General features: G+C 59.3%; 50 protein-coding genes and 1 tRNA gene (2 of these 51 running past the window's edge). 22 read left to right on the top strand and 29 right to left on the bottom strand.

Translation table 11 applies throughout. The features are described from left to right. The 10 genes from ACM6I5_RS05485 to ACM6I5_RS05440 form a co-directional block, all read right to left on the bottom strand. Positions 1-302, bottom strand: partial view of a chromosome segregation protein SMC gene (locus ACM6I5_RS05485; protein WP_414883339.1) — the beginning only. It extends 541 nt beyond the left edge of the window; 302 of the gene's 843 nt are visible here — the first part of the coding sequence; the start codon lies at positions 300-302; the stop codon falls past the left edge of the window. An 86-nt stretch (positions 303-388) separates the two neighbouring features. Beyond that, positions 389-3,280, bottom strand: a complete 2,892-nt coding sequence (locus ACM6I5_RS05480; RefSeq protein ID WP_414883338.1) for a DUF927 domain-containing protein — start codon at positions 3,278-3,280, stop codon at positions 389-391. Continuing rightward, a complete protein-coding gene (locus tag ACM6I5_RS05475) occupies positions 3,277-3,561 on the bottom strand; it encodes a DUF3077 domain-containing protein (protein WP_414883337.1) in 285 nt (94 codons plus the stop codon). The genes ACM6I5_RS05480 and ACM6I5_RS05475 overlap by 4 nt, the downstream gene beginning before the upstream one ends. Beyond that, positions 3,558-3,839 (bottom strand): hypothetical protein, encoded by a 282-nt coding sequence (locus tag ACM6I5_RS05470; protein WP_414883336.1) that lies wholly within the window; start codon positions 3,837-3,839, stop codon positions 3,558-3,560. The genes ACM6I5_RS05475 and ACM6I5_RS05470 overlap by 4 nt, the downstream gene beginning before the upstream one ends. A gap of 529 nt (positions 3,840-4,368) precedes the next feature. Further along, positions 4,369-4,710 (bottom strand): hypothetical protein, encoded by a 342-nt coding sequence (locus ACM6I5_RS05465; RefSeq protein WP_414883335.1) that lies wholly within the window; start codon positions 4,708-4,710, stop codon positions 4,369-4,371. Then, on the bottom strand, positions 4,707-5,315 hold the full coding sequence (locus ACM6I5_RS05460) for a hypothetical protein (RefSeq protein WP_414883334.1): 609 nt from the start codon (positions 5,313-5,315) through the stop codon (positions 4,707-4,709). The genes ACM6I5_RS05465 and ACM6I5_RS05460 overlap by 4 nt, the downstream gene beginning before the upstream one ends. Then, entirely contained in the window at positions 5,312-5,629 is a 318-nt protein-coding gene (locus ACM6I5_RS05455) for a helix-turn-helix transcriptional regulator (RefSeq protein ID WP_414883333.1), read from the bottom strand. The genes ACM6I5_RS05460 and ACM6I5_RS05455 overlap by 4 nt, the downstream gene beginning before the upstream one ends. Before the next feature lie 79 nt (positions 5,630-5,708). Then, positions 5,709-6,629 carry a hypothetical protein gene (locus ACM6I5_RS05450; RefSeq protein ID WP_414883332.1) on the bottom strand — a complete coding sequence of 307 codons (921 nt, stop codon included), beginning with the start codon at positions 6,627-6,629 and terminating at the stop codon, positions 5,709-5,711. Between the two features lie 243 nt (positions 6,630-6,872). Next, entirely contained in the window at positions 6,873-8,108 is a 1,236-nt protein-coding gene (locus ACM6I5_RS05445; protein WP_414883331.1) for a tyrosine-type recombinase/integrase, read from the bottom strand. A gap of 167 nt (positions 8,109-8,275) precedes the next feature. After that, positions 8,276-8,352: transfer RNA gene (locus tag ACM6I5_RS05440), tRNA-Arg, on the bottom strand. A 349-nt stretch (positions 8,353-8,701) separates the two neighbouring features. Between ACM6I5_RS05440 and gabD the strand changes: the two genes are divergently transcribed. The 3 genes from gabD to ACM6I5_RS05425 all read left to right on the top strand — a co-directional run bounded on the left by gabD (position 8,702) and on the right by ACM6I5_RS05425 (position 12,973). Next, on the top strand, positions 8,702-10,144 hold the full coding sequence (gene gabD, locus ACM6I5_RS05435) for an NADP-dependent succinate-semialdehyde dehydrogenase (protein WP_414883330.1): 1,443 nt from the start codon (positions 8,702-8,704) through the stop codon (positions 10,142-10,144). A gap of 198 nt (positions 10,145-10,342) precedes the next feature. Beyond that, on the top strand, positions 10,343-11,620 hold the full coding sequence (gabT, locus tag ACM6I5_RS05430; protein ID WP_414879198.1) for a 4-aminobutyrate--2-oxoglutarate transaminase: 1,278 nt from the start codon (positions 10,343-10,345) through the stop codon (positions 11,618-11,620). A gap of 123 nt (positions 11,621-11,743) precedes the next feature. Continuing rightward, positions 11,744-12,973, top strand: a complete 1,230-nt coding sequence (locus tag ACM6I5_RS05425; protein ID WP_414879197.1) for an HDOD domain-containing protein — start codon at positions 11,744-11,746, stop codon at positions 12,971-12,973. Positions 12,974-13,113: 140 nt separating this feature from the next. Here ACM6I5_RS05425 and ACM6I5_RS05420 read toward each other — a convergent pair whose 3' ends face one another. Together ACM6I5_RS05420 and desA are read right to left on the bottom strand one after the other, a co-directional pair. After that, positions 13,114-14,103 (bottom strand): GGDEF domain-containing protein, encoded by a 990-nt coding sequence (locus tag ACM6I5_RS05420; protein ID WP_017335865.1) that lies wholly within the window; start codon positions 14,101-14,103, stop codon positions 13,114-13,116. 247 nt (positions 14,104-14,350) lie between these two features. Further along, complete coding sequence (gene desA / locus ACM6I5_RS05415; protein WP_017335866.1) at positions 14,351-15,535, bottom strand: delta-9 fatty acid desaturase DesA; 1,185 nt, start codon at positions 15,533-15,535, stop codon at positions 14,351-14,353. Positions 15,536-15,683: 148 nt separating this feature from the next. Here desA and dibA point away from each other — a divergent pair, with 148 nt between their 5' ends. The 6 genes from dibA to ACM6I5_RS05385 all read left to right on the top strand — a co-directional run bounded on the left by dibA (position 15,684) and on the right by ACM6I5_RS05385 (position 21,934). Further along, a complete protein-coding gene (dibA, locus tag ACM6I5_RS05410; RefSeq protein ID WP_414883329.1) occupies positions 15,684-17,603 on the top strand; it encodes a phosphodiesterase DibA in 1,920 nt (639 codons plus the stop codon). A 297-nt stretch (positions 17,604-17,900) separates the two neighbouring features. Continuing rightward, the gene (oscA, locus tag ACM6I5_RS05405; RefSeq protein WP_150633166.1) at positions 17,901-18,083 is read left to right on the top strand and encodes a sulfur starvation response protein OscA; all 183 of its coding nucleotides are present in this window, start codon (positions 17,901-17,903) and stop codon (positions 18,081-18,083) included. 69 nt (positions 18,084-18,152) lie between these two features. Next, positions 18,153-19,166: a sulfate ABC transporter substrate-binding protein gene (locus ACM6I5_RS05400; RefSeq protein ID WP_414883328.1), complete on the top strand. Its 1,014-nt coding sequence runs from the start codon at positions 18,153-18,155 to the stop codon at positions 19,164-19,166. Between the two features lie 70 nt (positions 19,167-19,236). Then, positions 19,237-20,055: a sulfate ABC transporter permease subunit CysT gene (gene cysT / locus ACM6I5_RS05395; RefSeq protein WP_017335869.1), complete on the top strand. Its 819-nt coding sequence runs from the start codon at positions 19,237-19,239 to the stop codon at positions 20,053-20,055. 13 nt (positions 20,056-20,068) lie between these two features. Further along, entirely contained in the window at positions 20,069-20,941 is an 873-nt protein-coding gene (gene cysW / locus ACM6I5_RS05390; RefSeq protein ID WP_017335870.1) for a sulfate ABC transporter permease subunit CysW, read from the top strand. Between the two features lie 3 nt (positions 20,942-20,944). Continuing rightward, a complete protein-coding gene (locus tag ACM6I5_RS05385) occupies positions 20,945-21,934 on the top strand; it encodes a sulfate/molybdate ABC transporter ATP-binding protein (RefSeq protein WP_017335871.1) in 990 nt (329 codons plus the stop codon). Positions 21,935-22,041: 107 nt separating this feature from the next. Here ACM6I5_RS05385 and ACM6I5_RS05380 read toward each other — a convergent pair whose 3' ends face one another. Further along, positions 22,042-22,560 carry a DUF962 domain-containing protein gene (locus tag ACM6I5_RS05380; protein ID WP_017335872.1) on the bottom strand — a complete coding sequence of 173 codons (519 nt, stop codon included), beginning with the start codon at positions 22,558-22,560 and terminating at the stop codon, positions 22,042-22,044. 84 nt (positions 22,561-22,644) lie between these two features. Between ACM6I5_RS05380 and ACM6I5_RS05375 the strand changes: the two genes are divergently transcribed. Beyond that, a complete protein-coding gene (locus tag ACM6I5_RS05375) occupies positions 22,645-23,331 on the top strand; it encodes a Crp/Fnr family transcriptional regulator (protein WP_017335873.1) in 687 nt (228 codons plus the stop codon). Between the two features lie 70 nt (positions 23,332-23,401). Beyond that, a complete protein-coding gene (locus ACM6I5_RS05370) occupies positions 23,402-23,767 on the top strand; it encodes a response regulator (protein WP_414883327.1) in 366 nt (121 codons plus the stop codon). 24 nt (positions 23,768-23,791) lie between these two features. Here ACM6I5_RS05370 and ACM6I5_RS05365 read toward each other — a convergent pair whose 3' ends face one another. Then, on the bottom strand, positions 23,792-24,796 hold the full coding sequence (locus tag ACM6I5_RS05365) for an AraC family transcriptional regulator (protein WP_414883326.1): 1,005 nt from the start codon (positions 24,794-24,796) through the stop codon (positions 23,792-23,794). Positions 24,797-24,896: 100 nt separating this feature from the next. Here ACM6I5_RS05365 and ACM6I5_RS05360 point away from each other — a divergent pair, with 100 nt between their 5' ends. From ACM6I5_RS05360 to ACM6I5_RS05345, 4 genes are all read left to right on the top strand, one after another. Beyond that, positions 24,897-25,970, top strand: a complete 1,074-nt coding sequence (locus ACM6I5_RS05360; protein WP_414883325.1) for a fatty acid desaturase — start codon at positions 24,897-24,899, stop codon at positions 25,968-25,970. A gap of 420 nt (positions 25,971-26,390) precedes the next feature. Next, a complete protein-coding gene (locus tag ACM6I5_RS05355) occupies positions 26,391-26,972 on the top strand; it encodes an alpha/beta hydrolase (RefSeq protein ID WP_414883324.1) in 582 nt (193 codons plus the stop codon). A 56-nt stretch (positions 26,973-27,028) separates the two neighbouring features. Beyond that, the gene (locus tag ACM6I5_RS05350) at positions 27,029-27,958 is read left to right on the top strand and encodes a sigma 54-interacting transcriptional regulator (RefSeq protein WP_414883323.1); all 930 of its coding nucleotides are present in this window, start codon (positions 27,029-27,031) and stop codon (positions 27,956-27,958) included. Between the two features lie 240 nt (positions 27,959-28,198). Further along, complete coding sequence (locus tag ACM6I5_RS05345; protein WP_017335879.1) at positions 28,199-28,981, top strand: MetQ/NlpA family ABC transporter substrate-binding protein; 783 nt, start codon at positions 28,199-28,201, stop codon at positions 28,979-28,981. A 675-nt stretch (positions 28,982-29,656) separates the two neighbouring features. Here ACM6I5_RS05345 and ACM6I5_RS05340 read toward each other — a convergent pair. Then, positions 29,657-30,853, bottom strand: coding sequence for an AAA family ATPase (locus ACM6I5_RS05340; protein WP_414879191.1), 1,197 nt, complete (start codon positions 30,851-30,853; stop codon positions 29,657-29,659). Between the two features lie 112 nt (positions 30,854-30,965). Between ACM6I5_RS05340 and ACM6I5_RS05335 the strand changes: the two genes are divergently transcribed. From ACM6I5_RS05335 to ACM6I5_RS05325, 3 genes are read left to right on the top strand one after another with little or no spacing between them, the layout of a single operon-like run. Beyond that, the gene (locus ACM6I5_RS05335) at positions 30,966-32,069 is read left to right on the top strand and encodes an efflux RND transporter periplasmic adaptor subunit (RefSeq protein ID WP_414883322.1); all 1,104 of its coding nucleotides are present in this window, start codon (positions 30,966-30,968) and stop codon (positions 32,067-32,069) included. Continuing rightward, positions 32,066-33,133, top strand: coding sequence for an efflux RND transporter periplasmic adaptor subunit (locus tag ACM6I5_RS05330; protein WP_017335883.1), 1,068 nt, complete (start codon positions 32,066-32,068; stop codon positions 33,131-33,133). The genes ACM6I5_RS05335 and ACM6I5_RS05330 overlap by 4 nt, the downstream gene beginning before the upstream one ends. Further along, positions 33,130-36,183 (top strand): efflux RND transporter permease subunit, encoded by a 3,054-nt coding sequence (locus tag ACM6I5_RS05325; protein ID WP_414883321.1) that lies wholly within the window; start codon positions 33,130-33,132, stop codon positions 36,181-36,183. The genes ACM6I5_RS05330 and ACM6I5_RS05325 overlap by 4 nt, the downstream gene beginning before the upstream one ends. A gap of 22 nt (positions 36,184-36,205) precedes the next feature. Here ACM6I5_RS05325 and ACM6I5_RS05320 read toward each other — a convergent pair whose 3' ends face one another. Then, positions 36,206-36,835 carry a class I SAM-dependent methyltransferase gene (locus tag ACM6I5_RS05320; RefSeq protein ID WP_017335885.1) on the bottom strand — a complete coding sequence of 210 codons (630 nt, stop codon included), beginning with the start codon at positions 36,833-36,835 and terminating at the stop codon, positions 36,206-36,208. A gap of 151 nt (positions 36,836-36,986) precedes the next feature. Between ACM6I5_RS05320 and ACM6I5_RS05315 the strand changes: the two genes are divergently transcribed. Beyond that, complete coding sequence (locus tag ACM6I5_RS05315) at positions 36,987-39,758, top strand: RHS repeat domain-containing protein (RefSeq protein WP_414883320.1); 2,772 nt, start codon at positions 36,987-36,989, stop codon at positions 39,756-39,758. 68 nt (positions 39,759-39,826) lie between these two features. Here ACM6I5_RS05315 and ACM6I5_RS05310 read toward each other — a convergent pair whose 3' ends face one another. From ACM6I5_RS05310 to ACM6I5_RS05260, 11 genes are all read right to left on the bottom strand, one after another. Continuing rightward, on the bottom strand, positions 39,827-40,471 hold the full coding sequence (locus ACM6I5_RS05310; RefSeq protein ID WP_017335887.1) for a methionine ABC transporter permease: 645 nt from the start codon (positions 40,469-40,471) through the stop codon (positions 39,827-39,829). Continuing rightward, positions 40,461-41,582 (bottom strand): methionine ABC transporter ATP-binding protein, encoded by a 1,122-nt coding sequence (locus tag ACM6I5_RS05305; protein ID WP_414879879.1) that lies wholly within the window; start codon positions 41,580-41,582, stop codon positions 40,461-40,463. The genes ACM6I5_RS05310 and ACM6I5_RS05305 overlap by 11 nt, the downstream gene beginning before the upstream one ends. A 2-nt stretch (positions 41,583-41,584) precedes the next feature. Further along, positions 41,585-42,394, bottom strand: coding sequence for a MetQ/NlpA family ABC transporter substrate-binding protein (locus ACM6I5_RS05300; RefSeq protein WP_017335889.1), 810 nt, complete (start codon positions 42,392-42,394; stop codon positions 41,585-41,587). 177 nt (positions 42,395-42,571) lie between these two features. After that, positions 42,572-43,930 (bottom strand): LLM class flavin-dependent oxidoreductase, encoded by a 1,359-nt coding sequence (locus tag ACM6I5_RS05295; RefSeq protein ID WP_414883319.1) that lies wholly within the window; start codon positions 43,928-43,930, stop codon positions 42,572-42,574. Further along, a complete protein-coding gene (locus ACM6I5_RS05290) occupies positions 43,930-45,123 on the bottom strand; it encodes an SfnB family sulfur acquisition oxidoreductase (RefSeq protein WP_414879881.1) in 1,194 nt (397 codons plus the stop codon). The genes ACM6I5_RS05295 and ACM6I5_RS05290 overlap by 1 nt, the downstream gene beginning before the upstream one ends. Before the next feature lie 23 nt (positions 45,124-45,146). Further along, a complete protein-coding gene (locus ACM6I5_RS05285; protein WP_017335892.1) occupies positions 45,147-46,388 on the bottom strand; it encodes an SfnB family sulfur acquisition oxidoreductase in 1,242 nt (413 codons plus the stop codon). Between the two features lie 378 nt (positions 46,389-46,766). Beyond that, positions 46,767-47,531 (bottom strand): hypothetical protein, encoded by a 765-nt coding sequence (locus tag ACM6I5_RS05280; RefSeq protein WP_017335893.1) that lies wholly within the window; start codon positions 47,529-47,531, stop codon positions 46,767-46,769. 467 nt (positions 47,532-47,998) lie between these two features. Beyond that, positions 47,999-48,754 (bottom strand): L-cystine ABC transporter ATP-binding protein TcyN, encoded by a 756-nt coding sequence (gene tcyN / locus ACM6I5_RS05275; RefSeq protein WP_017335894.1) that lies wholly within the window; start codon positions 48,752-48,754, stop codon positions 47,999-48,001. A gap of 4 nt (positions 48,755-48,758) precedes the next feature. Beyond that, complete coding sequence (gene tcyL, locus ACM6I5_RS05270; protein WP_414879883.1) at positions 48,759-49,424, bottom strand: cystine ABC transporter permease; 666 nt, start codon at positions 49,422-49,424, stop codon at positions 48,759-48,761. Then, complete coding sequence (gene tcyJ / locus ACM6I5_RS05265) at positions 49,424-50,218, bottom strand: cystine ABC transporter substrate-binding protein (RefSeq protein ID WP_017335896.1); 795 nt, start codon at positions 50,216-50,218, stop codon at positions 49,424-49,426. The genes tcyL and tcyJ overlap by 1 nt, the downstream gene beginning before the upstream one ends. 351 nt (positions 50,219-50,569) lie before the next feature. Next, a complete protein-coding gene (locus tag ACM6I5_RS05260; RefSeq protein WP_414883318.1) occupies positions 50,570-51,568 on the bottom strand; it encodes a D-cysteine desulfhydrase in 999 nt (332 codons plus the stop codon). Positions 51,569-51,760: 192 nt separating this feature from the next. Here ACM6I5_RS05260 and epsC point away from each other — a divergent pair, with 192 nt between their 5' ends. Further along, positions 51,761-52,687: a serine O-acetyltransferase EpsC gene (epsC, locus tag ACM6I5_RS05255; RefSeq protein ID WP_017335898.1), complete on the top strand. Its 927-nt coding sequence runs from the start codon at positions 51,761-51,763 to the stop codon at positions 52,685-52,687. A gap of 532 nt (positions 52,688-53,219) precedes the next feature. After that, positions 53,220-55,175 carry a choline transporter BetT gene (gene betT, locus ACM6I5_RS05250; RefSeq protein ID WP_414883372.1) on the top strand — a complete coding sequence of 652 codons (1,956 nt, stop codon included), beginning with the start codon at positions 53,220-53,222 and terminating at the stop codon, positions 55,173-55,175. 2 nt (positions 55,176-55,177) lie between these two features. On the opposite strand, the gene ACM6I5_RS05245 is transcribed toward betT, so the two are convergent. Together ACM6I5_RS05245 and ACM6I5_RS05240 are read right to left on the bottom strand one after the other, a co-directional pair. Beyond that, on the bottom strand, positions 55,178-55,438 hold the full coding sequence (locus ACM6I5_RS05245; RefSeq protein WP_017335900.1) for a hypothetical protein: 261 nt from the start codon (positions 55,436-55,438) through the stop codon (positions 55,178-55,180). 94 nt (positions 55,439-55,532) lie between these two features. Further along, positions 55,533-56,273 carry an SDR family oxidoreductase gene (locus ACM6I5_RS05240; RefSeq protein WP_414883317.1) on the bottom strand — a complete coding sequence of 247 codons (741 nt, stop codon included), beginning with the start codon at positions 56,271-56,273 and terminating at the stop codon, positions 55,533-55,535. A 131-nt stretch (positions 56,274-56,404) separates the two neighbouring features. Between ACM6I5_RS05240 and ACM6I5_RS05235 the strand changes: the two genes are divergently transcribed. Then, positions 56,405-56,829, top strand: partial view of a LysR family transcriptional regulator gene (locus ACM6I5_RS05235; protein ID WP_017335902.1) — the 5' portion only. Its footprint extends 466 nt past the window's final position; 425 of the gene's 891 nt are visible here — the first part of the coding sequence; it begins with the start codon at positions 56,405-56,407; its stop codon lies beyond the right edge, outside the window.

The following is a 56,829-nucleotide window of genomic DNA, read 5'->3' as shown; positions in this document are numbered from 1 at the left end:
AGCTCCAGTTCATCCGCCATCCAGTTGGCCATGTCGGTAATGTAGCCTTCCATCAAGCTTTCTCGGTTGGCCAGCTTCTCCAGGCGGTCCAGCGTTTGGTCGAGTCGGAAGATCTGATGATCGATCGAGTCGATCTTGATTTGGCGACTGCTGATTTCATGCCTAACGTCGCTCTCTCGACCGTTGTTAATGACGTCCTCGCTGTGAAGCGCTGACTCAAAAGGTGGTATTTCCTTTTTGAGCGCCTCCATTTCGATGACTTTATTGGCGCGTGTGTCTTTCAGTTGTTCAATTCGGTTCATGAGTTTTGTCCTGATGATTTAATTGGGGTTCGCAGTGGCTGGCGAGGCCGATTAAGCCGGCTCTACCTCAGTCAGTAGGCCCGCCGTCAGGCGGCCTGAGCCTCGCTCTCATCCGCTACCGGCACGGTCTTCACCACGTAGCAACGCTGTGTGCCCATCCCGGGTAAGCGGACGGCGCAGGAGGCTTTGCCGTTGGGACCTGGCTCAAGGACGCCACGGCGTATCAGCTCCTTGTTCACCGCATTAATGTTCATGCCTTTGAACACCTCCGAACGCCATGACTCCGGCAGGACGTAGTAGGTGTTGGTGGTGTGCAGTGCATCACCCAGGCCGTGCTCCAGCGTCTTGCGAAAGCCCAACCGGTCGATGGTGCGGGGACCGTGCTCATCGATTTTCGCGGCCGCCGACTCCCAGCGGGTGAAACGGCTTTCACCGAAGCGTTCAATCACCTGACGCAACCGCGCCAAGATCGCATCCCCTTCAAGGTTCCCTGCGCCGCCGCGCTCATTCATCCAAGCACTGAGACATACCCGGGCAGCGGTGGTGGCTGTGCCGTCTGGCCAGCCGGTGATGCCCATCGCGGTGGCCAGTTCGCCGGCGGCGGCCGCCAGACCGAAACGGGCTGCTGCGCGGTGCGCCTGACCGCTGGCCGAGGCCGGCAGCGCCTTGGCGATGAACCCCTCCAAGGTGTGGCGCAGGATCGCCGACCAAGCATGTTGCTTACCGGGCTCACAGAGGGCCGACAGGAAGGCGGTGAGCGGTGTGCCGTAGTACTTGGCCACCCGTGCCTTGAGTGCATCGGAGAGGGCGGCGGCGTCATCAAAGCCGTTCAATACGTCGAACATGCCCAGGCCCTTGCTGGCATCCGCTGGTACGGCAAGCATGCGCACTTCCATACCGGCTTTCAGTTCCTTGTTGGCTTCAGCCATGTGCTGCGCCAAGGTCTTCTCGCCAGTCGAGAGAAACAGCAAACGCCACTCCTGCACCTGGCGGCCGGCTTGTCCGCGATCATTGGCGCGAGCCTTGCCGGTGCCGTTGCCGAGCATGTACACCGTTTCGCCAATGATGCGCGGGTCACACATGCCGATTTCATCCAACACGAGGAGCCCGTCTGAATGCGCGGCGGCGATGGATTCCAAGGCGTTATCGGTCGAGCGCCAGGAGCGCACCAGACGCGGCCCACCGTAGATCGAGGCGGCCACTTGCAGATGGGTGGTCTTGCCGCCCGAGCTGTCGCCGTAGAGGTGAAAGCCGCCCGATTCGTGGCCGAGCATGTGCAGCAGCGGGCCGGCGAACGCCACGCTGGCCACAAACGCCAAGCGGTGGTTACCGATGCACAAGGCACCGATCTGCTCCTGCCACTGCTCCAAGGTGCCGGCTTCGCTGATCGGTGGAAGCTGCGCACCGGCCTCATAGAAGTGCAGGTGTTCAGTGTGCGAGCCGACCTGTTGTTCGGGCAGCAGGAAGGCGCTGTCGTGCCACCCCAAGCGGGTGACCAATCGAGCGCGCTGGGCGCTCTCGAAGCCGCCGAGATAACTCTGCAGGTCGTTGCGCGCATTGCGTCCGGATCGGCTGCCGGCCAAGCGCAAGCCCATGTCCACCAGTGGGCCGAGTACGTCCTTGCCGAAGTCACCGGTCATGGTTCGTGCCGGAATGTTCCAACGCTTTTTCGCCCCGTCCGGATCGTCGAACTCGACCAGCAAACCCCAGTTATGACCTTGCGCATCTCGGGTGCGCGCCAAGATCTCCAGCGGCGAACACACCGGGCGTGCTTCGCCATCGTCACCGGAATAAAACACGCCTTCGGGTGTCAGGCGAAAGCCACCGGGCAACAGATCGTTTTTGGGTTTCGTTGCACGCTTGGTCGCCGGCTTGGCTTTGGCTTCGGGTGGTTCAGCCGATGCTTTCTCCGGCTCTACGCCGAACAATTCTCCGCTGCGTTCCAGCTCGGCGAAGTGCGCCGCCGTCCAGCCTTTGGCGTGGGCATCGGCCGCATCGTCGCCGTCTTCCCATTGGCCACCCTTGGCGAACATTGGCTGGTCATTCGTGAACGTGGGCTTGCGTTTGAAGACATCCAGAGCGATCAGTCGCACCGACGCGGCGCCGATCTGTTGCACCTGTACCGCGACGGCATCCATGCAGCTTTTGCCACTGGCGTCGTTGTCTGGCCACAACACCACGGACCGACCTTTGAGCGGTGTCAGGTCGGCCTTGTGCCAGGAGTTCGAGCCGTTCGGCCAGCACGTGGCCACGTAACCGGGCAGCAGCTCCGCCGCGGCGTCGGCGGCCTTTTCGCCTTCGCACAGAATGACTGGTGCGTCTGCGCGTTGCGCCAGTTCATCCAGGCGCAGCAGAGGACGCGGCTCCGGCAAGCCTTGCCAACGCCATTGCTGCGTTTGACCGTCGGCACGTTGGCACCAGGTCAAGGGGGCAAACACCTTGCGCGGTTTGCCGTCTTCATCTTGGCCCAAATCGAAGCGGTAGAGCGCCATGACCGGCTGGCCCTGAGTGTCGCGATACATCCAGACTTTCGAAGGTGCGCCGTGCTGTCGGTGTTTGGCCGGACATTTGTTCATGGCCTCGGCGGGGATCGGCTGTATGGCACGCCACTCCGGTGTTTTGCTTTTGCTGGGAACGGGATTTGATTGAGCCGCCCCAGCGGAAACGTGTAGCAGCTCTGCCAGCTTGTTGCAGGCTTCGACATCGGTACCGCCATCCAAGTAGCGCACCAGATCGATCAGATCGCCGCCCTTGTCGCCGGTGGCAAAATCCGCCCAGGTGCCTTTGCTCAAGTTGACCTTGAGAGAGCCGGCGCGCTTGTCGGCGCGGGTGGGATTGGCTGCGGTGTATTCCTTGCCGCCGTCGACGCGCTTACCGTTGGGCAGCCAATGGGCAAGCACCCGATCAATGTTCTGTAACGCAACGGCTTTGACTTGGGCGAACGTGGGACGACGGGCGTTGGAGGTAGAGGCCTTCATACGCCACCGCCCTGGGCCAGTTGCAACCCGCTGGTAACGTCATCGATGATGGCCTTTGCCATCTCGCTCAAATAATGCGAAGCCCAGACCATCGCCCCGTTGTCATTCTCCATGCCGCTCAGGAAGGTCAGCTTGTTCACACAGTCCATGAGTAGAGACGCTTGTTCGAGCGCTTCTTCGCAGGAAATGCCGGCATTGATACGGAACAGTGGTTGGTTTTGAGCATTGCACTTGGCAAAGGTGGCGCCGCCCACCGTATTGATCAACATAGAAGGGTTCATTGGGCGCCTCCAATGATGGGTGGCCGAGTGGAGTTGTCGGCGTGCACGGCGAGGGTGCGGATCAGTCCCAATGTTCCTCGAACATCCCACAGCGCCGCCGCGATGACATGGTTGGCCAGACGTGGACCGTCGCACTCAAACTGGTCTTCAAGAAGCAAAAGCACGGAGTTGGCTCGATCCACTGCGCAGGTGATGGCGTCAATCGGCACACCGGCTTCGGCGCCTTTGTGGACGCAAAGCAGATCCTCGGGTAAGGAGAAGCTCAGGGCTTGGTTCATTGGACACCGCCTGCGGCTTCGAGCGCGCGGGCTTTGGCCATATGGGCGTTGTATCGAGTGAGACGTGTAGCGAGGCTGGAGTTGGCGTGTAAAGCGGCGAGAGCCATTGCTCGATGGGCAGCGGCGCGATTTTTGGACGGATTGAGGGCGTGTTGCATGTGAGGCTCCTTGTACTGAGGAACCGTCACCGTCTGCCGCCAAGCAGATATGGGTGACGGATTGCGCAGGATTGGCGGACCGGCGTACAAGGAGACCGGCGCACCCGAGGGTGCTCCTACGCAACCCGCCATAACACAGGAGTGCGGGCACAAAAAAAGCGCCTGCAATCGTAATGGGGGCGCTGTTGCGCCTTGTACTGTTTGGGCCGCCAAGCCCAATCGCTGAATTTGCAGCGACGGCCAGAGAGTAACGTCCCGATTTCAAAAGTGCAACCGTGTAGAGATCTTGCGCATTTTTCCGATGCGGCATAAATTGTGTGGGCATGTAGATTTACCTCAACGCCTCCGGATCGCTCCCGGGGGCGTTTTCGTTAGTGCTGGGTAGTGGCGGGGCGAGCGAGGGTGAGCCACTGCAAGTGGTTGCCTTGGCCGGCGCGTTGCCGCATCTGCTGTAGCGCTTCGGGATTGCGCAGCAGGTTGGGAATCAGCTCGCGAGCATCGCCGATCACCACGTCTGCGGGCGGCTGAATCGCTAACAGCGTCCACTGCAGGTCATGCCACAGCACGATCAGCACCTGAGCACCGGCCGAGATCGCCTGATCGCGCAGGATGAGCAAACGCTGGCGACCCTTGATCTCTGCGCTAGAAGGCAAAGATTCTCGAAGTGCGCCGACAAGATCCAATGCCTGGTGGGGGAGAAAGGTCGGTGTCATGCCGCCTCCTGCAAATTGGTGAACAGCGGCGGCGGTGTTTCACCTTTTAGCCAAGCCAAAATCTTGCTGTCCTCGACGCACCGTCGGCGATGTTCTACCGCGAGCAGTTCGCGCTGCTGTGCCAGGCATTCATCCACATAGCGGGACAGATCCGAGGTCAAGCGCATGTCGTGGTGAAGGCGCTCGGTGGCGGTTTTCTCCACGGCGAGATCCTCATCCGTGATGCGTTGCCAGACCGCCGGATCGTTCGCAAATCCGGCCGATTGATCGACCAGCCAATATGTGACCCACTCGGTCAAGCCCAGCGATTTCAGGGCGGTGCGGCGGCCCTCTTTCATCGCGAAATGGCCCGTACCGTGGATGCTGGAAAACTCTCTGCGCACCGCGTTTTTGCGGATCAGTTCGGGCAGTTCCCAAGGATTGGCTTTGAGTGGGAGAACGAGGCCGTCAGGGCTGAAAAAGAATGCTTCCTGCTCTTCGCCGTTCCAGCTCACGCCCGCGATGGTGCGGTGGCGCCAGTTGATTGCTCCCGCTTGATAGAGGCGAAATCCGATGCTGTAGGAGTCGAGAAACGGCCCCTTAAAAGGGCTGTAATTGCGCTTCATGCGGCCACCTGGTCACGCGCCTCAATGCGGCTGCGTGCCCATGCTTGGACTTCGGACAGAACCCACGCTACAGGCGCGCCGCGTGCCGTGCTATTGGTGAGTTTTACGGCTTGTGGAAAACCGCTCTCAGGCTGGTTCATCAGTTTGTAAACGGTAGCGCGACCAATACCAGTGATTGCCATGACCTGTTTCACGCGAATCAGCGTGGAGGCGGCATCAAATAGCTCAAGCAACGTGTAAGGACTTGCAGGAGCCTTATGAGAAAGCTCTGCCATCGTGGTATTGCTGTTTACTTCTTGGAGAGGGGAGTTCATAGCTGTGCCTATATGGTGAGAGACAGGCACAGACTAGAGAGGGGAAAAAAAGCAAACACGGTTTGCTTTTGATTGAAATTTATCGAGGTAGGTATCCACCCATGATGAGGTATTTTTTAACGGTAGGCTCAGACGCTATGCGTTCTTTTTTCACCAAGGCTTTTTTCAGGTCTAGCTCTGAAATAGTAGGATTGGCCAAAATGTGACGGTCAGCCGCACTGCGAATGCGCTCGAAAAGCTTCGCGGCATCCTGCTGCTTTACCGACTCCGGCTTTCTGTTGGCCTTGCCCGCAGCCGCGCCTCTTTGCGAGGCCTTGGCGGAAAACGCTTTACTCAGCGCCTCACTTAGAAAATTAGCCACTTTGAAATTACCCTTCGATACGTCAGTGTCCTCAACTTGTCTGTAGAGACTCGCTAGCATGAGCGCCTTGTCGGCATCGCCCATAAATGCGCGGAAGGATTCACGAGCGTCAATTTCCCCGGCTGGATCCTTAAGTCGCTCCTTTTCGGCAAGTGCGGAATATTTCTTGGGATCTGTCGCTTGCATTTGGGCTATGAGGTCTGCGTCCAGGTCGAAGACGTAGAGTTCGGTTTCAAAGAGCCAATTGGCGAGAACCTGAACAGCTTGAATGCTCTGCACCAGCGCGTAAGTCGCCACGAGCTGCGAGTCCGCATCATCGCGATCAATGCTAAGGGTCTGTCGAATGACACTCGGTAATGAACCTGCATCAGCGCAGCTGGCATCGTCCTCGATCTCGTCGCGGAGTCGAAACACCGTAGCGACCACCGATCCTGCTCGATCAGGATAGCGGCCATCCTCAAGCCAGAATGAGGTGGCGTAATTGGCCAGCTCCAGCGCTTCTTTGAAATGATCTCGAAACGGCGAATATAACGCTAACTCACGCACGGCCTGTTCGATGTCGTCTTGTTCCCACAGCAAATTACTGACATCGAAGCCAGCAATCTCCAGGCGGCCAATCGGCATATTCTCATCGTCCATACACCGCCCCTTGGCCCCGCTTTGGGTCATGGATCCAGCGTTTCACGACAAGAGCCTTCTCGACCAACAGGGAGGTGGCTGGGTGAATGTTGTTACACGATTCGACCGCATAACACGTGGTGTAGCGTTGAGCATTTTTTCGTGTAACGTGAGTTAATCCCTTTATATTCAATAGGTTACAGAGTGACGCAACACCTGTAACACGCGTAACACCGTTGTTGAGGGAGGAATGGATAAGGAGTTTCATATCACCTTTCCAAATTGGCCTTGCACGACATTGCCAACTACTAGCTCATCAAGATGATCTGCGTACCACTGCATCATGACTTTGCGCTGAGGTAGGTACACCGCCTTGTTGTACACCCCTGCAATTCCCTCTTTGACATGAGAAAGCTGGGCCTCAATGTGGTTTTCGTCGAATCCTTGTTCATTAAGGATCGTGCTAGCAATGTGACGGAAGCCATGGCCAGTTTGCCGGCCCGCATATCCCAGCCTGCGCAGCGCCATCAGAAAGACAGTATTGCTTCGGGGAATGGTTCGATCTTTTCTTCCAGGAAAGAGAAGGGGGTATGCGCCTGTCAGCGTGCGCAGCTCCGTTATCGATTCAATGGCCTGCCGAGATAGAGGCACTACATGCTCGCGCCGACGCTTCATTCTTTCGGCTGGGATCGTCCAGAGCTTTTTGTTGAGATCGATTTCTGACCAGCGTGCTTCTCGAATCTCGCTCGGGCGTGCCGCTAACAGAGCAAGCAAACGAAGCCCAAGACGGACATCTTTTGCGTGAGGGTAAGAGCTGATAGCTCGAAGTAATGCGGGCAGCTCTTCTATTGATACGTGTGCATAATTTTCAGCACTACGTGTCTGAAGAAATTTATTAAGGCCTTCAAGGGGGTTGTGGATCGCTCGGCCTGTCACTCGTGCCAAGTCGTAGATCTCTTTGCAGAAAGCCCTAACTCTGCCCATTTGCTCAATGATCCCTTTCTGTTCCATGCCGCGCAGAAACTCCATCCATTCAAGGGGCAGTATTTCTGTGTAGATGCGTTTGCCGAAAACGGGGAATACGTGAAGCTCCAAGGCTCCAAGGACTCGACGGGAGGTGCCGGCTTCCCAGCTTGAGCGGCGAGCCTCAAACCATTCGCGCCCTAACGCTTCGAAAGTGTTGTTGGCAGCCACCCGGTCAGCAATCTTGCGAGCCTGCTTACTGACTAAAGGATTTTTACCAGTCGATGCGTCATCCCGCAGTTGCGCCGCCTTCTGCCTGGCTAGCGACCCACTGATTTCGGGGTAACCACCTAGGCCCAGCCAAGACCATTTCCCGTCTGGTTTTTTGTAGCGCAACTCCCACGACTTCTGCCCATTTGCCTTGACCCGAAAATACAAGCCGTTGCCGTCTTGCTCCCGGTACGTCGCACTCTCTGACTCCAAGCCTGCAAGAGTAGTGTCGGCCAGTGGGCGGCGTTTGATTTCAGTACGCTTCACTGCGTGTATGCCTCCAGTTCAATGAATCTCAAAGCATACACGTGGGCATACACGGCGTGAAGTTATAGGGGTAGACAGGGAGGGATAGCCAGAAACAAGAAAGCCCGCACGGGGCGGGCTTCTTGGGGTGTTTCGTAGACTGTCTGAGACAGGTCTAGACTGCTATATGGTGCACCAGGCGGGATTCGAACCCACGACCCCTGCCTTCGGAGGGCAGTACTCTATCCAGCTGAGCTACTGGTGCAAGCGGGCGCCATGATACTCATATGCACTGCAGGCGTCCATGCCGCTGAATCGACAGCGCTTTTCCGAAGCGTAACCTGCGTTTGCTACGTTGATCAGAAAAAATGGGCAAATGCGGCGTTTTCGTTCTTTTTTTCGAACAGGCTATTGTCCTTTAACCCCTTTGATCCTAGGATTCGTTTGAGATTTCAAACGCTCTTGTCTGGGTGCTGAACCGCACGAGTTCATTCCGTGCGCTATTTATGTGCTTCAGCCCGGTGAATGATTTCCCTGACGGCAGCCTTTTGAGGCGCCTTTCTACAATCATAATTTGCTCCGCGCCTGTCGCGGTGCTGTTAAGGAAAGCCGACATGCAGCTTAAAGACACCCAGTTGTTCCGCCAGCAAGCCTTCATCGATGGCGCTTGGGTCGATGCGGACAATGGTCAGACGATCAAGGTCAACAACCCGGCAACGGGCGAAATTCTGGGCACCGTGCCGAAAATGGGCGCTGCCGAAACCCGCCGTGCGATCGTAGCCGCTGACAAGGCGCTGCCGGCCTGGCGTGCACTGACCGCCAAGGACCGTGCGAACAAGCTGCGTCGCTGGTTCGAACTGATCATCGAGAACCAGGATGACCTGGCTCGCCTGATGACCATGGAACAGGGCAAGCCATTGGCCGAAGCCAAGGGCGAAATCGTTTACGCCGCTTCCTTTATCGAGTGGTTCGCTGAAGAAGCCAAACGCATCTACGGTGACGTGATTCCGGGCCACCAGCCAGACAAGCGCCTGATCGTGATCAAGCAGCCAATCGGCGTGACCGCTGCAATCACCCCGTGGAACTTCCCGGCCGCGATGATCACCCGTAAAGCCGGCCCGGCCCTGGCCGCCGGTTGCACCATGGTGCTCAAGCCTGCTTCGCAAACCCCGTTTTCCGCATTCGCCCTGGCTGAACTGGCCCAGCGTGCCGGCATTCCTGCTGGCGTGTTCAGCGTTGTTTCCGGTAGCGCCGGCGACATCGGCAGCGAGCTGACCAGCAACCCGATCGTGCGTAAATTGTCGTTCACTGGCTCGACCGAAATCGGTCGTCAGCTGATGGCCGAATGCGCCAAGGACATCAAGAAAGTGTCCCTGGAACTGGGCGGCAACGCGCCGTTCATCGTGTTCGACGATGCGGATCTGGATAAGGCCGTCGAAGGCGCGATCATTTCCAAATACCGCAACAACGGTCAGACCTGCGTCTGCGCCAACCGTCTGTACATCCAGGATTCGGTCTACGACGCGTTCGCCGAGAAGCTGAAAGTGGCCGTGTCCAAGCTCAAGATCGGCAACGGTCTGGAAGAAGGCACCACCACCGGTCCGCTGATCGACGAAAAAGCCGTGGCCAAGGTTCAAGAGCACATTGCTGACGCCGTTTCCAAAGGCGCAACCGTGTTGTCCGGCGGCAAGAGCATGGAAGGCAACTTCTTCGAGCCGACCATCCTGACCAACGTGCCGAAGAACGCAGCCGTGGCCAAGGAAGAAACCTTCGGTCCATTGGCGCCGCTGTTCCGCTTCAAAGACGAAGCCGAAGTGATCGCGATGTCGAACGATACCGAGTTCGGTCTGGCCTCGTACTTCTACGCTCGCGACCTGGGCCGTGTGTTCCGTGTGGCGGAAGCCCTGGAATACGGTATGGTCGGCGTCAACACCGGGTTGATCTCCAACGAAGTCGCGCCGTTCGGCGGCATCAAGGCGTCGGGCCTGGGCCGTGAAGGCTCCAAGTACGGCATCGAAGATTACCTGGAAATCAAATACCTCTGCCTGGGCATCTAAGCTCGTAACAGACAGGCCACGGCAAGGCATTGCTTCAAACGCAAAGGGCACGAGAGCGCTGTTCCTTTGCGTGTTTCAAACGGGATTTTCTCTGTGGCCGGGAACGTTGTGGCAGTCGATCATCGCATGCTGTCGCCGTTGCACCCCGCCGCATTTTCCTTGAACCACACCGCCCGATGAGCGGTGAATGAGGACTTTATGAGCAAGACTAACGCTTCTTTGATGAAACGCCGCGAAGCCGCTGTACCGCGCGGTGTTGGCCAGATTCACCCGATCTTCGCCGACCACGCGAAGAACGCCACCGTGACCGACGTTGAAGGTCGCGAGTTCATCGACTTCGCCGGCGGTATCGCCGTGCTGAACACCGGTCACCTGCACCCGAAAGTCATCGCGGCCGTGACTGCACAGCTGAACAAGCTCACTCACACTTGCTTCCAGGTCCTGGCCTACGAGCCGTACGTGGAACTGTGCGAAAAAATCAACGCCAAGGTGCCAGGTGATTTCGCCAAGAAAACCCTGCTGGTCACCACCGGTTCCGAAGCCGTGGAAAACGCCGTGAAAATCGCCCGTGCCGCTACTGGCCGTGCCGGCGTGATCGCGTTCACCGGCGCTTACCACGGTCGCACCATGATGACCCTGGGCCTGACCGGTAAAGTCGTGCCTTACTCGGCCGGCATGGGCCTGATGCCAGGCGGCATCTTCCGCGCGCTGTACCCGAACGAACTGCACGGTGTGAGCATCGACGATTCGATCGCCAGCATCGAACGCATCTTCAAGAACGACGCCGAGCCGCGTGACATCGCTGCCATCATCATCGAGCCGGTTCAGGGCGAAGGCGGTTTCTACGTCGCGCCTAAAGAGTTCATGAAGCGTCTGCGCGCTCTGTGCGACCAGCACGGTATTCTGTTGATCGCTGACGAAGTGCAGACCGGCGCTGGCCGTACCGGCACTTTCTTCGCCATGGAACAGATGGGCGTCACTGCCGACCTGACCACCTTCGCCAAATCCATCGCAGGCGGCTTCCCGCTGGCCGGTGTGTGCGGCAAGGCCGAATACATGGACGCCATCGCTCCAGGCGGCCTGGGCGGCACCTACGCCGGTAGCCCGATCGCTTGCGCCGCGGCCCTGGCCGTGATGGAAGTGTTCGAAGAAGAGCACCTGCTGGACCGCTGCAAGGCTGTCGGCGAGCGTCTGGTCACTGGCCTCAAGGCCATCCAGGCCAAGTACCCGGTGATCGGCGAAGTCCGTGCCCTGGGTGCGATGATCGCGGTCGAGCTGTTCGTTGATGGCGACAGCCACAAGCCGAACGCTCCAGCGGTAGCCGCCGTTGTGGCCAAGGCTCGCGAAAAGGGCCTGATCCTGCTGTCTTGCGGCACCTACGGCAACGTTCTGCGCGTCCTGGTACCGCTGACTGCGCCGGACGAGCAACTGGACAAAGGTCTGGCAATCATCGAAGAGTGCTTCTCGGAGCTCTGATCGATTGGTGAGCTGATCGACAAAAAACCCGCTTCGGCGGGTTTTTTTGTCTGTATTACACACTGCGCTGTTTGGAATGCCCCGCATTGACTAAGGTACAAGCATTGAGAGGGAGCTTGTTGCATGACGGCCGTTGATTTGCCCGCTATACCCCGAGTGTTGATTGCCGAGGCCGATCCCTGGTCGCGGGATCTGCTCAAGCAAGTGCTGCTGAATGTGCGCTGTGATGCGCGCCTGGATCTGTGCGCCGATGGCCACGACGCGCTGACGCGACTGGCGGAAAACGTTTACGACCTGGTGATTGTCGACTGGGAACTGCCCGGCGTGGATGGCTTGAATGTCTTGCGCAGCGTTCGTCAACGCAAACGCAATCCGCCGCTGCCTTTCATCCTGATGAGCAACCGTAATGATGGTGCCAGCGTGCGCGAAGCCTTGCCGTATGCGCCCACCGCGTACCTGGCCAAACCGTTGAACATGGAGAGCCTGACCCAGCGTCTGCAAGGTTTGCTGCTCAATGCTGGAGAAGAAGTGTTCTGCGATGTACCGGCTTTGGCGCCGGGCATGACGTTATCGGTGTTTCTCGAGCGTCGACGTGAGCAGGCCGACGGCGCGCCGCTGATGACGGATGTACAGCTGGCGGTCGAACGCAGCCTCAACCCCAGTGGCCTCGATCTGATGCGGCTGGAAGATGAAATCCGTACCGATCCGCAGATTACCGCCGTCCTGATCGCCGCCGCCAACAGCGCCGCCCAGCACCATGGCGTCGCCGTACAAACCCTGTCCCAGGCGTTGCAGCGACTGGGCACCGGGCAGAGCATGAACCTGATTCTGGGGTTGGCGCTCAAGCGCAGTGCCCGGCTTAGCGATCCGTTGTTGGCGGACTATGCCGAGCGTTATTGGGAACTGTCGCTGCACACCGCCGAATACGCCCGAACACTGGCGCGTTTGCTGGACCTGGATCAGGACCGGTGCTATTGCGCCGGGATGTTGCATCGCCTGGGTGATCTGGCGCTGCTTCGCTGTCTGCAGGAATGGAAGCAGGCCGGCGGTGAGCTGGATGAATGGGAGGAGGTGGGTGATGCCCTCGCCGAATTCGGCGCAGCGTACGGTTCCGCGCTGCGCACCCGCTGGCGCTTGCCTCTGGAACTGCGAGAGCTGATTGCGGCGGTGTACCAGCTCGGTGGCGGGGTTTATTCCCGCGAGGCGCTGGTGATGAACATGGCGGCGCAGATGGCACGTCTGGGCGAGCATGAGGGCATTGAGGGGCTGGCCAAGAGCCGGACGGCGCGGTTGCTGAAGATCGGGTTGCCGGAATTGATGCGGCTGCGCAAAAAACAAGCCGATCGCTTGTAGAAGCGGGCTTGTGTGGCGAGGGAGCTTGCTCCCGCTGGACTGCGCAGCAGTCCTGTTTTTTAGGGCCGCTTCGCGAGCCAGCGGGAGCAAGCTCCCTCGCCACACAAGCCCGCTCCACAGGGGGATTGGTGTTAGGGCTGTCAGCCAGAGATGATCCGGTTCTTGCCCTGGCGCTTCGCTTCATACATCGCCGCGTCCGCCCGGGCAAACAGGCTCTCGATGCTTTCATCCTCGGCGGTCAGGCTGGTCAAGCCCTGGCTGACGGTGATGCCGAACGTCTGCTGATCATGGCTGAAGGTCAATCGCTGAATCTCCCGTTGCAGACGCTCGGCCACTTGCATGGCCATGTCTGGCGCGCAGCCGGGAAACACTGCGGCGAATTCCTCACCGCCGATTCGTCCGAACACATCACCGCGACGCAACGCCTCGCGACCGGTCTCGGCGATGTGTTGCAGTACGTTGTCGCCTTCCGGGTGGCCGTAGGTGTCGTTGATCACCTTGAAGTCATCGATGTCCAGCAGCAGAAACGCCAGCGGTGCGCCCTGTTGGCGAGCCAGTTCGAATTCGCGGTGGGCACAGTCGAAGAAATGCCGGCGATTGCTGCTCTTGGTCAAAACGTCGGTAGTGGCCAGGCGATGCAGCTCGCTTTCCATCTGTTTCTTGTCGGTGATGTCTTCGGCAATGCCGACGATGATCACTGGCTGGCCCGGTTCGGCCTGACGGTTGATGAAGCACTTGTCACTGAGCCAGCGCACTTGGCCATCGGCGGCGATGATGCGGTACTCGCGGTCTTCGACAGCGCCTTTTTCCAGCACTTCGGCGAGGCTGCGCTCGGCGTACTCCAGATCGTCGGGGTAGATGCTGTCGCGCCACTGGTTGGAGTCGGACAGTAACAGACCTGCGGAACGACCGAAGATCCGCTCATAGGCAGGGCTGACGTAGAGCACCTGGCGGGTTTCCCAGTTGAATGCCCAAAGCACCGCGTTGACGCTTACCAGCAGGGAACTGAATAGCTGTTCGCGTTCGCTCAGGCGTGCGACTTCGCCTTGGGCGTGCATCAGCGCCATCAGGGTTTGTGCGGCCTCGGGCCACTGGGGTAGGGATGAGTCTTGGAGGTTCTTGGTGACCATCGACACAAATCTCAAAGGGCGTGCCGCGTATTGGACAGCGGTCGCAACAAAGCCCGCCGTAGTGGCGAAGTGTCTTTGAGATAGGGGATTTGGAGCTTAGTTCCCGCCCTGGGTGGCGAGGGGGCCTGCTCCCGCCGGGCGGTATTGGCGACGCGTTTTTTTGGTTAAAACGCGTCGTCAGGTTTTGCGTCTGCTGCGCAGCCGAGCGGGAGCAAGCTCCCTCGCCACAGAAAGCCCCTCAGCAGGGTCAGACAGCGGCAGGGCGCAGGGAGTAGGTTTTCAACTGATCGGCAAAGTCACGCAGGGATTGAATCCCGCTGGCTTCGGCTTCGTGTACCCAATCCTTGATGGCGGCCAGCATGTCGTGACCATTTGAGCTGGTCTTGACCCAGATCTGCTGCAAGGCCAGTCGTTTCTCGTAAATTACCTTCAGCGCCTGGCTGTGCTCGAGCATGGTCTGGATGCGTACGTGGTGCTTGTCATCGAGCAGGCTGGTTTCCCGGGAGAGCAGGCGTTTGGCCCGATGGAACTGGTGACGGACCGAGTGATCGACCTTTTCCAGTTCCTGTTTGACCAGCGGTGCGATCACCAGTTTGCGGTACTGGGCCATGATCTGGAAGCGGTTGTTGAGGATGGCCATGGCGGTGTCCATGTCCAGGCTGCCTTTGCCTTCGACCCGGTGGGCAATCGGTGCAACCCGCTGAACCTTGGCCAGACGCAGGAAGCTGAAGACCTGGATCCAGGCCCAGCCGAGGTCGAACTCCCACTTCTTCACCGACAGTTTTGCCGAGTTAGGGTAGGTGTGATGGTTGTTATGCAGTTCTTCGCCACCGATCAGGATGCCCCAGGGCACCAGGTTGGTCGCCGCATCGCGGCATTCGAAGTTGCGGTAGCCGATGGCATGGCCCAGGCCATTGACCACGCCGGCGGCCCAGATTGGGATCCACATCATCTGGATGGCCCAGATGGTGATACCGATGGTGCCGAACAGCAGCAGGTCGATGACGCCCATGATTGCAACGCCCAGCAGCGGGAAACGGCTGTAGAGGTTGCGTTCGATCCAGTCTTCGGGGCAGTTCTTGCCGTAGATGCGCAGGGTCTCGGGGTTTTCCGCTTCGGCGCGGTACAGCTCGGCACCTTTGCGCAGAACGGTGGACAAGCCCTTGATGACCGGGCTGTGCGGGTCATCGACGGTTTCGCATTTGGCGTGATGCTTGCGGTGGATGGCGGTCCACTCGCGGGTGTTCTGCGCCGTGGTCAGCCACAGCCAGAAGCGGAAGAAATGTTTCAGGCCAGCATTGAGCTCAAGGGAGCGATGGGCTGAATAACGATGCAGATAGACCGTGACGCCGATAATCGTGACGTGGGTCATCAGCAGGGTGACTGCCACCAGTGACCAGGGCGACAAGCCGAGAAAACCTTCGTACCACATAGGCTATAGGGCCCTCGAAAAAGAAAAAAACAGCCGTTGCATTATCACTAAGCCCACAGATAAAACCAGTCGCCCTTTCAGATAAGAGTGGCCGGATGTTTCTTTAACCTATAATTCGAATCCTTTTTGTAGGGACATGGACGGCCGAATGTCTGCCACCTATCGCGACGCTTTGCGTGCAGCGCTGCTTTACCTGTTGCTATCCGTAGTCTGGCTGCAGTTCAGTGGTCATTTATTGAACAGCTTCTTCGATAGCTCCGACGAGCTACTGCGGTGGCAACTGATCAACGGTTACGCTTGGGTCTTACTCAGCACCGGGTTGATTTTTATCGCTCGAGCGCGATTGCTCCGTTGCCTGGGCTTCGGCGCCACCTTGCGTGAGCGCCATGAAGATCGTGAGCGTTTGCGTCAGGCCGCCGCCGTATTCGATTGCACCCGCGAAGGCGTGCTGGTCACCAATAGCAAGGGGGTGATCGTCCACGTAAACCGGGCGTTCATGGAAATCACCGGTTATTCGGATGAAGAAGTCCTGGGCCACCAACCCAGCCTGTTCAAGTCAGGCCGTCACCCGGCGGCTTTCTACCAGGCGATGTTCGCGACACTGAACAGTTGCGGTGAATGGAGCGGCGAAATCTGGAACCGCCGCAAGAGCGGCGAAATCTACCCGCAATGGCAGACGATCCGCCTGATTCACGACGACCAGGGCCAGCTCAGTCATTACGTCGCCGTGTTTTCCGATATCAGCGCGATCAAGAACTCCGAACATGAACTCAAGCATCTGGCTCATCACGACCCGTTGACGGACTTGCCTAACCGGATGCTGTTCACTGACCGTACCGAGCAGGCACTGACGTCGGCGCAACTGCACAAGCGTGGCTGTGCGTTGCTGATGATCGATCTGGATCATTTCAAGATGATCAACGACAGCCTTGGACACACGGTCGGCGACCAGTTGCTCAAGGCCGTGGCCGAGCGATTGCAGGCCTTGCTTGGCCCGGAGATCACGTTGGCGCGACTGGGGGGGGATGAGTTCGCAGTGCTCGCCGAAAGCTGTCCGCAGTTGATGCAGGCCGCTGCGCTGGCGCAGCGGATCATCGATGGTCTCAAAGAGCCGTTCCTGATTGGCGAGCATCAACTGTTCATCAATACCAGCATCGGTATCAGCCTGTTCCCCGGCGATGCCTTGAGCGCTGAACAGCTATTGCGTAACGCCGACTCGGCGCTGTTCAAGGCCAAAAGCGCCGGTCGCGATGGCTACGCCCTTTATACCGAGGAGCTGACAGCCCATGCCCAGAATAGGGTCGAGACTGCTGTAGAGCTGCGCCAGGCGCTGGAACGGCAGGAGTTGCGCGTTTATTACCAGCCGGTTCACGACTTCAGGACCCGTCGCCTGGTTGGCGTCGAGGCGCTGGTGCGCTGGGAGCATCCGAAGCGCGGACTGGTGTCGCCGGCTGAATTCATTCCCATCGCCGAACGCACCGGGTTGATCGCAGAAATCGATACCTGGGTGATGCGCCAGGCTTGTCAGCAAATGTGTTTGTGGCAGCAGGCAGGTGTGGCGTTGTCGTTTGTCGCAGTGAACGTCTCGTCTCGATTGTTCGCTCGTCGTGAGCTCTTTCAGCAAGTGGCGAAGGTGCTGCACGAAACCGGGCTGGATCCGGCGTATCTGGAACTGGAAGTCACTGAGAGCGCGGTGATGGAAGACCCGGAAGTGGCGCTGGAGCAGATGCATCGACTGCGCGAGCTGGGTGTGCGGCTGGCCATCGATGATTTCGGTACAGGCTATTCGTCGCTGCTGCGGCTCAAGCGTCTGCCGGTGCAGAAGCTCAAGATCGATCAGGGTTTTGTCGCCGGTTTGCCGTGGGATGAGGATGACGTGGCGATCGTGCGAGTGATCATCGCGCTGGCGCAAAGCATGGGGATGCAGGTGCATGCCGAAGGCATCGAGCAGGTCGAGCAGGCGAGTTTCCTTCTTGAACAGAGTTGCGATCTGGGGCAAGGCTACTGGTTTGGACGGCCGGTGCCGGCCGAGCAGTTGGACTGGATGCACTCACCAATTATCAGCTAAGTACGCGGCCTGCTTTTTGTGGCGAGGGAACTTGTCCCCGTTGGGTCGCGCAGCGGCCCATTTTTTTTGCGTCTGCTGCGCAGCCGAACGGGGACAAGTCCCCTCGCCACAAGGATTTTGCCGGGTTCGAAAAATCGTAGTTCCGCACAAACCCTCGCACTGACGGTTTGCTTTTCTGGTTATATAAACATTCTTAAATAGTCTTTTTAAGAATATCTGCACCTATCTACTATTGGTCTCACGCCGCAAGCAGTGCCGGACATTGCCAGGCGACCTCTCAGTCGAAGGAGCAGCACCATGAGCGCATCCCTGCGTAGCGTTGACGGTCAAGACGAAGCCACCATCTTGCGCGAGATCCAGAGCGCCCTGCGCGATCTGCGGTTCGGCGCCGTGGAAATCACCGTGCACAACGCTCAGGTGGTCCAGATCGAACGCAAGGAAAAATTCCGTTTGCAGAACCCGAGCAGCAAACCGAGCTGAACAACCGGCAACCCGATTCCCGCAACCATAAAAAAAGCCAACACACCCCGAATTCCAGGAGCTTTCACCATGTCGTCGATTCGTCATTTCGCTTTGGCCGCCCTGGCCAGTGCCCTTTTTGCGGGTTCCGCGGTTGCCAAGGATTACGAGCTGCTCAATGTGTCTTACGACCCGACGCGTGAGCTGTATCAGGATTACAACGCAGAGTTCGTGAAGTTCTGGCAGAAGGATCACGCCGGTGACACTGTGAAAATCCAGCAGTCCCACGGTGGTTCGGGCAAGCAGGGCCGTGCGGTGATCGACGGCCTGCGCGCCGACGTGGTAACCCTGGCCCTGGCCGGTGACATCGATGAAATCGCCAAGCTCGGCAAGACCCTGCCGGCGGACTGGCAGAAGCGTTTGCCGGAAGCGAGCACGCCGTACACCTCGACCATCGTGTTCCTGGTGCGCAAGGGCAACCCTAAAGGCATCAAGGACTGGGGCGACCTGGTCAAGAACGACGTGTCGGTCATCACCCCGAACCCGAAAACCTCCGGCGGCGCTCGCTGGAATTTCCTCGCTGCCTGGGCCTATGGCCTGAAAGCCAGCGGCGGCGACGAGGCCAAAGCCAAGGAATACGTACAAACCCTGTTCAAGCACGTGCCAGTGCTGGACACCGGTGCTCGCGGTTCGACCATCACCTTCGTCAACAACGGTCAGGGTGACGTGTTGCTGGCCTGGGAAAACGAAGCCTTCCTGGCCCTGAAAGAAGACGGTGGCGCCGACAAGTTCGAAATCGTCGTGCCTTCGCTGTCGATCCTTGCCGAGCCGCCAGTCGCCGTCGTCGACAAGAATGCCGAGAAGAAAGGCAACGAACAGATCGCCGAAGCGTACCTCAAGCACCTGTACAGCCCGGCCGGTCAGGAAATCGCGGCGAAAAACTTCTATCGTCCACGTGACAAGGATGTCGCCGCTAAGTATGCCCAGCAGTTCCCGAAACTGGAGCTGGTGACCATCGACAAGGACTTCGGCGGCTGGAAAACCGCGCAGCCGAAATTCTTCAATGACGGTGGCGTGTTCGACCAGATCTACCAGGCGCAGTAATCTGCTGTAGGTCATAAACGAGCCCCGATTTGACCGTCGGGGTTTTGCGCGTTCTCAACCAAGGACTTTTATGTCGCGTCGTATCTCCCCCGTCATACCCGGCTTCGGGCTGACGCTGGGCTACACCTTGGTGTACCTCAGCCTGATTGTGCTCATTCCACTGGCGGCGATGTTCGTGCATGCCGCCCAACTCACCTGGGATCAGTTCTGGGCAATCATCTCGGCGCCCCGCGTGTGGGCGGCGTTGAAGCTGAGCTTCGGCACCGCGCTCTTTGCCGCGATCATCAACGGCATCATCGGCACGCTGCTGGCCTGGGTGCTGGTGCGCTACACCTTCCCCGGTCGCAAGATCATCGATGCGATGATCGATCTGCCCTTCGCATTGCCCACGGCCGTGGCCGGTATCGCGCTGACCGCGTTGTACGCCCCGACCGGGCTGGTGGGTCAGTTCGCGGCGGACCTTGGCTTCAAGATCGCGTATACCCCCCTCGGCATCACGCTGGCGCTGACTTTTGTAACCCTTCCATTCGTAGTACGTACGGTACAGCCAGTACTGGCCGATATCCCCCGTGAAGTGGAAGAGGCGGCGGCGTGCCTTGGTGCAAAACCGTTGCAGGTTTTCCGTCATATCCTGGTGCCCGCGCTGCTGCCCGCCTGGTTGACCGGTTTCGCATTGGCCTTTGCCCGCGGGGTCGGCGAGTACGGCTCGGTGATATTCATCGCCGGCAACATGCCGATGAAAACCGAGATCCTGCCGCTGCTGATCATGGTCAAGCTCGACCAGTACGATTACACCGGCGCTACCTCCATTGGTGTACTGATGCTGGTGGTTTCCTTCGTCCTGTTGCTGCTGATCAATTTGCTGCAACGCCGCATCGAAACCCCATAAGGAGGCGCGAACCATGTCCCAATCGTCTATTGCGGCCGCCTCTTCGGCCAACGCTGCCCGCCGTGGCAGTGCCACGTCGCGGCGAATCCTGATCGGCCTGTGCTGGCTGGTCTTCATCCTGTTTTTGGTGTTGCCGCTGTTTATCGTCGTGTCCCAAGGGCTGAAGAACGGCTTGGGCGCGTTCTTCACCGCGATCTTCGAACCGGACGCCTTGTCCGCATTGAAGCTCACGGTGATCGCCGTGCTGATTTCGGTGCCGCTGAACCTGGTGTTCGGTGTCAGCGCCGCGTGGTGCGTGAGCAAGTACTCGTTCCGTGGCAAGAGCATGCTGGTGACCCTGATCGACTTGCCGTTCTCGGTGTCGCCGGTCATCGCCGGTCTGGTCTACGTGCTGATGTTCGGCGCGCAGGGTTTTTTCGGCCCGTGGCTGCAGGATCACGACATTCAGATCGTCTTCGCCTTGCCGGGCATCGTGCTGGCGACGATTTTCGTCACCGTGCCCTTCGTGGCCCGCGAGCTGATCCCGCTGATGCAGGAACAAGGCACTCAGGAAGAAGAGGCCGCGCGCCTTCTCGGCGCCAATGGCTGGCAGATGTTCTGGCACGTCACCGTTCCCAATATCAAATGGGGCCTGATCTACGGCGTGGTGCTGTGCACGGCGCGGGCGATGGGTGAATTCGGGGCGGTGTCGGTGGTTTCCGGGCACATTCGCGGGGTGACCAACACCTTGCCGCTGCACGTCGAGATCCTCTACAACGAATACAACCACGTGGCCGCGTTCGCCGTGGCGAGCCTGTTGCTGATCCTGGCGCTCTTCATCCTGCTGGCCAAGCAGTGGAGCGAAAACCGTATTAACCGCCTGCGCGCCAGCGCCGCGGAGGAATAATTCATGTCGATCGAAGTGCGTAACGTCAGCAAGAATTTCAATGCGTTCAAGGCGCTCAATGACATCAGCCTGGACATTCAAAGCGGCGAACTCGTGGCGCTGCTTGGCCCGTCGGGTTGCGGCAAGACCACGCTGCTGCGGATCATCGCCGGTCTGGAAACCCCGGATCAGGGCAGCATCGTGTTCCACGGTGAGGACGTTTCCGGCCACGATGTGCGTGATCGCAACGTCGGTTTCGTGTTCCAGCACTACGCGTTGTTCCGCCACATGACGGTGTTCGACAACGTCGCGTTCGGCCTGCGCATGAAACCGAAAAACCAGCGTCCGACGGAAAGCCAGATCGCGGTGAAAGTCCATGAGTTGCTGAACATGGTGCAACTGGATTGGCTGTCGGATCGCTACCCGGAACAACTCTCCGGTGGTCAACGTCAGCGTATCGCGCTGGCTCGTGCCTTGGCGGTAGAGCCGAAAGTCCTGCTGCTCGACGAACCCTTCGGCGCACTCGACGCCAAGGTGCGTAAAGAACTGCGCCGCTGGCTCGCGCGCTTGCACGAGGACATCAACCTGACCTCGGTGTTCGTGACCCACGACCAGGAAGAAGCGATGGAAGTCGCCGACCGCATCGTGGTGATGAACAAAGGCGTGATCGAGCAGATCGGCTCACCGGGCGACGTCTACGAGAACCCGGCCAGCGATTTCGTTTATCACTTCCTCGGTGATTCCAACCGTCTGCATCTGGGCGAAGACAACCACGTGCTGTTCCGTCCGCACGAAGTGTCGCTGTCGCGGCATGAGCTGGATGATCACCACGCTGCCGAGGTGCGCGATATCCGTCCGCTGGGCGCGACGACCCGGGTGACGTTGAAGGTCGAAGGCCAGAGCGAACTGATCGAAGCGGAAGTGGTGAAGGATCACGACAGCCTGATCGGCTTGGCGAAGGGCGAAACCTTGTTCTTCAAACCGAAGGTCTGGCAGAAAGTCGCCAACATCTAAAGCAAAAGCTTCGCGAGCAAGCCCGCTCCACATTTAGTTGATGTCGTACACATAATTTGTGCTCGACGCAGACTTAATGTGGGAGCGGGGTTGCTCGCGAAAGCGATCTACGCAGCAGCGCGATTCGGATTTATCCGCACACCCCCAACCCGCGCCTCGATCTGCTCTTTCAGATCCCGTCGCATCCCCAACAAAAACGCCAGCTCAACCACCACAAACAACGGCCCGACAATCAGTCCCGTCACATCATCGACAAACGCCGGTTTGCGTCCTTCGTAATGATGCCCGACAAACTGAATCGCCCAGCCGATCACGAACATCCCGACACCGCTCGCCAGCCACACCAGCGTGCTTTGCTGTGCCAGCACCTGACCTGCCCAAATGCATAGACTGAGCAACACCGTCATCAACGCGCCAAGACGCACTTCCAGGCGCAGGTAGAACCAGGCCGACGCCAGCGCCACCAGCACCGCCGGTGAAAGCCAGCCTCCGGCCCATTGTGGACGGGAGAGCAACACCGCCACGGCCACGACAATCAGCGGAATACCGATAAAGTGGCTGGCGATATTGCGCGGGTCACGGTGGTAAGCGGCGTATTGACTGAGATGGTCAACGAGGCTTTTCATTGTTATTCCTCCTGTAGGGTGATTGATCATGCCCCGGGTTCACCTCTCGCTCTGTCAGCCAGGCGACAATCTCCAGGAGTTTTGATGGACATGCAGGTTTGGCGTTCGCGCCTGATGACGGGGCAATGGTTCAGCCATTTACCTGCTCCCTTACAGGATAGTCTGCTGGCTGCGGCCAAGGTGCGGCGCCTGTCATCGGGGCAGCGGCTGTTCCAGCGCGGTGATCCGCCGTGTGGCCTGTACGCCGTGCTCGAAGGTGCGGTGCGCATCGGCGCGGTGAGCGAGCAAGGCAAGGAGGCACTGCTGAGCCTGGTGGAGTCGCCGCACTGGTTCGGTGAAATCTGTCTGTTCGACGGTCAGCCGCGCACCCACGATGCGTTTGGTCTGGGTCAGTGCATCCTGTTGCACATCCCGCAAACGGCGCTGCTGGCCATGCTGGATGAGCAACCGGTGTACTGGCGGCAACTGGCATTGCTGATGAGCCAGAAACTGCGCCTGACCTTCATCAACCTCGAACAGCTGAGTCTGATGCCGGCGCCTGCACGGTTGGCGCATCGTTTGCTGATGATCGCCAAGGGTTACGGCGAAATCGACCCGCCACGACGGGTGTTGCAACTGCCGCAGGAACAACTGGCTTCAATGTTGTCGCTGTCACGCCAGACCACCAATCAGCTCCTCAAGGAGTTACAAGGCCAGGGGATTCTGAATTTGAAGTACGGCGAGATCGAAATTCTGGATGCCGAGCGGTTGCGGGCGTTGGCGATTTTTTGAAACACGGCGTTATTGGTGGGCTTTGTCCGCGAACGCGCCTAGCCTGTGACGACGACAATCGAGGTGTGCCATGCGTGTGCTGTTAGTGGAAGACGAACCGGAGACCGCCAAACTCCTGGCCAACGGCCTGAGCGAGGCGAGTTACTCGGTGGATGTGGCGCTCAACGGCATGGAAGGCCGCCGCTTCATCGAGTCCGGCGAATACACGTTGATCATCCTCGACGTCATGTTGCCGGGGCTCAACGGCTGGCAGTTGCTGCAACAGATCCGCAAGCTCGGTGAGACGCCGGTGCTGTTCCTCACCACCAAGGATGGCATCGAGGATCGCTTGCGCGGGTTGGAGCTGCATGAGGACGATTATTTGCTCAAGCCGTTTACGGTGAGCGAGCTGGTGGCGCGGGTGCGCAAGTTGTTAAGGCGGAATCGGGGGCGTTAGGGATTACTGCGGTGTCTGGACCTGTCACCGCAACCCATCCCGAAACTGCCCCGGCGTCATCCCCGTCCAGCGCTTGAACGCGCGGCTGAAGCTGCTGGTATCGGCAAACCCCAATAAATAACTGATCTCGCTCAACGAGCATTGCGGGTCGCGCAGGTGCAGCAGCGCGAGGTTTTCGCGGCTCTCATTGAGCAGCGTATCGAACCGGCAACCCTCATCCGCGAGATGCCGTTGCAGGCTGCGCAAACTCAGGTGCAGGGCCTGGGCGATGTGCTCGGCACTGGGCTCGCCTTCCGGCAATTGCTCTTCAATGGCGTCGCGAACCTTGCGTTCCCAGGTCAGGGGTTTGAGTTGCGCCAGCGTGCGTTTGAGCACGGTTTCATTGTGTTCCGCCAGTTCCGGATTGGCGTCGTCCAGGTGACTGTCGAAATCCACCAGGGAAAACTCCAGCCGGTCTTCGCTGGCCGAAAAGTACACTGGAGCGCGAAAGACCTTGTGCCATTGATGCGCGTCGGCCGGTTCCGGGCGGCGCAGGTACACCGCCAGCGGCGCGTAGTCGCGGCCGAGGCGATTGCGGCAGGTACGCACGTAAATGGCGGCGAAGGCGTCGATGGCTTCGAACGCCGGCGCCGGGTTGCCTGGCGGGATTTTCAGGCGAAAGCGATAGCGATCTTCGGTGCGGCTCAATTCAAGCTCTAACGCATCGCTGACCACCTGGTGATAACGCACGATGCGCTCGAACACTTCCCGCAAACTGCCGCTGGCCACCAGGGCATAACCGAGCGCGTGAAACGTGGTCGGGCTGACGAACCGCGAGACGCGCAAGCCGATCGCCGGATCGCCACTGACCTGCACGGCGATTTCCCACAGGCGCGTGGTGCCGGACAACGGGTAACGGGCGTTCGGGTCGTCCATCAATTGCGGGTCGAGCCCCGCCTGGCGACACAGGGCGGTGCTGTCGAGGCCCAGCGCATCGAGTTGCTTGCGCAGGGCGCGGGTCCAGCTGGCGAGGGAGGTCGGTTCAGTCATGCTGATTGGCGCTTCCGGTCAACAGGTTGGCGTCCACGGCTACCGCGTTGTGAGGGTTCACAAGGCAGGATGCGAACATCAATAACCAGAGGATGGAAGCATGGAAGGTACTTCTGCAAGTCCCCAGCGACTGAATGCCGCCCAGCGATCTGCGCATATTCGCGAAGTGGTGCTGGCCAGAGGGGTTGAACTGCGTAGGCGCTACCCGGTTCTCAACCATCAGGACGCCTTGGGCGCGGGCATCCTGGCCTTCGCCTTGGCCGGAATGATCGGCTCTGCGACGCTCTATCTCACCGGGCATATGGCCTGGTGGGTGTGCCTGTTGCTTAATGCGTTCTTTGCCTCATTGACCCATGAGCTGGAACACGACCTGATTCATAGCATGTACTTTCGCAAACAGCGCGTGCCGCACAACCTGATGATGGGCCTGGTCTGGCTGGCGCGGCCAAGCACGATCAACCCGTGGATTCGTCGGCACCTGCACCTCAACCATCACAAGGTCTCCGGCACGGAAACCGACATGGAAGAACGGGCGATCACCAACGGCGAGCCCTGGGGTTTTGCGCGGCTGTTGATGGTCGGCGATAACGTGATGTCGGCGTTCATCCGCATGCTGCGGGCCAAGACGTGGGAACACAAGTTCAGCATCATCAAGCGCGCCTTGAAGGTCTATGCGCCACTCGCGCTGGTGCATTGGGGCGCGTGGTACGTGTTTCTTGGTTTTCACGCCGCCAACGGCATCGCACACCTGTTAGGGGTACCGATCGAATGGTCAGCGACCACGCTCTCGGTGATGCAGGTGATCGACATCGCGGCGGTGGTGATCATCGGTCCGAACGTGTTGCGCACGTTTTGCCTGCACTTCGTCAGCTCGAACATGCATTACTACGGCGATGTGGAGCCGGGCAATGTGCTTCAGCAAACCCAGGTACTCAACCCGTGGTGGATGTGGCCGTTGCAGGCGTTCTGCTTCAACTTTGGCAGCAGCCATGGAATCCATCATTTTGTGGTGAAGGAGCCGTTTTACATCCGCCAGATGACCGTGCCCGTGGCGCATCAAGTGATGCGCGAGATGGGGGTGCGCTTCAATGATTTCGGGACGTTTGGGCGGGCAAACCGTTTTATTCGCAAGGAAGCCGTCGAACCGCAGGAAGTGCGTGCAGCTCGGGCTTGATCGATGCATCCGGAAACTCAAACGCTGGTCATCAAATTGACCCAAAGAGACGCTAAATTGTGGCCTGGAGAGTGAATGGCATATGCGATTAAGGTCTAACAAAGTAATTAAGTATTCCTTTATTAGATAACCTTTTTCGCCAATCATCTCGCTACAGATTTTGAGTTTCCGGGGCCGTCTCCTTGGCAGGGAGCGGCCCCTTTTTTATGCCTGAGGAAAACCACAAACCCCTTGTGGGAGCTAACCTGGCTAGCGAATACGGCGGATGACTGATAGTCCGCTTTCGCTAGCAGGCTAGCTGCCACAGGAAAGCGCGACATATTCGATAAAGATCTTAATAAATAGCTTCTTATTCCTTAACGAATATAACTCTCCTCCCTATACTCGACCGGGAACAGACACGCAGCAGGAGAGTTCCCCATGCGCAACGAATCAATTCGCTACCTGATTGTGCCGGGCTGGCAAGGATCGCCAGAAGATCATTGGCAAAGCCACTGGCAGAACAGCCTGCCGAACAGCGCGCGGGTGGAGCAGGCCGATTGGCTGACCCCGCGTCGTGAAGACTGGGTTGCGGCGCTGGCCGAGGCGATTGCCGCCGACAGCACGCCGGTGATCCTGATTGCCCATAGCCTGGGATGCATCACGGTCGCGCATTGGGCGGCCACTGCACCGCTGAATTTTCTGCGTCAGGTACGCGGCGCCTTGCTGGTCGCGCCGGCGGACGTCGAGCGTCCGGCCTGCGCACCGGCGCTGCGTAATTTTGCGCCGATTCCGACCGACCTTTTGCCGTTTCCGAGCCAGGTTGTCAGCTCCGACAACGACAGTGCCGTCAGTGCACCGCGTGCTCTGGAACTGGCCCGTAACTGGGGCGCCGAGGCGGGGATTCTGTCGGGTGCCGGGCACATCAACGTGAAGTCCGGTCACCAGCGTTGGGAGCAGGGTTTTGCGTATCTGTATCGCCTGCAAAACCGCATGGAACATCACGCCCTGCGCCGCGCTTAGCCTTTCCTTTTTTTAAAACGGCCCCGCCTCCCAGCGGTTCTGGCCGGGAGCCTGCCATGAGTTTTGAAGCCTTCGGTCAGCCGCTGCTGACCTTTCCCGACGCAGAAAAAAGTCCACTGAGCATCCGCGCCAAGGCGCTGGTGTTCGTTGATCCACGCTCGCGTCAATTGCGCGAGGAGCTGGAGCAACTGGCGCCGCGTTCGATTTCGGTATTGATCCGTGGTGAAACCGGTAGCGGTAAAGAGCTGTTGGCGCGGCACATCCATCGCGCCAGTGAGCGCGGTGGGTTATTCGTCTCGGTCAATTGCGGCGCGATCAGCCCGACCTACGCCGACGCCGAATTGTTCGGCTATGCGGCCGGCAGCTACAGCGGGTCGGCGAGCAGTCGCGCCGGCTGGTTCGGTTCGGCCAATGGCGGCACGTTGTATCTGGACGAGATCGGCGACCTGCCGTTGCCGATCCAGATCAAGTTGCTTGCCGCATTGGAAAACCACGAAGTCACCCGCGTTGGTGCACCTCAACCGAGCCCGGTGGACGTACGTCTCGTAGCTGCGACCAGCATCGATCTGGCGCAAGCCGTGGCTGCCGGTAAATTCCATGAGCGGCTTTATCACTACCTCAGTGAAGGTCAACTCGCACTGCCGGCCTTGCGCGAACGGGTGGGCGATATCCTGTCGCTGTCAGAATATTTCCTCGGCATTTATAGCCAGCGACTCGATTTGCCGGTGCCGCTGATCAGCGAAGCGGCTCAACAGTTGTTAGAGGCGCATAGCTGGCCGGGCAATACACGGGAGTTGGAAAACGTCATTCACTTTGCGTTGCTGGTGAGTACCGGTGACGAGATTTTGCCGGAGCATTTGAATCTGCCTGGGGTGCCTGCGCCGTTGACGCAGATCGAGCAGCAACTCGAACACATCCTCAGCAAAGGCAATGCCAGCGAGAAAACCGCTTTGAAACAACTCCTGAAAGACGCCGCGCTTCTGTAGGCGCTGGCGTAGCGCGCGATCTTTTGATCCTGGCAATGCCGAATCAAGATCAAAAGATCGCAGCCTTCGGCAGCTCCTGCACTGTATGAGCAAAATGGAATATGAAAGTGAATAAAAGATATTGTTCGGGAATAAAAAATCCCGGTATTGTCCGCCTCACGCCAGCGATAGCACTTCACTGGCACTCGTACTAAACAAGCCGTCGTCGATGACGACCGTGATTTTCGATAAGGACACTGCATGAAAAAGGTTCTGTTGTTCACCGCACTGGCGGCTGCCCTGACCGCGGGCCTGGCCCAGGCTGGTGAGAAACTGGTGGTCGCGGCGACCCCGGTCCCACACGCCGAGATTCTGGAACTGATCAAGCCAACCCTCGCCAAAGAAGGCGTGGACCTGGAAATCAAAGTGTTCACCGACTACGTTCAACCGAACGTGCAAGTTGACCAGAAGCGTCTGGACGCCAACTACTTCCAGACCCTGCCATACCTGAAAAACTTCAACGAAGGCAAAGGCACCAACCTGGTGACTGTGATCGGCGTTCACGTTGAACCGTTCGGTGGCTACTCGAAGAAGTACAAAAAACTGGCTGATCTGCCAAACGGCGCGACCATCGCGCTGCCGAACGAAGGCAGCAACAGCGGCCGTGCCCTGCTCCTGCTGCAGAAGGCTGGCCTGATCGAGTTGAAAGACCCGAAAAACGCCTTGGCTACCCCGAAAGACATCGCCAAGAACCCGCACAACTTCAAGTTCAAGGAACTGGAGTCGGCCATGCTGCCGCGCGTGCTGGACCAGGTTGACCTGGACCTGATCAACACCAACTATGCGCTGGAAGCCGGTCTGAACCCGGCCAAAGACGCGCTGGTGATCGAAGGTGCCGATTCGCCTTACGTGAACTTCCTGGTGGCTCGTCCGGACAACAAGGACAGCGTAGCCATCCAGAAACTGGCCAAGGCATTGACCAGCCCTGAAGTGAAGGCGTTCATCGAGAAGAAGTACAGCGGCGCGGTACTGCCGGCGTTCTGATTCGACGCAGCATCGAACCCCTTCAGGGTTTCAAACGCCGACGGCTGATACTAGCGTCGGCGTTTTTTATTGGGTGTGAGATATACCCGTGGCGAGGGAGCTTGCTCCCGCCGGGTTGCGAAGCGACCCCAATAGCTGGCGGCAGGTACACCGCGCTGGCTGGTTTTGCGACTGCTGCGCAGCCGAGCGGGAGCAAGCTCCCTCGCCACAAAATCAAGAGCTATCAGAGCTATCAGAGCTATCAGAGCTATCAGAGCTATCAGAGCATCAGAGCATCAGAGCATCAGAGCATCAGAGCATCAGAGCATCAGAGCATCAGAGCATCAGAGCATCAGAGCAATCAAGGCTGCCAGGGCGCTCAGGCCACCCTGGCCTTCAACGCCCTGCGCAACGCCATCAGCAACTTCACGATGTCCTGCGGATCCAGTCGCTGCGGTACTTTTACGTCAGCCATGTTCTCTTCCTTGTGATGGTTCGGCCGGGAGTCTGGCCAAAAGCTGTGCGTCCTTGGAAGGCTATTTCGAAAAAAAGATCCTTCCTACAGCGAAAAGGAAAATAGTCGTCTTCCTGCGCCGCAGCAAATCCGCAGGATCGTTTTTTGCGTGATATCAATATGCTTTAACGGTATTCAAAATCTTCTTTTTATACCTTTAAAGTGGTCAATTGCCGCGCCGCCTAATCCGGCCAATACCACGCCGGTTCATCCAGCATCCGTTGCCCGACAATCCCGGTCTGCCCGAGGTTTTTCTCCAGCACGATGCAGTTGCATTCCGGGTCTTCCTGCAACGCCGAGATGAGCCGCCGCGCATGGGACACCACCCACACCTGACACTGCTCCGATGCCCGGATAATCAAGCGCGCCAACGCCGGCAACAGGTCCGGATGCAGGCTGGTTTCCGGCTCGTTCAACACCATCAACGTCGGCGGGCGCGGCGTCAGCAGCGCTGCCACCAACAGCAAATACCGCAAGGTCCCATCGGACAACTCCGCCGCCGATAAGGGGCGCAACAACCCTTCCTGATAAAACTCGATGGCGAACCGGCCGCCGGCCAGCGGCTCGATATGCAGCCGTGCACCGGGAAACGCATCGCTGATCGCGTTGCTCAACGCGTCGGGGTCGCCAATTTCGATAATGGTCTGCAACGCCGCCGCCAGATCCCTGCCGTCGTGGTGCAGCACCGGGGTTCGGGTGCCTAGTTGCGGTTGACGCACCGGTGCGTCGGCGTCGCTGCGAAAGTGATCGTAGAAGCGCCAGCGGCGGATGAACTCACGCATCTCCAGAACCTCGGGCGAGGTACGCAGGCTGCCGACCTGATCGAACAGGCTGTCGAAAGTCGGCGTGTGCTGTGCCAGCACGTCCCAGGTGCGGTTGGCTCGCGTACGGATCATCGGCCCGTCGCGATCCACCAGCAGGCTCGCTGGGCGATAGAACGCCCCGGCCCACAGGCATTCTCGCTTGATCTGCGGATCGAGGCTGAACCGCGACGGAATGGGTGAACTGTGCCCGGGTAACATGAAATGACCGTTGGATTCGGGTAGCCCGAGGCTGATCGAGTAACCGAAATCCTCGCCGGCAAACCCCAGGCGCAGGCGTTTGACGCCGTGACGCACGGTCGCCTCGATCGGCACTTCACCGTTACGCATGCGCCGGGTGATGTTTTCCGGTCCGGCCCAGAACGTCGAATCCAGCCCACCCTCGCGGGCCAACGCATTGACCACGCCGCCCTGGGCGGTTTCCGCCAGCAGGCGCAACGCGCGGTAGAGGTTGGACTTACCGCTGCCGTTCGGCCCGGTGATCAGGTTCAAACGACCCAGCGGGATCACCAGTTTATTGATCGAGCGGTAATTGGCCACCGCGAGGGTTTTGAGCATGGGAAGCTTCCTGATTGCTAAGCGTGCAGCAAACCTGTGCACCTGTTGAACCCTGTTCTAAGCTCACAGTCGTATCGCCATTGGCACGTTCGTACAACGCAAAGGAGTCTGCATGGCTGGTCCCGGATTGAAAAGAGTGGTTGGCCTGAGCCTCCTTGTCCTGTTGAGTGCCTGCGGCGAAAAACCCCAGGTTGAAAAGGACCGTCCGCGGGTTTTTGTGCAGGCCGTCAAACCGGCTGATTACGCCGTATCCGTGACCCTGACCGGCGATGTTCAAGCGCGCGTCCAGACCGAACTGTCATTCCGCGTCGGCGGCAAGATCATTCAGCGTATGGTCGATGTCGGTGACCGGGTGTCGGCCAAACAAGTGCTCGCCAGACTCGACCCGAAAGACCTGCAAACCAACGTCGACTCGGCCCAGGCGCAGGTCGTCGCCGAACAGGCACGAGTCAAACAGACCGCCGCCGCCTTCGTTCGCCAGCAAAAACTCCTGCCCAAGGGCTACACCAGTCAAAGCGAGTACGACTCGGCACAGGCCGCATTGCGCAGCAGTCAAAGCGCGCTGACGGCCGCCCAGGCGCAATTGGCCAATGCGCGTGAACAACTGGGCTATACCGCGCTGATCGCCGACGCGCCGGGGATAGTTACCGCCCGCCAGGCCGAAGTCGGCCAGGTGGTGCAGGCCACGATGCCGATTTTCAGCCTCGCCCGGGACGGTGAGCGTGATGCGGTGTTCAACGTCTACGAATCGCTGCTGGCAGAGGCTCCCGAAGATAAAACGATCGTGGTCAGCCTGCTCGACAACCCGGCCATCAAGACCACGGGCACGGTTCGGGAAATCACTCCGGCCGTTTCCGCGCAGACCGGCACGGTGCAGGTCAAAGTCACCCTTGATGGTTTGCCGGAAGGCATGCAGCTCGGCTCTGTCGTCAGCGCCACGGCGAAGACGCCGGGTAAGTCGGCGGTTGAGCTGCCGTGGTCGGCCCTGACCAAAAACCTCAGCGACCCGGCCGTGTGGCTGGTGGATGACGAAGGCCGGGCGCAGTTGCATACGATCACGGTCGGTCGTTACCTGACCGGCAAAGTCATCATCAACGATGGCTTGAAGGGCGGCGAAAAAGTCGTCATCGCTGGCGGCCAGTTGTTGCACCCCGGCGTGAAAGTGGAAATTGCTGAAAACACCTATAAAGACCTGGCCGGAGGGGCTCAGCCATGAAGCGCCTGTTGCTGGTGTTCGCCGGTGTGATGCTGGTGGCCTGTTCGGAACAAGAGCCGCCGCCGGAGCCGGTGCGACCGGTGCTGTCGATCAAAGTGCTGGCGCTGGACGAGGAAAATCTCGGCCGCTTCGCCGGCAGCATCCAGGCCCGTTACGAAACCAATGTCGGATTCCGCGTGCCGGGGCGGATCGCCAGCCGTAACGTCGATGTTGGCGCCGAGGTCGAGAAGGGCGCCTTGCTCGCCACGCTCGATCCCACGGATCAGCAAAACCAGCTACGCTCGGCCGAGGGCGATCTGGCCAAGGTTCAAGCGCAGCTGATCAACGCCCAGGCCAACGCCCGTCGCCAGCAGGAGCTGTTCGATCGCGGGGTCGGTGCGCAGGCGCAACTGGACATCGCCCAGACGGATCTGAAAACCACTCAGGCCTCCCTCGATCAAGCGAAGGCGGCAGTCAATCAGGCCAGGGATCAACTCGGTTACGTCGAACTGCGCACTGACCACAAAGCCATCGTCACCGCGTGGAACGCCGAAGCCGGCCAAGTGGTGACCGCCGGCCAGCAAGTGGTGACCCTGGCGCAGCCGGACATCAAGGAAGCGGTGATCGACCTGCCCGACACGCTGGTCGATCAGTTGCCGGCGGACGTGGTGTTTCAAGTCGCCGTGCAACTGGACCCGAGCATCACCACCACCGCCACCGTTCGCGAAATCGAACCCCAGGCCCAAAGCGCCACCCGCACCCGTCGCGCCCGCCTGACCCTGACCGATACGCCACCGGGTTTTCGCCTGGGCACGGCGATCAGCGTGACCCTCAGCTCGGCCATCAAACCGCGTATCGAACTGCCCCTGACCGCGCTGCAAGAGGTCGATGGCAAATCGCGAATCTGGGTCATCGACCCACAGACCCAAACCGTTTCCCCGCGTGACATCAACCTGATCAGCCGTACCGATTCCATGATGGTCCTGGCCAACGGCGTGAAATCCGGCGAGCGCGTTGTCAGTGCCGGTGTGAACAGCCTGAAACCGGGGCAGGAAGTGAAAATCGACGAGGACGGCCCACAATGAAAGGGAGCTTCAACTTATCCGAATGGGCCCTCAAGCATCAGTCGTTTGTCTGGTATCTGATGTTCATCGCGCTGCTGATGGGCGTGTTCTCGTACTTGAACCTCGGCCGCGAAGAAGACCCCTCGTTCACCATCAAGACCATGGTGATCCAGACCCGCTGGCCGGGTGCGACCCAGGAAGAAACCCTCAAGCAAGTCACTGACCGCATCGAGAAAAAACTCGAAGAGCTCGATTCCCTCGACTACGTGAAAAGTTACACCCGCCCCGGTGAATCGACGGTCTTCGTCAACCTGCGTGACACCACCAGCGCCAAGGACATCCCGGAAATCTGGTACCAGGTGCGCAAGAAAATCAACGACATCCGCGGCGACTTCCCCAAAGGCCTGCAAGGGCCGGGGTTCAATGACGAATTCGGGGATGTGTTCGGTTCGGTGTACGCCTTCACCGCCGACGGTTTGTCGATGCGCCAGTTACGCGACTACGTCGAGCAGGTCCGCGCCGAGATCCGTGAGGTGCCGGGCCTGGGCAAGGTCGAGATGGTGGGTGAGCAGGACGAAGTGCTGTACCTGAACTTCTCCACCCGCAAACTGGCGGCGTTGGGCATTGATCAGCGTCAGGTCGTGCAGAGCCTGCAATCGCAAAACGCCGTGACGCCGGCCGGGGTGATCGAGGCCGGGCCGGAGCGTATTTCCGTGCGCACCACAGGGCAATTCGTTTCCGAGAAAGATCTGGAAAACGTCAATCTGCGGCTCAATGATCGCTTCTATCGTCTGGCCGACATTGCCGATATCAGCCGGGGTTATGTCGACCCGGCGACGCCGGAGTTTCGCTTCAACGGTCACCCGGGCATCGGCCTGGCCATCGCCATGAAGAAGGGCGGCAACATCCAGGATTTCGGCAAGGCGCTGCACCAGCGCATGACCGACCTGACCGCTGACTTGCCGGTGGGCGTCGGTGTGTACAACGTTTCCGACCAGGCGGCCGTGGTCGAAAAGGCCGTCGGGGGCTTTACCAGCGCGCTGTTTGAAGCGGTGGTGATTGTGCTGGTGGTCAGCTTTGTAAGCCTCGGCGTGCGCGCCGGGCTGGTGGTGGCGTGCTCGATTCCGCTGGTGCTGGCGATGGTCTTCGTCTTCATGGAATACAGCGGCATCACCATGCAGCGTATTTCCCTCGGCGCCTTGATCATCGCCCTTGGCCTGCTGGTGGACGACGCGATGATCACGGTCGAGATGATGGTCACCCGCCTGGAGATGGGCGAAACCAAAGAGCAGGCGGCCACCTTCGCCTACACCTCGACCGCGTTCCCGATGCTCACTGGTACGCTGGTAACGGTGGCCGGTTTTGTACCGATCGGCCTGAACGCCAGTTCGGCGGGCGAGTACACCTTCACGCTGTTTGCGGTGATCGCCGTGGCCATGCTGGTGTCCTGGGTTGTCGCGGTGCTGTTCGCGCCGGTGATCGGCGTGCACATCCTCAGTGCCAACGTGAAACCTCACAACGCCGAGCCCGGCCGCATCGGCCGTGCCTTCAATTACGGCATGCTCTGGTCCATGCGCAATCGCTGGTGGGCCATCGGCATCACCATTGCCTTGTTCGTGGCGTCGGTGTTTTCCATGCAGTTCGTGCAAAACCAGTTCTTCCCGTCTTCCGACCGCCCGGAAATCCTCGTCGACCTGAACCTGCCGCAAAACGCTTCGATTGCCGAAACCCGCAAAGCCGTAGACAAGCTCGAAGCGACACTCAAGGACGACCCGGACATCGTCCGCTGGAGCACCTACATCGGCGAAGGCGCGATCCGTTTCTACCTGCCGCTCGACCAGCAATTGCAAAACCCGTACTACGCGCAATTGGTCATCGTCAGCAAGGGCCTGGAATCGCGAGAGGCCCTGAGCCAGCGTTTGCGCGAGCGCTTGCGCAAGGACTTCGTCGGCATCGGCAGCTACGTCCAGGCGCTGGAAATGGGCCCGCCTGTCGGGCGACCGATCCAGTACCGGGTCAGCGGCAAGGACATCGACCAGGTGCGCAAACACGCCATCGCCCTGGCCACCGAGCTGGACAGGAACTCGCACATCGGCGAGATCATTTACGACTGGAACGAGCCCGGAAAAGTCCTGCGTATCGACATTGCCCAGGACAAGGCGCGGCAACTGGGGCTGTCGTCGGAAGACGTGGCCAACCTGATGAACAGTATCGTGGTCGGTGCGCCGGTGACGCAGGTCGATGACGATATCTACCTGATCAACGTCGTTGGCCGCGCGGTGGACGCGGAGCGCGGTACACCGGAAACCTTGCAGAACCTGCAGATTGTCACGTCGAGCGGCAACTCGATTCCGCTGCTGGCCTTCGCCACCGTGCGCTATGAAATGGAGCAGCCGCTGGTGTGGCGTCGCGACCGCAAGCCAACCATTACCATCAAGGCAGCGGTGCGCGACGAGATTCAGCCGACCGATCTGGTGAAACAACTCAAACCTGACATCGACAAGTTCGCCGCGTCGTTGCCGGTGGGCTACAAGGTCGCTACGGGCGGCACCGTCGAGGAAAGCGGCAAGGCCCAAGGGCCGATTGCCAAGGTCGTGCCGTTGATGCTGTTCCTGATGGCGACCTTCCTGATGATCCAGTTGCACAGCGTACAGAAGCTGTTCCTGGTCGCCAGCGTCGCGCCGCTCGGTTTGATCGGCGTGGTGCTGGCGCTGATCCCCACGGGCACGCCGATGGGGTTCGTGGCGATCCTCGGGATTCTGGCGCTGATCGGCATCATTATCCGCAACTCGGTGATTCTGGTGACGCAGATCGACGCCTTGGAGAAAGAGGGGTTGTCGCCGTGGGACGCGGTGGCGCAAGCCACGGAACATCGTCGCCGGCCGATTCTGCTGACGGCTGCGGCGGCGAGCCTGGGGATGATCCCGATTGCCCGGGAAGTGTTCTGGGGGCCGATGGCCTACGCGATGATCGGCGGCATCATCATCGCGACGTTGCTGACGCTGCTGTTTTTGCCGGCGCTGTATGTGGCCTGGTACAAGATTCGCGAGCCGAAGAAAGAGGCAGCGTGATCAAAAGCAAAAAGATCGCAGACTAATCCGCGCGACGCCAGACACTCGCCAACCAAGGCTGCTGCTCCCGCGGCAGCCCCGCCGGCCGGTAGTAATGCTCCAGCTCCACAAACCCCGCCGCGTTCAGCAATTCCTGCCATGCCTGAAGATCGTGATAAGCCCCATACCGCGGCCCATTCCAGCCTTCCTGATTTTCACCCCGCGGATTGGAACTGAACAACACACCGCCCGGTTTCAAAGCGGCATGCAATTGCTTTAACACCCGAGGCAATTCCTGAAGCGGAATGTGAAACAGCACCGCATTGGCGAAGATCCCGTCAAAGCGCCCGGCCGGCAAATCAAGCTTCAGAAAATCCTGCTGCCAGACCTCGCAACCACTGTCCTCGCGCGCCATCTGCGCAAACTTGTCCGAGCCGTCGAGGCCGACCGCCGTGTGGCCCATACGCGTGAACGTCTGCAAATCACGACCCGGCCCGCAGCCAAAGTCGAGAATGTCGAATGGCGCATCGCCCTGAATATGCCGCAACAGCGCATCGATGTTCTGGCTGACGTCATGGTCACGCGTGCCTTCGCGAAAACCTTCGGCCACCGAGTTGTAATGACCCAGGGTGGTGGAAGTGATCTGCTCGAGGTCGGCGGGAGTCTGTTTCATGGTCGGGCTACGCAGGCAATTGGGATTTGCCGAATATACGCCATCAGGTCTGTGGCTGCTGCGCAGCCCACGACCTGTTACTTCTTACAGTATCGGTCGGACCAAAAAGAGCTCAGTCTTAGCTTGACCCGAGCGAAGGACCGGCGAGACTGTGAACGCTCACCTACACACACCGAAGCTGTCGGTGATTGATCCGCGAGCCTTGGCGATCCGCAGCGTGGACTATTGTCGCCATCCGGACGAGGTCGTTATTGAACCTCGCATCACCCGGCAGATCTTCGATGAGGCCGGGCGGCTGGTTGCGTCATGGGATCCACGGCTTTGGGGCACGGCGTCGAAGCCGAACCTGACCAACCTCTACGGCTTGAGTCGCCAGTCGTTGCTGACGGACAGCGTTGATGCCGGCTGGCAGTTGAGTCTGTTTAATCACACCGATTCGCTGCATGCATTCTGGGATGGCCGGGGCTGTCAGCGTGAATGCGAATATGACGATCAGCAGCGTCCTGTCGCGGTCACGGAGCAGGGCGCAGCCGCATTGGCTCGTGTGGTCGACCGGTTCACCTACGGTGGCTGCGACGCAACGTTTACCGAGCGTAACCAGTGCAACCGGCTGATCCGTCATGACAGCCCGGCTGGTTCTCAAAACCTCGATGATTATGGTGTGGCCGGCGCTGTGCTGGCTGAATGCATACGTTTCCTCAACGATCTTGATACACCCGACTGGCCCCTCGAAATCGATGCCCGCGACGCGTGGCTGGAGACGCAATCGTTCGTGACGCAACACACCTTCCTGCCCACGGGCGAGATTGAGCGCCAGACCGATGCCATGGGCAATACCCGAACCTTTGGCTACGACGTGGCCGGCAGGTTGAGTGAAACCTGGCTGCTGCTGGCCGGGGATGGCAAACAACCGCAGTGCGTGGTCAGCGACATCCGCTACAACCCCTACGACCAGATCGAAAGCGAAATCGCTGGCAACGGTGTGAAAACGCAAGCTGAGTACGGCGCAGATGACGGTCGGCTGATCAGGCTGGTGGCGGCGGTCGGCAATCAAAGGCCACTGCAAGACTTGAACTACATCTATGACCCGGCAGGCAATATCGTCGAGCTGGAGGACAAACCCCAATCCGTTACCTGGTTCAACAATCAGCGCATCGAACCGATCAACCGTTACCGCTATGACAGCCTGTCTCAACTGATCGAAGCCAAGGGCTGGGAAGTCGCGAACCCCAGCCACGGACCGACGCTGCCGGACTTGCTGCCCACACCGCTGGACCCGAATCAGCGGCGCAATTACACCCAGCGTTTCGAATACGACGCGGCGGGCAATCTGATCACCCGTCACCACAGCGGTGCGCCGGGTTTCTCGATGTTCACCTCAGCCCGCAGCAATCGAAGCCTGGCGCAGCGGGATGAGGGTTCGCTGCCGGGGGAATCCGACATCGATTCAGGCTTCGATGCCTGCGGCAATCAGCTTGAGCTTCAACGCGGCCAAGCCATGACCTGGGATGTTCGCAATCAGCTAAACCGGGTGACCTTGGTCAAACGCCAGGATGAACCCGACGATTACGAAGGTTATGCCTACGACCGCCCCGGCCATCGGTTGCGCAAAGTGCACGTCAGCCAGGCCAATCGCCGAACCCTGCGCACAGAAGTCCGTTACCTTCCCAGCCTCGAAATCCACCGACAGGCCGATGGTGAAGTGCACCACGTCATCAACGCCGAAGCGGGACGTTGCAGTGTTCGCGCCTTGCATTGGCCCGAAGGCACCCATGTCGAACAACTGCGTTACAGCCTCTGCGACCACTTGGGTTCCAGCACGCTGGAGTTGGATCATGAAGCAGGCGTGCTGACTCAGGAACACTATTACCCCTTTGGTGGCACCGCCTGCTGGGCGGGGGAAAGTGCTTTGGTGGCGAAGTACAAAACGATTCGCTATTCCGGCAAAGAGCGGGATGCGACGGGGCTTTGTTACTACGGATTTCGGTATAGCGCACCATGGTTGCAACGGTGGATATCCCCGGATCCGGCGGGCTCTATAAACGGCCTTAATCTTTTTTTATTTGTTTCGAATCACCCAGTCAATCTCGAAGATGTGGATGGCCGTTTTTATGAGGGGGAGGGGGATAAAATTGAACGGAGTCTGTCATTTGGTGCAAAGATTGTCGCGCGTGGACTAGACCAGTTTTCAGCGGAGCAAAGAGATATTGTCAGATCGGAATTGCTCAAGCGGGAGCGTATATTTTCTGATGCTCAACGTGCATTGCTCTCAGATTTCTCCGGAGTTGGAGACATTATGCAGAGTCACTTTGGTCCCGCGTACGGCGTCGTTGCGAACAAAGTTCTGGACTCCTGGAGTCGGGGGGAAGCCCTAGTGAGAGAGTACCAAGGGAGCCGAGGAAATTATAAGTTTATAGGGTTTGAAACCGATAATAAAAACTTTTACGGAGAGGTGGATGTCAGTGATGTCCATGGAAGAATAGCGGTTAGCATTGATATAATTAATACCGGGAAGCTAAATGTGTTTTTTGGTCATGAAGTACTCCATCTAACGGGTGTGAATAACATTGCAGCGGTTGGGCCCGGTGCACTGGATGGTTTTTATTTAAGCTCAAGTGCTGATTGGACTGTGGGTCGTAGTGTTACTCAGTACATTTTTCAGGAGAGTCGAGTGTCTGAAATTATTATGCAGGGGGGAATGAGTCTGGACTATCTGAACTCATTTACAGATGTTCATAGCGATTTTATTAGTGTTGTTGAAAAATATGACGGAAGAGTTGGGTCTGGAATGGATATCCATACCGCGATATCAACTTTTAATGCTGATATATACTTGCGCGCCGAAATGGCAGCCGTGAACGCGGATAGCCTTGTATTTGCTGCGGACGCTTTGAGTCAGTCGTATCTGAATCGGCATGCTTAAGGGGGAGTGGTATGTCGATTGGAGCGGGTTACCCGCTCCATTTCAACCTAGTAAGTGTTCACATCTGCCTAGCGTTTATTCAATCCCCGCGCCAACCGATCCCCGCCCAACTGAATCACCGCCACCAACACCACCAGCAACACAATCACCGTCAGCATGATCTGGCTATCAAACCGCTGATACCCATACCGATACGCGATGTCCCCCAACCCGCCAGCACCAATCGCCCCGGCCATGGCCGATGAGTTGATCATCGTCACCAACGTAATGGTGAAACCACCCACGATCCCCGGCAGCGCCTCGGGCAGCAACACATGCCAAACGATATGCCAGCGCCGGCACCCCATCGCTTGCGCCGCTTCGATCAAGCCGAAATCCACCTCACGCAAACTGACTTCCGCGATGCGCGCAAAGAAAGGCGTGGCCGCAATGGTCAGCGGTACTACAGCAGCCCAGACACCGTAAGTGGTGCCCACGATCAACCGCGTGAACGGGATCAACGCCACCATCAAAATCAAGAACGGAATCGAGCGAAACAGGTTCACGAACGCACCCAACGCGCGGTTCAGTGCCGGTGCTTCGTAGATCCCGCCTTTGGAGCTGGTCACCAGGATCACCGCCAGTGGAATACCCGCCAGCAGCGCGATCAGTGACGACACGCCCACCATCAAAAACGTGTCGATGAAACCCTGCAGCAAGCGATCAAACCACATAACCCAGCACCTCCACCTGTTGTGCCCAATGACCGGCGCGCTGGCGCAGTTCTTCGGCGCCGAGGGACGAGCCGGCCACCGCCAGCAACAATTGCCCCAGTGCATGGCCCTGAATCCGTTCGACGCCGCCTTGCAGCAAGCGCACGCGGCCACCGAGTGCGGCGAACAGCGCTGCAAGATCCGGCTCGTCCGTGGCGCTGCCGGTGAATTGCAAACGCAGGACCACGGCGGCATCCGAAGATTGAGGCTGTGCCTGTAAACGACTCTGCAGCTCTTCTGGCAACGCGTGTTGCAACGGTGCGAGCAAGGTTTTGCTGACCTCATGCTGCGGGTTGCCGAAGACTTCCCAGACCGGGCCTTGCTCGACGATTCGCCCGTGTTCCAGCACGACGACGCGGTCGCAGATATCGCGGATCACCGCCATTTCGTGAGTGATCAGCACGATGGTCAGCCCCAGTCGCTGATTGATCTCGCGCAGCAGGCCGAGGATCGATTGCGTGGTCTCCGGGTCCAGTGCCGACGTGGCTTCGTCGCACAGCAGAATCGCCGGGTCGTGCACCAGGGCGCGAGCAATGCCGACGCGCTGTTTCTGTCCACCGGAAAGCTGTGCCGGGTAGGCTGTGTGTTTCTCTTGCAGGCCGACCAGTTCCAGCAGTTCGCGGACTTTCCGCTCGCGTTTTTCCTTAGGCACGCCGGCGACTTTGAGCGGCAATTCGACGTTCTGCCAAACGGTCTTGGCCGACATCAGGTTGAAGTGCTGGAAGATCATGCCGATGCGCCGACGCAGCGTGACCAGGCGGTCTTCATCGAACTCGCCGATGTCCACCTGATCGATCAGCACGCGCCCCGTGCTCGGTTGTTCTAGGCGGTTGATGGTGCGGATCAGCGACGACTTGCCGGCGCCGCTGCGGCCGATGATGCCGAACACTTCACCGCGCTGGATCGCCAGGTCAATGCCCTGAAGTGCGGCCACCGGACCTTGCTGGCCGTTGTAGGTTTTGCCCAGGCCGATGAAGCGCACGTGGGCACGGTTCAGGTCTGGGTGCAGTTCAGTCTGTTCGGCGTTCTGAGGCTCTGGAATTTCCAGTCGCCGTTGGATAGCGGCCGTCATGTTCAGCTTTCCCAACCGGCTTGGTAGAGCTTGCCGTGAGCCTTGTCGAGGGCGGCGCGAACGGCGGGCGAATGCTGGTAGATGTCGACGAATTTGATCAGGCGCGGGTCGGTTTTGCTTTTTGGCTGGATCACGAACTGGATCACGTATTCCTTGTGATCGAGGCCGTCGAACAGCAGCGCGGAACCGGCGTCGAAGGTTTTCGCCAGGCGAACGTACGCCGGGTAGCCCTGAACCAGATCGGCATCATCGTAGGCGCGTACCAGTTGCACGGCTTCGACCTGAAGGATTTTGATTTTCTTCGGGTTGGCGATGATGTCTTCTTCGGTGGCCTTGTAGCCGACACCCGGTTTGAGCGTGATCAGCCCGGCCTTGGCCAGCAGTTGCAGGCCGCGACCGCTGTTGATCGGGTCGTTGGCGATGGCCACGCTGGCGCCTTCCGGCAGCTCGTCGAAGCTTTTGTATTTCTTCGAGTAGAGGCCGACGTTGTTGATGATGCCCGGCGCGAACGGCACCAGGTCAAAACCGGAGGCGGCCCTGGCATTTTCCAGGAACGGGACGTGCTGGAAGTAGTTCACGTCGATGTCGCCGGCGGCGAGGCTGACGTTGGGCGCGATCCAGTCGGTGAACTCGACAAGTTCGACTTTCAGGCCTTGTTTGTTGGCTTCCTCGACGGCGGCCTCCAGGGGGATGGCGAACGCGGCGGTGGTGCCGACTTTCAGCGGCGCGTCGGCGCCGAAGGTGATGGAGCTGAAAAGGCCGAGGGCCAGGGCCAGTGCTTTGACTGGGTGAGAGAGGTAGTGCTTGGTCATGATGGTTATTCCAGTCAATTAACAATGTGTGAACGCATTGGTGGCGAGGGAGCTTGCTCCCGCTGGGCTGCGGAGCAGCCCCAAAGCCATTCGATGAGGTGCGTCAGGTAAAAACAGTCTGCGGGTTTTGCGACTGCTGCGCAGTCGAGCGGGAGCAAGCTCCCTCGCCACAGGGGATCAGTGTCGGTAGTGAGAGCCGGTGTGTTGCTCAGGCAAATGCGCTTCGCCGTGAAACAGCTTTTCCCGCAAGCTGCCGTTGTCATAGGCGGTCTTGTACGACCCACGCCGCTGCAACTCCGGAATCACCTGTGCAATGAAGTCCACATAGCTTTCCGGCGTGACAATCCGCGTCAGGTTGAAGCCATCCAGCCCGGTTTCGGCGATCCACGATTCCAGTTCATCGGCCACTTGCTCCGGCGAGCCCACCACGGTGATGTAGCGGCCACCGAGGGCGTGTTGCTCGAGCAACTTGCGTCGCGTCCAGTCGTTGTTTTGCAGGTTCTTGGTGGCCGACTGAATCGCGTTGCTCTTCACGTACTGGATCGGTTCGTCGAGTTCGTACTCGGAAAAATCGATCCCGGTCGACGCCGAGAAATGCGCCACGCCGGCCTCGGCGCTGGCGTAGCTCAAGTACTCGGCATGCTTGGCCCAGGCCAGCTCTTCGGTGGCGCCGACGATCACGTTCAGCCCCATGAACACCTTGATGTCTTCGGGATTACGCCCGGCCTCGACGGCGCTGGCGCGGACCTTGTCCACCTGGACCCTGGTCGATGGTTTGTTCTGCCCGCTGATGAATACGCACTCCGCGTGGCACCCGGCGAACAGCAAGCCGCGATCCGAACTGCCGGCCTGGAACAGCACCGGCGTACGCTGCGGCGACGGTTCGCAGAGGTGATAACCCTCGACCTGATAGAACTCGCCCTTGTGTTCGATCCTGTGCACTTTGTCCGGTTGCGCGTAGATCCGCTGTTTGGGATCGTTGAGCACTGCACCGTTTTCCCAACTGCCTTCCCAGAGTTTGTAGAGCACCTCGAGGTATTCATCAGCCTGGTCGTAACGACGGTCGTGCTCAACTTGCTCGCTCAGGCCCATGGCCTTGGCGGCGCTGTCGAGGTAACCGGTGACGATGTTCCAGCCGACCCGACCGCGACTCAGGTGATCGAGCGTCGACATGCGCCGGGCGAACAGATAGGGCGGTTCGTAAGTCAGGTTGGCGGTCAGCCCGAAGCCAAGGTTTTTGGTGACGGCGGCCATCGCCGAGACCAGCAGCAACGGGTCGTTGACTGGCAGCTGGATCGACTCTTTCAGCGGCACGTCCGCCGAGTTCTGGTAGACGTCGTACACGCCGACGATGTCGGCGATGAACAAACCGTCGAACAGTCCACGCTCCAGCAATTGCGCCAGTTCGGTCCAGTATTCGATGGTTTTGTATTGGGTGGAGGTGTCCCGTGGATGCGTCCACAAACCATGGTTGATGTGCCCGATGCAGTTCATGTTGAACGCGTTGAGCAGGATCTTCTTTTTCGCGTCGGCCATCAGATGGTCCCCCGCAGCGGCGGGTTTTCATCGTTGAGGTAGTAGTTGCCCACGGCGTGATACTTCCAGCGCACCGGGTCGTGCAGCGTGTGCACCCGAGCGTTGCGCCAGTGGCGATCCAGTCCGTGTTCGATCAGGGTTGCCTGGCTGCCGGCCAATTCGAACAGCGTGCTGCCGGCAGCGAGGGAGATTTCGGTGCTGATGGCGCGGGCTTCGGCGACGGCAATCGATGCCGCAGCGACAGTCTCGGCGTTGGTCTCGGCCTGGGCCTTGTCGAGGAATTCGCCGGAACGCTCCAGCAGCGCTTCTGCTGCGTGCAAGCGGATGCTCAGATGGCCGAAGCTCTTGATGGTCAGCGGGTCATCGGTGGCTTTTTCATGCGTGGCGTCGATCCATGGCCGGGTTTTGGTTCGCACGAAATGCAGTGCGTCTTCATAGGCGGCGCGGGCGATGCCGGTGTCGATGGCGGCGTGAAGTATCTGCGCCAGCGGGCCGACCGGGGTCGGGCGTTCGAAGGCACTTTGAAACGCGATGACGTCTGCGGCGGCGACGTATACGTCTTCGAACACTACCGAACCGCTGCCGGTGGTGCGCTGACCGAAGCCGCTCCAGTCATCGATGACGGTCAGGCCTTTGCTGTCGCGCGGGACGAATGCCAGTTGCTGCACGCCGTTTTCATCCACCACTGACGTCGGGATGCGTTGTGCGTAGATCGCACCCGTGGCGTAGAACTTGCGGCCGTTGATGCGATAGCCGTCACCGTCTCGAGTCAGGCTGGTGACGCGGTCGTGGGCGGTCTTGGTGCCGAGTTCGGCGAGCGCGTTGCCGAAGCGCTGACCAGCGAGCACTTCTGCGTAGAGGCGTTTTTTCTGCTCTTCGCTGCCATTCACTCGCAGCACTTCGAGGGCATAAAAATGGTTCTGCGGAATTTGTCCGAGGGAGCCGTCAGCCTGGGCGATCAGGGCAATCACCTTGGCCAGCGTGACGTTCGAAACGCCAGCGCCGCCGTACTCCTTCGGCACGCTGATGCCCCACAGGCCCGAGCGGGAAAACACTTCCAGTTCAGGGTGCGGCAAACGGCGCTCGCGGTCGCGCAGGGCGCTGTCGCGTCTGAAATCTTCAGCCAGATCAGTGGCGACGATCAGGGCTTGTTCATCGCCGGTGATGACCGCGACGTGGTGAGAAAGAGTCATAGGTTTCTCCAGATATCGGGTCGTCAGATCCAGGAATGGCGAGCCGGCAGCGTGCCGTTGAGGTGGTACGCGCCGACCGCGTGATATTTCCAGCGCACCGGGTCGTGCAGCGTGTGCACGCGGGCGTTGCGCCAGTGGCGGTCAAGGTTGAATTCGGCGAGGGTGGCGCGGCTGCCGGCCAGTTCGAAAAGTTTTTCGCTGGCCAGCAGCGAGATTTCGGTGGTCAGCACCTTGGCTTCGGCCACGGCAATCGAAGCCCGCGCAGCGGAGTCGGCGGTGAGCGGCACGGCGTTGACTTGATCAAGCACTTGCCCGGCCTTGCGCAGCAGCGCTTCGGCGGCGTGCAGTTCGATTTTCAGTTTGCCAATATCAGCAATCACGTACAGGTCGTCGCTGGCGCGTTCGACCTTGGCGTCGATCCACGGCCGTGCGCGGTTTTTCACAAACTCGATGGCGTCGTCGATGGCGCCGCGGGCGATGCCGGCGTCGATGGCCGCTTGAATCAATTGCGAGACGGCACCCTGGATATTCGGCTTGTCATTGATCTTCCAGTTATCCACAACAAGCTCGGCGTCGACCCGCACGTTGTTGAGCAAAATGGTGCCGCTGGCGGTGGTGCGCTGGCCGAAACCGGACCAGTCATCGACGATGCGCAGACCCGGAGTGCCGCGACGGACAAAAGCCAGCACTTGCTTGCCGTCGTCGTTCAGCGCCTTGACCGCGACCCAGTGGGCGAACAGGGCGCCAGTGGAATAGAACTTCTGTCCGCTGATGACAAAACCATCACCGTCGGCAGTGATCCGTGCCTTGAGTTCAAGGGTGTTTTTGGTCCCGCGTTCCGGCCCGGCATTGCCGATGCGCCAGCCTTCGAGCACGCTTTTGAACAGCTGCTTTTTCTGCGCTTCGGTGGCGCTGCCGAGCACCAGGTTGAGAATGCCGAACTGGTTCTGCGGGATCTGTCCCAATGCCGGGTCGGCCGCGGAAATGATCGCGAACACCTCGGCCAGTGTGACGAATGAAACCTGCGGGCCACCGTACTCGCGCGGGATGGCAATGCTGCCCAGGCCGCTGCGGGTGAACTGTTCGATTTCCGACCATGGCAACCTGCGCTGCTGATCACGTTTGGCCGCTTGCAAGCGGGCGACGTGCGCCAGCTCATGGGCGGCCTTGATGGCTTGCGCGTCGTTGCGCAAAACCTGCGCGGGCAACAACAGGGGGGCGATATCCAGATCACTCTGGAGGGTTGCTTCTGCCAGACTGGACATCAGTGCCGCTCCTTGGCTGCACGCAATGCCCTGGCGATCTGCACTGGGGTGATTGTGTTCCGGACCATACCTACCTCACATCTCATGGAACGCTGCGATGAGTGCAGCGAAGTAAAAACAAGAATGTCCGGTGGTCCGGTGCATATACCCTAAGCGCGTATAAAAAATAAATAAACTAACTTTTAGGAATATGAATAGAAGGTGTCGTGAGCAACTGTACGCAGGGCAACACTTTGTTTTTGTAGCAATACACCGCCCGAGATCAGTCTGTAGGAGCGAACGGTGCGGTCTGGCTTGCTCGCGAAGAACGATGACTGGGTGCGTCAAAGGCTGACGCCTTCGCGAGCAAGCTTCGCTCCTACAGTGAACGCACAACGTTCAGTGTTTTCGGGGCTCTGCAGCCATGAGCGGTTCCTTTGGCCGGACCTTTAAATAGGGATTCGCACATCCGATTTTCAGCGTGCGCGCCGGTGCCCATCGGGAATTGTTACCCACGCGGTCGAGGATGCAGTAAGTCACTTCCAGCCGCAGGTCTTCGCCGGCTTCGAGAATGATCGCGGGCGGCACCCAGACTTGAATCGGCTCACCCACGTCGCTCGCCTTGAGCCGTGGCAGGTCCATGCGCACATCGCCCCAGCGCACGGTGATTTCATCGTCGGCGGCCATGTTCAGGTACGGCTCTATGGTCAAGGGAACGCCGCGCTTGATCTGGTTCGGGTTGACGCCCTGACGACGGATGGTTTCAGGAATGCCCACCGGCGCCAGGCGCTGGTTTTCGTCACCACACAGCGCAGATGGCTGGCCGCCGGGGCAGTCGAGCTTGACCTGTACACGGGTTGCCGGTGACAGCGCAGGCCCCTGGCCGACCTGCATGAGCCGATAGTGAAGGCGTGAGGAGCCATTGGCGATGAAGCTTTCCGGCACTCGCAGACTGATCGCTTTCCCGACGTCCTGGGTATTCAGCACTCTGGAGGCCACGTAGCAGTTGTCCCAGAACAGCTCGATCAAGTCGCCTTCATCCATGCCGGAGTAAGGCGCGACGTCGATCAGCAGATGAGCTGCCGAGCTGATGTTGATGCCGCTCTTGTGTGATTGCGCCACGATCGGCGCCGCAAGTTCGGGTTTGTTCGAAGTGTTTTTCATGGGTTTCTCCTTGAAGTCTTGCAGCGAAGTCCGTTTCTGAAAGAGCTGAAGTGCCGAGTAATAAACGGATCATTACTTCGTATGAAAACAATGATTGAACCGTCAGTGATTACATCGGCTGGCGACTAGATAAGAGTGCGCATGAATAACTGTCAATAGAATGAGTTAGTTGAGTAATGAATCTGACGTTATTCAGAAGTCTCCTACGCTTTGAGGTTAAGAAGCCGCAGCGTGCTGTCGAACATGACCACTGAATCGGCGGTGTTTGCGCGCCGTATATGCAGATCCCGTGCACACTGAGGGCGAAGCGTCTCGAGGATTTTAGGCGAGGTTTATCGGTAGCAGGACATAGATATGTACCGCACACGATATTGAAGGAAAGATAAATAATTCGAGTTTTCGTAAGGAGGATTATGACCGTGCAATGTTACTTCCATCCGTGGAAGTTAACACTTTGTCATCGCAGCTCAGTTGTGAGAGTTGTTCAGAAACTTGCTGAGAAACTGCTTTGTACGTTCTTCTTTAGGATTGGCAAACAGCGCCTTGGCTTCGCCTTGCTCAACGATCACCCCCTTGTCGAAAAACACCACGCGGTTGGCCACGTCTCGGGCAAAACCCATTTCGTGAGTAACGATGACCATGGTGCGATTCTCTTCAGCCAGGCTGCGAATGGTCGCCAGCACTTCACCCACCAACTCCGGATCGAGCGCTGAGGTGGGTTCATCGAACAGGATCACTTCCGGCTCCATCGCGAGCGCGCGGGCAATCGCCACACGCTGTTGCTGCCCACCGGAGAGTCGTCGCGGGTAAGCATCTTCCTTGCCCGCGAGGCCAACCCTGGCCAACAGCTTTTTACCCAGGGCGACGGCTTCGGCGTGAGGGATCTTCTTCACGATGATCGGGCCTTCGATGACGTTTTCCAGGGCGGTTCGATGGGGAAACAGGTTGAAGTTCTGGAACACGAAGCCGACGTGCTGACGCAGGCGTCGCACCAGGTTCTGCTGCTGGTTCAGCGGGCGGCTGCCATCGATTTCGATGTCGCCGACCTTGATCCGGCCGCTGGTGGGTTCTTCCAGGAAGTTCAGGCAACGCAGGAACGTGGTTTTCCCCGAGCCACTTGGCCCGATGATCGCGACGACCTCGCCTTCCTTCACCTCCAGATCGATGCCGTTGAGCACGACTTGACCCTTGAACTGCTTTGTCAGTTTTTCCACGACAATCATGGGGTCAGGACTCCTGGTCGTGCCGATTGACCCGCTCTTCCAACTTGTTCTGCAGGTGCGAAAGCACCGTGGCCAGAATCCAGTAGATCAGCGCGGCGGCAAGATACATGGTGAAAATTTCGAAGGTCCGGGCGGTAATCAGCTGCGCCTGGCGGAACAGTTCCGGCACCTGGATGGTGGCGGCCAGTGCGGTGTCCTTGACCAGCGAGATGAAGCTGTTGCCCAGCGGTGGCAGGGCCGTGCGCATCGCCTGCGGCAGGATGGCCCGGCGCAGGGTTTGCGCACGGGTCATGCCGATACTCGCGGCGGCTTCCCACTGGCCACGCTCGATAGAACTGATTGCCGAACGCAGGATTTCGCAGGCGTAGGCGGCCATGTTCAGCGAGAAGCCGATCAGGGCCGCCGGCAGTGGATCAAGTTCGATACCCAATTGCGGCAAGCCGTAATAGATCACGAACAGTTGCACCAGCAACGGCGTGCCGCGAAAGAACGACACGTAGATGCGGGCGATCCAGCTCACCAGTTTGAAGCGCGACAGACGCATCAACGCCAGGCCGAAACCCATCACCAGACCGAAGAACATTCCGCCCAGACTGAGGATTACCGTGTAGTACGCACCCTTCAGCAGGAAGGGCGCGGAGTCCAGCGCAAGTTGGAAAGCTTCTTCCATTATTGAGTGACGTCAGCGCTGAAGTATTTTTCCGAAAGCTTTTTCAGCGTACCGTCGGCACGCAGCTTGTCGATGGCCTTGTTCACCGCTGCCAGCAACTCAGGTTCGCCTTTGCGCAGGGCGACACCGGCTTCCTGACGGGAGAACGCTTCGCCGGCGGCGGAGGTGTCCTTGGCTTTCTTGGCGTATTCCAGTGCAGCGAGACGGTCGATCAGGATGGCGTCGATACGGCCGACGCGCAGGTCCTGGAATTTGGTCGGATCATCTTCATAAGTGCGGATGTCTGCCTTGGGCACATTCTCTTTCACCCACTGCTCGTAGTTGGTGCCCAGGCCGACGCCCACTTTCTTGCCGGCCAGATCGGCGGCGGTCTTGATGGTGTCTTTGTTCTTGGTCAGGGTCAGCGCCTGAATCCCGGAAACGGTGTACGGCTCGGAGAAGTCATACTTCTTCTTGCGCTCTTCGGAGATGGTCACCTGGTTGATCACCGCGTCCAGACGCTTGGATTCCAGCGCCGCGAGGATGCCGTCCCATTTGGTCGGTTGCAGTTTGACCTTCACGCCCAGCTCTTTGGCCAGGGCTTCGGAGAACTCGACTTCGAAGCCGGCCAGTTTGCCGTCGGCATCGACGAAACTGAACGGTGGGTAAGTACCTTCCAGACCGACGTTGATCACGCCCGCGTCCTTGATTTTTTGCAGCTGCTCACCGGCAACCGCTTGCCCCAGCAGACCGGCGCTCAGCGCCAGGCCCAGCGAACCCACCAGCAGATTTCGACGTAGTGCGGAAAAATTCATGACAAGCCCCTGTGTTTTCTTATGAAGACGCTTTTAGGAATGTTGGCAAAATCGGGATTTGGACGACTGCAATATCCTGCCCTAAAGAAGCGTATGCGTCTCGCTGCAAATTCGCCTGCGGCGTGACTATATGACGACGCTTTTAGATAGGAAAATAATAAATATTCTGTTTGTTATTCTTTTGTTGCATATACGGTCAGTTCGATCCCCTGTGGCGAGGGAGCTTGCTCCCGCTCGGCATCGAAGCAGTCGAAAAACCCAATCACCGCGATTCGAATGAAACACCGCAGCGCAAATTTTGGGGGCGCTCCTCGCCCCAGCGGGAGCACGCTCCCTCGCCACAAACGCTCTTCAGCCAGTTAGTGAATCCTTGTAGGCAAACAACGCCGGCGCCCCGCCGGTGTGCAGGAAGATGATCGGCCCTTGATCAAAACGCTGACGACCAATCCCGTCGAGCAAACCGGCCATGGCCTTGCCGGTATACACCGGGTCCAGCAGCAAACCTTCCTGGCTCGCCACCAGCTTCACCGCGGACAGCGTCCCGGCATTCGGCTCGCCATAGCGCGGAGCAAAATATTCGTCCCACAGCTCGACCTTGAAACTGTCCGGCAAGCTCACGCCCAACAGCGCCGCGGTACGCTCGGCCAGTCCCTGGACCTTGGGCCGCTGATCTTCATCGCTACGGGATACCGTCACGCCAATCACTGGCAAATCCGGCAATACTTCGCTCAACGCGAGTGCCAGGCCGCTGTGGGTTCCGGCGCTGCCCGAGGCCAATACCACCGCCGCGAAATTCAGACCGGTGTCCTTTATCTGCTCGGCCAGTTCCAGCCCGGCGCGCACATAACCCAAAGCGCCCAACGCGTTCGAGCCACCGATCGGCACCAGATACGGTTTTTTGCCGTTGCTGCGCAGGCGTGCGGCCAAGGCCTCCAGTTGCTCGTCAGCGTTGTCGAGGTTTTCCACCAACTCAACCTTGGTATCGAACAGGTCGAGCAACAGCCGATTGCCGTTGCCGACATAGTCGGTGTCGTCGGTGCCCAGAGGATTCTCCAGCAGTGCTACGCATCCCAGGCCCAGTTTCGCTGCGAGAGCCGCTGTCTGGCGCACGTGGTTGGATTGCAACGCACCTGCTGTGATCAGCGTGTCCGCATCCTGGGCCAGCGCATCGGCGGCCAGGTATTCGAGTTTGCGCAGCTTGTTGCCGCCCATCGCCAGCGGCGTCAGGTCGTCGCGTTTGACGTAGACGTCGCGGCCGAGCCAGGCCGACAGGCGTTCGAGTTTTTCCAGAGGGGTCGGGTGGCCGAGCAGATCGAGGCGGTCAAAGCGGGCGAGCTGTTGTTTGATCATGGGTCCGTACTGGCGGTGATAGATGTCAGGACTATAGGCACGCCTATATGCAGGGGCAACCGGCAAGATTACTTATAGCCAAAAGTGCTGAGCACAGCACAATCGGTTCTTAATTCGGCTTCCAGACCTTGCCGTAAAGTAATCGCCGTCAGCGCGGCCAGACACTCCGGCCGCCCGTGTGGAGTTTTTACCGTGAGCGAGCGTTCCAGCCATTGGCAATTGCAGACCATCGTCAGCCAGTTGCGCACGGCGCGCGACCAGTGGCGTGCGCAAAACGGCCGTGCCAGCGGCGAGCAGGGCGGTCGCGAGTTGCCCTCCCGAGCGGCCATGGCGGAGATTCTTGAAGCGCTGTGCGGGGCGCTGTTCCCGATGCGCCTCGGGCCGGTGGACTTGCGTGAAGAGAGTGAAGACTTCTATGTAGGCCACACGCTGGACGTTGCGCTGAACGCGTTGCTGGGTCAGGCGCGGCTTGAATTGCGTTACGCCGCCCGCCACAGCGCCTCGGCCGACACTGAAGTCGAAGCCAAAACGATCCAGATCATCCAGGACTTCGCCCTGGCGCTGCCGGGGCTGCGCAGCTTGCTGGACACTGACGTGCTGGCGGCCTATCACGGTGACCCGGCGGCTCGTAGCGTCGATGAAGTGTTGCTGTGCTATCCGGGGATTCTGGCGGTGATTCACCATCGCCTCGCGCATCACTTGTACCGCGCCGGACTGCCGTTGCTGGCGCGGATCAGCGCAGAAATCGCTCACTCGGCGACCGGTATCGATATCCACCCGGGCGCGCAAATCGGCCGCAGCTTCTTCATCGATCACGGGACGGGTGTGGTGATCGGCGAGACCGCCATCATTGGCGAGCGCGTGCGGATTTATCAGGCGGTGACCCTGGGCGCTAAACGCTTCCCGGCGGATGAAGACGGCCAGTTGCAGAAGGGCCATCCGCGGCATCCGATTGTCGAGGATGATGTGGTGATCTACGCCGGTGCGACGATTCTGGGGCGGATCACCATCGGCAAGGGCTCGACCATCGGCGGCAACGTCTGGCTGACGCGCAGTGTGCCGGCGGGGTGCAACCTGACGCAGGCGAATCTGCAGCATGATGATGGGGCGCAGAAGTAAGTCTCGACATCTCCAGTGGTCTTGCTGACGCCTTCGCGGGCAAGCCACGCTCCCACAGGTCTTGTGTCGAACCCGGATTTTGCGAACGCCACAAAACCTGTGGGCTTGCCCGCGATTGGTTTCAAGCCGAACCGAGATAATGGCATTTCACTGATTCCCCACTGAACGAATCCCCCAAACCCCACGTCATACCCATCCTTGAGCTAGCGTACACAACAGGTTTTTGTGGCGAGGGAACTTGCTCCCGCTCGGTTGCGAAGCAGCCGCATTCCTGGCGAAAACCGGGGTGCCGCTTCGCGACACAGGGGGAGCAAGCTCCCTCGCCACACCGTACCGCCGAGCCTTGCGATTAGTCCTTAGCACCCTATTCATGTTTAACTTGAACGCTCATTCAAGTTAAACCGCCGGTTTGCTGCCCGCTCACAACAGGAGGCTTGCCCTTGCCGAGTCCGTTATTGATTGCCCGGTTTCACCCCCTTGAGGCGCACCTTTCATGAGTGCACCGTCTACCCCCGCCAGCGGCCAGGTCCGCATGAATCCGCCGGTGTTTTACTTCGCCGCGACCTTCATTCTGCTCTTCGGCCTCGTCGTCATCGCCATGCCTGAACAGGCCGGCGCCTGGCTTCTGCAAGCGCAAAACTGGGCGGCCAACACGGTCGGCTGGTACTACATGCTCGCGATGACCCTGTATCTGGTCTTCGTGGTGGTCACCGCCTTGTCCGGCTACGGCAAGATCAAGCTCGGTGCCGACCACGACGAGCCCGAATTCAGTTACCTGTCCTGGACCGGCATGCTGTTCGCCGCCGGGATCAGCATCACGCTGTTTTTCTTTTGCGTGTCCGAACCGCTGACCCATTTGTCGCAACCGCCCCAAGGCGAGGCCGGCACCGCGGACGCGGCGCGCCAGGCGATGCAGATTCTGTTTCTGCACTGGGGCCTGCACGGCTGGGGCGTGTTTGCCTTCGTCGGCATGGCGCTGGCCTATTTCGCCTACCGCCACAACCTGCCGCTGGCCTTGCGTTCGGCGCTGTATCCGCTGATCGGCAAACGCATCAACGGTCCGATCGGTTACGCGGTGGATGGCTTCGGCATCATCGCCACGGTGTTCGGCCTTGGTGCCGACATGGGCTTCGGGGTGTTGCACCTCAACTCGGGGCTCGACTACCTGTTCGGCGTCGCCCACACCCAGTGGGTTCAGGTCGGCCTGATCACGCTGATGATGGGCGCTGCGATCATCGTCGCGGTGTCCGGCGTCGATAAAGGCGTGCGGGTGATGTCCGACATCAACATGCTGCTGGCCTGTGCGCTGCTGCTGTTCGTGTTGTTCGCCGGCCCGACGCAGCACTTGCTCAACACCCTGATCCAGAACATCGGTGACTACCTCGGCGCGTTGCCGATGAAGAGTTTTGACCTCTACGCCTACGACAAACCCAGCGACTGGCTGGGTGGCTGGACGGTGTTCTACTGGGCCTGGTGGATCGCGTGGTCGCCGTTCGTGGGCTTGTTCATCGCACGGATTTCCCGTGGCCGGACCATCCGCGAATTCGTCTTCGGGGTGCTGTTGATCCCGCTTGGTTTCACCCTGGCGTGGATGTCAATTTTCGGTAACAGCGCCATCGACCAAGTGCTCAACCACGGCATGAGCGCGCTCGGCATGTCGGCCATCGACAACCCGTCGATGACCCTCTACCTGCTGCTGGAAACCTACCCGTGGAGCAAAACCGTGATTGCGGTCACGGTGTTCATCAGCTTCGTGTTCTTCGTCACCTCGGCGGATTCCGGCACCGTGGTGCTGTCGACGCTCTCGGCCAAGGGTGGCAACCCGGATGAAGACGGGCCGAAATGGCTGCGGGTGTTCTGGGGCGCGATGACCGCGCTGGTGACCAGTGCGTTGCTGTTCTCCGGCAGCATCGACGCGCTGAAGTCGGCGGTGGTGCTGACGTCGTTGCCGTTCTCGCTGATCTTGCTGCTGATGATGTGGGGTCTGCACAAGGCGTTTTATCTCGAGTCACAGAAGCAGATCGCCCAATTGCATTCCCTGGCGCCGGTGTCCGGTTCCCGGCGTGGCGGATGGCGTCAGCGTTTGAGCCAGGCGGTGCATTTCCCGTCGCGCGATGAGGTCTATCGCTTCCTCGACACGACGGTGCGCCCGGCGATTGAAGAAGTGACGGCGGTGTTCGTCGAGAAGGGCTTGAACGTGGTCACTCAGCCTGATCCGGCGAACGACAGCGTCAGCCTGGAAATCGGTCACGGCGAGCAGCATCCGTTCATCTATCAGGTGCAGATGCGTGGCTACTTCACGCCGTCCTTCGCCCGTGGCGGCATGGGTTCCAAGGAGCTCAACAATCGTCGTTATTATCGGGCCGAAGTGCATTTGAGCGAGGGCAGTCAGGACTACGATCTGGTGGGCTACACCAAGGAGCAGGTCATCAACGACATCCTCGATCAGTACGAGCGGCACATGCAGTTTTTGCATTTGGTGCGTTGAGGTCAGGTCTCGCTGCTCATCACCATGAACAGCACCAGCGCTGCCACCGGCACACCAAACACCACACTGCCGACCACCAGTTCCGTCGTCACGGGCTGGCCGGCAGTGACCACGCCGATGGCGCCATTGATCATTGTCAGGGCCAGCCACAGGACGATGAAGCTGTAGGTCAGGGTCTGCCGACCGAAGCCGATTTTCTCGCCGATGAACAGCATCAGCGCGAGGAGGACCAGGCCGAAGAAGATGATGATGGTGGTGTGCATGATGTGTTCCTCCTGTCAGGTGGGTGTCGCCTGTGCAGCCGCCCTCGGTCTCCCTGCTCACTTTTGAGCATAGGCGTCGGTGCGCTCTCCGTGCTTAAACCAACCCGCCATTGACCCGCAGGATTTGCCCGTTGACCCAAGCCGCATCCGGCCCGACGAGGAAGGACACAACGCGGGAGATGTCTTCCGGCTGAGCCAGGCGTTCCAGCGGCGGCATCCTGGCGAAGGTTTGAATGTGTTCTTCGCTCTTGCCGTGCAGGAACAGATCGGTCGCCACCGGGCCCGGGGCGACGGCATTGACGGTGATGTGGCGACCGCGCATTTCCTTGGCGAACACCTGAGTCAGGGATTCCACCGCCGCTTTGCTGGCGATGTACACGGCGTAGCCCGGCAGGTTCATGCCGACGGTACTGCTGGAAAAATTGACGATCCGTCCGCCGCTGTTCAGGCGAGTGGCCGCTTCACGCAACGTGTTGAACGTGCCGCGAGCGTGAATGTTGAAGTTCTGGTCGAACAGTTCGTCCGTGTGTTGCGCCAGCGGCACCACTTTGAGTATGCCGGCGTTGTTGATCAACACATCGACTTTGCCCAGCTGCGATTCGGTTTCATCGAACATCCGGCGCACGTCGTCGGCATTGGCCACGTCAGCCTTGATCGCTATGGCTTGATGGCCGGCCTGACGCAACTCCACGACCAGTCCGGAGGCTTCGGCGGCGCTGCTGGCGTAGTTGATGGCGACGGCGAACCCCTCGCTGGCCAGTTGTCTGGCGATGACGGCGCCGATGCCGCGAGAGGCACCGGTCACGATGGCCACTTTCGAAGTTTGAGTAGTCATGGCGGTTAATCCTTTGGGGGTGTTGGTGGGGGGGGTGAAGCCAGATTCACATGTTTACTCAGGCCGATAAATGCACGAGAGTTGCCTTGACTGTTCAATAATCGCCAACAATCGAAGCTCCGGAGCTCAGCGTGGATCAAGTCAAGGCAATGAAGGTTTTCGTGCGGATCTACGAGCGCAGCAGCTTCACCCTGGCCGCCGAAGACCTGAACCTGCCGCGGGCAACCCTGACCCACACGCTGAATCAGTTCGAAGCCTGGCTCGGTACGCGTTTGCTGGAGCGCAGCACACGTAAAGTGCGTCCGACGCTGGACGGCGAGGCTTACTACCTGCGTTGTGTGCAGTTGCTGGCAGAGCTGGAAGAAGCCGAGCTGGCCTTTCGCAGCGTGGCGCCGAAGGGGCGATTGCGCGTGGATTTGCATGGCACCTTGGCCAAGCACTTCGTGATCCCTGCGTTGCCGCAGTTCATGGCCCGTTACCCGGATATCGAACTGTCCATCAGCGAGGCCGACCGCTTTGTCGACCTGATTGCCGAAGGCGTCGACTGCGTACTGCG

The organism is Pseudomonas sp. IT-P171 (assembly GCF_949767765.1).
Lineage (GTDB): Bacteria > Pseudomonadota > Gammaproteobacteria > Pseudomonadales > Pseudomonadaceae > Aquipseudomonas > Aquipseudomonas fluorescens_B.
This window is presented reverse-complemented; position numbering and strand designations above follow the sequence as displayed.

Bases quoted from the DNA above. Each gene is read 5' to 3' on its own strand.
- ACM6I5_RS05480 (WP_414883338.1), bottom strand. From the start codon at position 3,280: ATGAAGGCCTCTACCTCCAACGCCCGTCGTCCCACGTTCGCCCAAGTC.
- ACM6I5_RS05475 (WP_414883337.1), bottom strand. From the start codon at position 3,561: ATGAACCCTTCTATGTTGATCAATACGGTGGGCGGCGCCACCTTTGCC.
- ACM6I5_RS05470 (WP_414883336.1), bottom strand. From the start codon at position 3,839: ATGAACCAAGCCCTGAGCTTCTCCTTACCCGAGGATCTGCTTTGCGTC.
- ACM6I5_RS05465 (WP_414883335.1), bottom strand. From the start codon at position 4,710: ATGACACCGACCTTTCTCCCCCACCAGGCATTGGATCTTGTCGGCGCA.
- ACM6I5_RS05460 (WP_414883334.1), bottom strand. From the start codon at position 5,315: ATGAAGCGCAATTACAGCCCTTTTAAGGGGCCGTTTCTCGACTCCTAC.
- ACM6I5_RS05455 (WP_414883333.1), bottom strand. From the start codon at position 5,629: ATGAACTCCCCTCTCCAAGAAGTAAACAGCAATACCACGATGGCAGAG.
- ACM6I5_RS05450 (WP_414883332.1), bottom strand. From the start codon at position 6,629: ATGGACGATGAGAATATGCCGATTGGCCGCCTGGAGATTGCTGGCTTC.
- gabD (WP_414883330.1), top strand. From the start codon at position 8,702: ATGCAGCTTAAAGACACCCAGTTGTTCCGCCAGCAAGCCTTCATCGAT.
- gabT (WP_414879198.1), top strand. From the start codon at position 10,343: ATGAGCAAGACTAACGCTTCTTTGATGAAACGCCGCGAAGCCGCTGTA.
- ACM6I5_RS05425 (WP_414879197.1), top strand. From the start codon at position 11,744: ATGACGGCCGTTGATTTGCCCGCTATACCCCGAGTGTTGATTGCCGAG.
- ACM6I5_RS05420 (WP_017335865.1), bottom strand. From the start codon at position 14,103: ATGGTCACCAAGAACCTCCAAGACTCATCCCTACCCCAGTGGCCCGAG.
- desA (WP_017335866.1), bottom strand. From the start codon at position 15,535: ATGTGGTACGAAGGTTTTCTCGGCTTGTCGCCCTGGTCACTGGTGGCA.
- dibA (WP_414883329.1), top strand. From the start codon at position 15,684: ATGTCTGCCACCTATCGCGACGCTTTGCGTGCAGCGCTGCTTTACCTG.
- oscA (WP_150633166.1), top strand. From the start codon at position 17,901: ATGAGCGCATCCCTGCGTAGCGTTGACGGTCAAGACGAAGCCACCATC.
- ACM6I5_RS05400 (WP_414883328.1), top strand. From the start codon at position 18,153: ATGTCGTCGATTCGTCATTTCGCTTTGGCCGCCCTGGCCAGTGCCCTT.
- cysT (WP_017335869.1), top strand. From the start codon at position 19,237: ATGTCGCGTCGTATCTCCCCCGTCATACCCGGCTTCGGGCTGACGCTG.
- cysW (WP_017335870.1), top strand. From the start codon at position 20,069: ATGTCCCAATCGTCTATTGCGGCCGCCTCTTCGGCCAACGCTGCCCGC.
- ACM6I5_RS05385 (WP_017335871.1), top strand. From the start codon at position 20,945: ATGTCGATCGAAGTGCGTAACGTCAGCAAGAATTTCAATGCGTTCAAG.
- ACM6I5_RS05380 (WP_017335872.1), bottom strand. From the start codon at position 22,560: ATGAAAAGCCTCGTTGACCATCTCAGTCAATACGCCGCTTACCACCGT.
- ACM6I5_RS05375 (WP_017335873.1), top strand. From the start codon at position 22,645: ATGGACATGCAGGTTTGGCGTTCGCGCCTGATGACGGGGCAATGGTTC.
- ACM6I5_RS05370 (WP_414883327.1), top strand. From the start codon at position 23,402: ATGCGTGTGCTGTTAGTGGAAGACGAACCGGAGACCGCCAAACTCCTG.
- ACM6I5_RS05365 (WP_414883326.1), bottom strand. From the start codon at position 24,796: ATGACTGAACCGACCTCCCTCGCCAGCTGGACCCGCGCCCTGCGCAAG.
- ACM6I5_RS05360 (WP_414883325.1), top strand. From the start codon at position 24,897: ATGGAAGGTACTTCTGCAAGTCCCCAGCGACTGAATGCCGCCCAGCGA.
- ACM6I5_RS05355 (WP_414883324.1), top strand. From the start codon at position 26,391: ATGCGCAACGAATCAATTCGCTACCTGATTGTGCCGGGCTGGCAAGGA.
- ACM6I5_RS05350 (WP_414883323.1), top strand. From the start codon at position 27,029: ATGAGTTTTGAAGCCTTCGGTCAGCCGCTGCTGACCTTTCCCGACGCA.
- ACM6I5_RS05345 (WP_017335879.1), top strand. From the start codon at position 28,199: ATGAAAAAGGTTCTGTTGTTCACCGCACTGGCGGCTGCCCTGACCGCG.
- ACM6I5_RS05340 (WP_414879191.1), bottom strand. From the start codon at position 30,853: ATGCTCAAAACCCTCGCGGTGGCCAATTACCGCTCGATCAATAAACTG.
- ACM6I5_RS05335 (WP_414883322.1), top strand. From the start codon at position 30,966: ATGGCTGGTCCCGGATTGAAAAGAGTGGTTGGCCTGAGCCTCCTTGTC.
- ACM6I5_RS05330 (WP_017335883.1), top strand. From the start codon at position 32,066: ATGAAGCGCCTGTTGCTGGTGTTCGCCGGTGTGATGCTGGTGGCCTGT.
- ACM6I5_RS05325 (WP_414883321.1), top strand. From the start codon at position 33,130: ATGAAAGGGAGCTTCAACTTATCCGAATGGGCCCTCAAGCATCAGTCG.
- ACM6I5_RS05320 (WP_017335885.1), bottom strand. From the start codon at position 36,835: ATGAAACAGACTCCCGCCGACCTCGAGCAGATCACTTCCACCACCCTG.
- ACM6I5_RS05310 (WP_017335887.1), bottom strand. From the start codon at position 40,471: ATGTGGTTTGATCGCTTGCTGCAGGGTTTCATCGACACGTTTTTGATG.
- ACM6I5_RS05305 (WP_414879879.1), bottom strand. From the start codon at position 41,582: ATGACGGCCGCTATCCAACGGCGACTGGAAATTCCAGAGCCTCAGAAC.
- ACM6I5_RS05300 (WP_017335889.1), bottom strand. From the start codon at position 42,394: ATGACCAAGCACTACCTCTCTCACCCAGTCAAAGCACTGGCCCTGGCC.
- ACM6I5_RS05295 (WP_414883319.1), bottom strand. From the start codon at position 43,930: ATGGCCGACGCGAAAAAGAAGATCCTGCTCAACGCGTTCAACATGAAC.
- ACM6I5_RS05290 (WP_414879881.1), bottom strand. From the start codon at position 45,123: ATGACTCTTTCTCACCACGTCGCGGTCATCACCGGCGATGAACAAGCC.
- ACM6I5_RS05285 (WP_017335892.1), bottom strand. From the start codon at position 46,388: ATGTCCAGTCTGGCAGAAGCAACCCTCCAGAGTGATCTGGATATCGCC.
- ACM6I5_RS05280 (WP_017335893.1), bottom strand. From the start codon at position 47,531: ATGAAAAACACTTCGAACAAACCCGAACTTGCGGCGCCGATCGTGGCG.
- tcyN (WP_017335894.1), bottom strand. From the start codon at position 48,754: ATGATTGTCGTGGAAAAACTGACAAAGCAGTTCAAGGGTCAAGTCGTG.
- tcyL (WP_414879883.1), bottom strand. From the start codon at position 49,424: ATGGAAGAAGCTTTCCAACTTGCGCTGGACTCCGCGCCCTTCCTGCTG.
- tcyJ (WP_017335896.1), bottom strand. From the start codon at position 50,218: ATGAATTTTTCCGCACTACGTCGAAATCTGCTGGTGGGTTCGCTGGGC.
- ACM6I5_RS05260 (WP_414883318.1), bottom strand. From the start codon at position 51,568: ATGATCAAACAACAGCTCGCCCGCTTTGACCGCCTCGATCTGCTCGGC.
- betT (WP_414883372.1), top strand. From the start codon at position 53,220: ATGAATCCGCCGGTGTTTTACTTCGCCGCGACCTTCATTCTGCTCTTC.
- ACM6I5_RS05245 (WP_017335900.1), bottom strand. From the start codon at position 55,438: ATGCACACCACCATCATCATCTTCTTCGGCCTGGTCCTCCTCGCGCTG.
- ACM6I5_RS05240 (WP_414883317.1), bottom strand. From the start codon at position 56,273: ATGACTACTCAAACTTCGAAAGTGGCCATCGTGACCGGTGCCTCTCGC.